The sequence below is a fragment of the Butyrivibrio sp. NC2007 genome (genome assembly GCF_000421405.1).
In the GTDB taxonomy this organism is placed as follows: domain Bacteria; phylum Bacillota; class Clostridia; order Lachnospirales; family Lachnospiraceae; genus Butyrivibrio.
The window spans coordinates 1-42717 of record NZ_ATWY01000023.1; the positions used below are offsets into that span (position 1 = coordinate 1).

The following is a 42717-nucleotide window of genomic DNA, read 5'->3' on the forward strand; positions in this document are numbered from 1 at the left end:
GATTCATACAGATTCCCCCTTTGCTCATTATATCAGCAAAGACAGCCTAATCTGTGTCCACATATCGGAAATGTAATAGATATTTCCAGGAAAGTATATTTTTTTACTGCCCATTTCGTGTCCACGTCTTGAATCTGCTGCAAAAATACTGCCTAAACTGTTTAATGACGTGTCCACTTTCTAGGGTCCATTTTACATGCTTTGCTACGGTCTTTTAGAAGTTTTTGCTTAGGAACAGTAGCCCTCCAAGGACCACACCGATTTCCATTACGGTATATAATGAGTTTTTGCTTAGGGACAGTAGTGCTCTATGAATCACTCATTTTCGACTACGGTATTTTTGAAATTTCCCTTTCAGGACAGTAATGGGCCGCCCATACTCTAAGAAAATATTTGCACAAGGGGTTCTCCCTGCCTCGGCGCGCATCCCTTCCCGGGAGTCCCCTTCTGCCGGCCCCCTTAGTGACCTAAACGCATGAAATGCCAAAACGTCAAGAATGGGCGCTTTTTGCCCACTTGCTTTGTTCTTGACGTTTTGGCATTTCATGCTACAATCCCCGAAAACGGGGGCGGCAGATCATACATCTGTCTATAAAATATTTGAATTGATTAAGTCAGAAGAACCGTCCCTTTGACTTCTACATCTGGCAATAGAATATTTGAATTAATTAAGTCAGTAGAACCGTCCCTTTGACTTCACAGGTTCATGCCGCTTCGTGGCATAACAGAAACCCTTTCCGACGTGGAGTCGGTGTGGGTATCAGTTCATTCATGCAAATGTACTGTTGGAAGATTCCATTCGAAATGCATAGCGAGGAAGCGGAGCAGTACTATGGTTGAGAAACCGAAAAGTGAGCTGATAAGTTCACTTCCTGTAAACTTCCACAAAACTACGGTTACAGCCGCACCTGCGATGCAAGCGATGGCGTATACGTGCTTGACCAGAACGTATGGCACTTTGTCAGCGAGGACATCTCTGATAAGCCCGCCTCCGATTCCTGTTATTACTCCCAGGAATGCAACGAGAAAGAGATTGTCTGAATAATCGGAGTAGATTCCGGCAAATGCGCCATCTACTGTAAAGGCTGCAAGGCCGAGAGTATCAAGCCAGAACAGGAGCTTGTCATATACCGGAGTTATGCCTTTGGGCATGGGCTTTTTGAGATACATGACCACAAATGCAATATTGGCAGTGATGAGAGTGATGATTGTCAGTGAAGGATTTACAAACATCACCGGTGGGATCCTGTCAATTATGATGTCACGGATAAGTCCGCCTCCTGTGGCAGTAACAAGAGCCATCAGGTTTATACCGAACAGATCCATATCTTTCTTGGCTGCAACAACAGCTCCCGAAATAGCAAAGGCTATTAGTCCGACATTTTCGATTATAACCATTATTAGTGAATTCATTTAAGTTTCCTGCTTATTGTTTTTTTTAATCAGCCTTAAAATCATATATGATTTTTGGTCAAATGTAAACTCGATTTGGCTTATCTGTGCATAAATGCGATAATCGGCGATACGTGTTTAATTTATCAAAATTTAAGAAAAGATTCTGACAATTATAATGCGATATTTTGTATAATTATTATGTTATATCAGCATTATTATGTCTTTTCCTAAGGAGGCACATTATGGAAGCCAGAGAAAGAAAAGGTAAGCTTGTTCAAAAACTCATCATTGCAGCAGTTGCTGCTATTGTTGGAGTATCGATTGTGCTTGTAATAATAAGCGCTTTATCAATCAACAATACCTATGATGAGATGGTTCAGGAAGAACTTCTTCTTGCCGTAGAACAGCTTAACAGTGAGATGAGCAACGTATGGGACGGTGAATGGGAATATACTGACGGTGTTCTGACAAAAGGTGGCGAAAACGTCATGGCAGAATACGAAGAGATCATGGATGAGCTCAAGGCCAGTACAGGAGTTGAGTATTCTCTTTTCTATGGAAAAGAGAGAGTCATCACTACTCTTAAGGATTCCAGTGGTGCCAAGGCTGTAGGCTATAATATTTCTGATAAAGTAGCAAGTACTGTTCTGACAAATGGTCAGACCTATTACGCCAAGATGGTGCCTGCAGGTGCTACAGGGAGCTATTTTAGCTACTATATGCCACTTAAGAATGATGACGGAACCATCGTAGGAATGGTTTACTCCGGCAGAGAGAGCGATTCAGTTGACGCCAAGATCAGGGGAATTACAATACAGATGGTTATATTATCCCTGTTAATTGCTATAGGCGTTTCGATAGTAGGTATCCTTGTTGCTAATAAGTCTTCAGGCAAGATGAGAGCAATTGCCGAGGAACTCGGCAATCTTTCCAAGGGTGAACTTAAACTTTCAATTGACAAGTCATCTCTTGATCGAAATGATGAGATCGGACTTCTTGCAGACGGAGCACAGACTCTTTCTCAGAAACTTGGTGAAGTAATCAAGTCCACAATGGAGATGTCTGAGGAACTTAAGAGATCCGGCAGTGAGCTGTCAGAATCAGCGAGTCAGGCATCTGTAGCATCCGGCCAGGTATCCCAGGCTGTGGATGATATTTCAAAGGGCGCTGTAAACCAGGCTGAGAGCGTAGAAACAGCAGCCGGTAATACACAGGATATCGGAAAAGACATTGAAGATGTATCAGAGAACGTACAACAGCTTAACAGCTATGCAAACGAGATGAAGACCTCCTGCGAAGCAGCAATGGAAGCTCTTAATAAGCTAATTGTTCAGAGCAGCGAAGTACAGTCATCGGTTCGTGATATAGGTGCAACCATTGATTCAACCAATGAATCTGCAAAAGAGATCTCCAAGTTCTCAGAGGCTATCACAGAGATCGCATCACAGACCAACCTCCTTTCACTCAATGCAAGTATTGAGGCAGCAAGAGCGGGAGATGCAGGAAAAGGCTTTGCGGTTGTTGCTACAGAGATCGGCCAGCTTGCTGTGCAGAGTAGTAATTCCGCAGAAGAGATCAAAAAGATCGTTGAAAAGCTTGTTGCTGATTCCGAGCAGTCTGTAGAGGTAATGCAGAGACTTAATGCAAGCTTCGAGCAGCAGGAAACACAGCTTGATGATACCAAGGTCAACATGCAGAGCATGGCTGAGAACGTAGATAACGTTTCTGAGAGTACCGACAATATTGCAGAACACGTCGATAAGCTCAATTCAGCCAAGGACAAGCTTGTTGAGATCATTTCCGATCTGTCGGCTATATCAGAAGAAAACGCAGCTTCGACAGAAGAGACCAATGCTTCAATGCAGGAACTCAACGCTACATTTGCTATCATTACAGAGTCTGCAGGAAAGCTGCAGGAACTGGCTACTAACATGTCCGATACGATCAGCTATTTCAAACCATAAAATATAAATAAAATTTACGATTCCCTGACCGCAAAAGCGCATGGTCAGGGGATTTTTTAACGATTTTACGGAATTGACATATATTTAACGTATAGATATAATCAATTTGTAGGATAATTAACAAACAAAGCAATATTTTTGGAGAATGACATGGCAGAAAAAGAGATTTCTCAGGCGGTCATAAGCAGACTGCCCAGATATTTTAGATATCTTGGAGACCTTAAGGAGAGAGGCGTTGAGAGGATTTCTTCTCAGGAGCTTTCCGATATCATGAAGGTCACAGCTTCACAGATCAGACAGGATTTCAACAACTTTGGCGGCTTTGGCCAGCAGGGATATGGCTACAACGTACAATATCTCTACGACGAGATCGGCAAGATCCTCGGCCTTGATAAGCAGCACAGCCTGGTTATCATCGGTGCAGGACACCTTGGCAAGGCCCTTGCAGGTTATACCAATTTCACAAGAAGAGGCTTTGTATTCAAGGGAGCTTTTGATTGCAATCCTGAGCTCTACGGAACCAAGATCCGTGACGTTGAGGTAAGACCTGTTGACGAAGTAGAAGATTTTGTCAGAGACAACAAAATAGAAATAGCTGTTCTTACAATTCCCAAGGAGCAGGCTGTACCTATGGCACACAGACTGGCAAACTGCGGAATCAAGGCTATATGGAACTTTGCACATGTTGACCTTGAAGTTCCTAACAATATTCAGGTAGAAAATGTACATTTATCTGACAGTTTGATGAAATTATCGTATAATATAGATAGGTATGAAAAATCATTAAAACATTAGTGAGAGAATCTGATGGCAAGAGATGATAATGTCTATATGTCTGCGCTGGAGGGCAAGAGTATCCCTATTCTGACACTTGATGACAAGTGGCACCAGCTTTTCACCCAGACTGAGATGACTCCGGAGATAGAGAGTCTTTCCGATGAACTTAATGCATTGGTCGACAGGGACGGCAAGATACGCACAGAGACCAAGAAGATAAAGAAGCTAAAAAAGACGCTTCTTTCAGAGATTGTGCCCCTTCGCGACAAGGCCAACAAATCAGGTGGCAACAATGCAGCGATAGAAAAAGAAATCTCCGAGAGAACCAGACTTATCAATGAATGTAATGAGAAGCTTGATAGTCACAACGACGAGCTTCTGGACCTTTCAAGGCAGATTTATGATGTGGATTACAAGCTCATGATAGAGACCATGAAGGCTTGTTACGATACGCTACACACCAACACCGAGTATATCAAGGGCCTTGATGAGTGGATATCCAAGGTGCGAGTAGAACTCAAGAAAAATGTCATCCATCTGCAGGAAGCAGAAATGGAGAACTACAATCTCTATTCCTACATGCATCAGATCTTCGGGCCGGAAGTTATCGACCTCTTTGATATGAAATATGATCCAAACCGCAGACATCCTATAAGACGACCTCTTGAAGGGAACGAGGATGAATATGTAGAGTGATTGGAAATAATACGTCCCGGTCTGGCTTTTCAGACCGGGGCTTTCGTTTAACAGGGGGGATTGGTATGGTGAATGGTTTTAAATATGCTGTAAATAGCCAGGAAATGAGGATTTACGACAGGAATACGTCGGAACATTTTGGAGTGGCGACGGAAGTACTGATGGAGAGGGCATCTCTTTCGGTTGCAGATGTCATTGATGAGTGGAGAAGCACAAGAGAAGCTAAAAGAACATATAGGGCGCTGGTCATGGCCGGAGTCGGCAACAATGGCGGAGACGGAGTGTGTGTTGCAAGGCTCCTCAAGCAAAGAGGCTATCAGGTGAACCTGTGTGTTGTGGGAGATCCGACTAAGTGCTCGGAGCTTCTTTTAAAGCAACTGGAAATTGCAGAAAACTATGGAATCCATAAGGACACTTTTTCCAACATAAGCTGCAACAAATCCGAAGCGGACTTTGATATCATTGTAGATGGTTTATTTGGTATTGGTCTATCAAGGCCTGTTACCGGAGAATATCTGGATGCTGTCAATTATATAAACAGTTGTAAGAGACAAAGAGATACAGATCTGTTCCTCGTTTCAATAGATATTGCCTCGGGAATAAGTGCTGATGACGGACATATCTGCGGAGCAGCAGTCAGGGCCGATGCCACAGTGACCTTTAATCAGGCAAAGATCGGGCATATCATGTATCCCGGATGTGAATACGCAGGTAAGCTTTTTGTTAAAGATGTCGGCATTACCGAAGATAGCTTTCTTTCTAAGGAGCCGGGAGCCATCTATTACGACGGCAGTGCGAAAGCTCTTTTACCTGAAAGGAACCCTTCAGGAAACAAGGGCACTTACGGGAAAGTGCTGATCATCGCAGGTTCAAAGGATATCAGCGGAGCGTGCATCTTGTGTGCTGGAGCATGTCTTAAGGCCGGAGCAGGGATGGTCAGAGTGTTCACTGCGTCGGAGAATGCAGAGGCGGTAAAAGCTCTTTTACCTGAAGCGATACTTGATACCTACGATAACTTTGAACCTGTGGGAGATAAGCTGATGGCGGCCATGAAGTGGTCAACACAGGCGGTCATAGGCCCGGGAATCGGAACGGAAGGAAAGGGACGCGAGCTTCTTACAGATGTTCTTACCTTTTATGACAAGAGTCTTATTATGGATGCCGATGCCCTGAACCTTATTGCAGAGGATGAGCAGCTCTTCAAGCTTGCAGGTAATTTTGGAAGAGACGGGAAAAGACTTATCATAACACCGCATATGGGCGAGTTTGCAAGGCTGTTTGGAAGCGATATTAGGGACTGCAAGGTGCATATTACCCAGTATCCGTTTGAACTTGCAAAAAAGCTGCACTGCACTGTTATCTGCAAGGACGCCAGAAGTGTTGTGGCTGACATGGGCTCAAAAAAGATATATATTAATGTGAGTGGGAATGACGGAATGGCAACAGCCGGAAGCGGAGATGTGCTGGCCGGAATTCTCGGAGCGCTCCTATCATACGATATGGATGGATTTGAGACTGCAATAGCAGGTGCATACATTCATGGACGGGCAGGAGATGTGGCAGCAAAAGAGATAGGGAAGCACTCGGTGGTTGCTTCGGATATAGCAGCTTCGCTCCCGGAAGTGCTGCGATAAATATTTAAACATTCAAAAGGATGTACTTAAAATGATCACAAGTAACGATGAATATTCACGTGTGGCTGCAAGGATCAGCCTTGGCGCAATTGAACATAACCTTGAGGCTATGAAGAGAAATATCCCCGAAGGGACTAAGATGATGGCAGTCATCAAGACTGATGCTTACGGGCATGGCTCGGTGGAGATAGGCAAGTTCCTCGAGAACAAGGATTATATCTGGGGCTATGCTACAGCAACAGCTGAGGAAGCCTTTGAGCTTCGCGATGCCGGACTTAAAAAGCCTATTCTGATCCTTGGTTATACTTTCCCTTACGCCTATGAGAGGATGCTTACAGAAGGTATCAGACCTGCAGTTTTCAGGATGGATATGGCAAAAGAGCTTGATGAGTGTGCCAAGAAACTCATGGCTGAGGGTGTTTTGAAGGAGCCGGCTCCTATACATCTTGCAGTAGATACAGGAATGAGCAGGATTGGAATAACGCCTGATGAAGACGGAGTGTCTTTTGCAAGAGATGTAAGACTTTTGGAAAACCTGCATATTGAAGGCGTGTTTACTCACTTTGCAAGGGCTGATGAAGAGGACCTTACAAACGCAAGAGAGAGGGAAGAGGTATTTAAGAGCTTCCTTGCGGCCTTCGAAGAGGAGTGCGGATATCGTATCCCTATCAAGCACTGCGCAAACTCAGCCAGCATAATTGCTATTCCGGAGTCTTCAATGGATATGGTAAGAGCCGGAGTTACAATGTACGGAATGTGGCCTTCTGACGAGGTACCCAAGGATATCATAGATCTTAAGCCCGCAATGGAGCTTATCAGCCATGTTGTTATGGTTAAAGACGTTCCCAAGGGAACTCCTGTAAGCTACGGTGGAACCTTTGTAACGGATAAAGATAACACCAGGATTGCAACGATTCCTGTGGGATACGGTGACGGATATCCAAGAAGTCTTTCAAACAAGGGATACGTGCTGATTGACGGACATAGCGCTCCGATTCTCGGAAGAGTATGCATGGATCAGTTCATGGTTGATGTCACGGATATTCCGGATGTACGAGAGGGAGACGAAGTAGTTCTTCTCGGAACGGACAAGAAGTCCGGGGAGACCATTTCAGCAGAGCTGCTTGGTGATATGAGCGGACGCTTCAACTACGAGCTTACCTGCGATATCAACAAGAGGGTGCCAAGAATATACATATAGTCCCCTATAGACTATTGAGACATGTGCTGATATAATCTAAGTATCATCACATGCCTTTTTTATTGGAGGTAATTTACCATGAGTTATGGTGAGAAATCCAAGAAATCAACAATGAAGTATATAAAGGATAAGCAGCAGGAAATAAAGGTACGTTATAAAAAGGATGAATATCTGCTTGAGATTCTTCCTACGATTAAGAGGTCCGGACTTCCTGTCGCAACATATATCAAACTTGCAATCGCAGAAAAAATCGCTTCGGATAAGTCTCATCACGAAGAATTGGAGAAAATATTAGAAGCTGTAAAAAAAGCGACAGTAAAAGAAATACCTGCTATCTTTGATGATGATTGCAGACAAATTATTCTGTTTGGTTCATGTGCAAGAGGCGATTATACTGTTAATTCTGATGTTGATATTGCGATTTTAACAAATAGTGACCGTGAAAAAGCTAAACAGTATAGTAGTCAGGTTGATGATGTTGCAGCAAAAATCGGAATTGATACTACTGCTGTTGTAAATTTCGTCTGCCTTCCCTATAAGGAATATCAGGAAAAGAAAGGATGGTATCCTTTCTTTAAAAACATAGACAAGGATGGAATAGTATTATATGAACGTTGAAAATTTGCGTACATTACAGAGTATGGAACGAATACGAAGTGCATCTGATTATGATGACTTTTATGTAACAAATAAGGCAGAGTGTGAAGAGCAAGTAAAAAAGGCAAAAGATCTGCTGGATAAGATATGTAAGTATCTTGTTGCGGAAGATGTATTATAGTCAGTTGTAGATGTATGGCTTAGAATAAAAAAGATTTCAGTAAATACATTACTGAAATCTTTTTTTTGCATCAGCATATTGCGCGTTGATTTCCTGGAGAGCTGCAGTGTCGCCGTCCATGTTGTCGGGGTGATATAGCTTTACGAGTGATTTGTACTTCTTATCTACGCTTTCACGGCTGGTGCAGCCGGCAAAGAAGTCGAAGGTTGAAGAGGCTACAGGCTCGCGATAGCGCTCCTGTCTGGGATCGTCGTAGTCGTCCTCAAAGTCCTCGTCTTCATAATCTTCGTCTTCGTAGAAGTCTTCGTCCTCATCCTCATCTTCATAGAAGTCTTTCCCGTCTTCATAATCTTCATCACCGTAGAAGTCTTCATCATCATCGTATCTGCCGCGGCGATCATCATAATAATCGTCTTCGTAATCCTCATCTTCATAGAACTCAGCGCGTTTATCGCGTCTTCGACTGCGTTCTTCCTCTTCAAGCTCTTTATTTCTGCGCTTCATCATCTTGTCGTACTTGCGCTCCTCGTGCTTTCTTCCGGCTTCCGGGAAGAGGCGGTAATACCTGCCCATGAACTGGGCAAGGAAGTTCTTTCCAAATAATGCCATAAGAACATAGAGTACAGCATCAATTACCATTCCGATAAACAGGACATTTCCGTAAGAGGCAAAAACCGAGATGAGTAGTAGCACGCATACTACAGGAAGGAACATGAGAATGGTCAAAAGCAGCAGTGCAATATAAGCAGCCTTTCCCTTATAGGAGTGGACATTGAACATCCACCAGCGGAAGAGCTCTGCGAAGATTGCGGTAGTGACGTGCCTACCTCTGTCCAGCATTGGTGTTGCCTGCTGAGCAATCTCGCCGCCCTCGGGAATGTTACCCACAATACTGTTGAAGCCACCAAAGAGCATGAATATATTCACAATAAATAGCAGGAAAAAGACAATGCAGGTGACGGGAAGGGCTGCAAAAAAGAGCTTAACAACCTTAAGTAAGCTCTTAAGAAACCATGAGATAAGCGAAAAGAACGCCTTTAAAGCATATAAAATCGCAGTAGTAACTGCGTTGATGATCATTGTAAGAAATGAAACCATTTTGCCTCCAATCAATACTTTCTCAATTATAAGAAAAATGTGTCATGTTCACAAGTGAGTCAGTGGGGACGTTTCAGTTTGACTCATTTTGTGAAGCAAAATGAGTCAAACTGAAACGTCCCCACTGACTCACTTTACGTAGATACAGCTTTTCTCATATAATTAAGACTACAGAAACGAATAGAAACATCGGAGGATAACAATGACACAAAAGCTTGGAATAATAGCCCTTGAATCAGCAGCAGACATAGGAAAGAAGGTCAATGAAACATTAAAGAAATGGCGCGGAGAGGACTTTCTGATCGGTTGTGAGTGCCCGAGATTTAACAGCGGAGAGGCAAAGGGAATAATAAGAGAATCTGTCAGGGATAAGGATATCTACATAATTGTTGATGTCTGCAATAATTCCCTTACTTATAATATGGACGGAGAGCCAAACAGGATGTCTCCTGACGATCACTATCAGGATCTTAAGAGGATAATAGCAGCATGTAACGGTAAGGCTTACAGGATAAGCGTTATAATGCCTTTCCTATATGAGAGCCGTCAGCACAGAAAGACCATGCGCGAGTCGCTGGACTGCGCTGTGATGCTCAAGGAACTTGAGGCAATGAGAGTTCATGATGTTGTGACGTTTGATGCACATGATCCCAGGATGCAGAATGTAGTTCCTCTTAAGGGAATTGAAAACATCTCGCCTGCTCTTCAGTTTTCACAGGCTCTTCTTACGGAATACGATGATATTATCATCGACAAGGAACATCTGATGTTTGTTGCACCGGACGAGGGAGCAACCGAGAGAGTAGTATTTTTGGCTTCCATCTTTGGCGTGAATATCGGAATGTTCTACAAAAGAAGAGACTATTCTACGATAGTTAACGGTCAGAACCCAATCGTTGCGCATGATTTCTGTGGCGGAGATGTATCAGGTATGGACGTGGTAATTGTAGATGACATGATAGATTCCGGCGGAAGCATGATTGATGTTTCCAGGCAGCTCAAGGACAAAGGCGCAAAAAGAGTATTTATTTTCTCAACCTTTGGCCTGTTCTCAAGGGGCTTTGATAAGTTTGACAAAGCATATGAGGAAGGCGTTTTTGACCGCATGTTTATCACGGACCTTATCCATCAGAAGCCTGAGTTATTGCAGAAACCATATTACTGCAACGTCAAGATGGGAAGATATATAGCAGCAATAATAGATACCATGAATAATGGCGACAGCCTGCGTGCCATCGTTAAACCGGCGGAAAGAATCAAAGAAACTATAGAAAACTATAAAAAGAATAAGGCATAATATGCAAAAATGTGGTATAGTGTAATTTGACTTATTTTGCAAACCTATTTAGCAGGAGGAATTATTATGGAGGGTGGTCCCTCTTCAGACAGTATTATCGCCTTTTTTGTCATTCTCATAATTGATTTTCTGATACAGGGCTTTGGTATGGCTCTTGACCATGTCAGCAAGGACGAGATTGAGAAAAAGAGCCTTGAGAACAAGGACGGTGTTAGCAGCAAGCTCCTTAAGCTCCTTGAGAACGAGACTCGTCATATAGAAGCGATGCAGCTTCTTACCATTATTTTAAATATGGTTCTTGGAGTTTTATGCGTTCTTAATCTCAGCAGCTTTTTTGCCAGGACCTTTGCATTTTCTCAGAGCATGGTAACATGCGCACTTGTCACCATCCTTACAGGTATTCTGGTGGCGGTTCTGATCATGAGCTTTGGAGTAATAATCCCAAGAAGGCTCGCTGCGAGAAACCCTGAGAAATGGGCTTACGGCTGCTATTATCCAACAAGCGTTTTCAGAGTGATCCTCTATCCGCTGGTTGTGTTATCAGATATCATATCAAGCGGAGTACTCTACCTGTTTGGTATAAGAGGAGATGACAAGCTCGTAGATGTTACCGAGGAAGAGATCAAGTCCATGGTAACAGAAGGTCAGGAGCAGGGCGTTATTCAGGAATCTGAGGCAGACATGATCTCCAATATCTTCGAGTTCTCCGACAAGGAAGCTCAGGATATCATGACCAACAGAAATGCCATGGTAGCCATTGATGCCAACAGCTCCCTTAAGGAAGCTGTAGACTTCATGATGGACACCAACAACTCAAGATTCCCTGTCTATCTTGATGATATTGACCACATAATAGGAATCATGCACATAAGAGATGCCATGAAAAAGCTTGCTGACAGCACGGACTCAGATCTTCCCATCAGGAAGATAAAAGGACTCCTAAGACAGCCTAAGTTTGTTCCCGAGACCAGGAACATTGATTCTTTGTTCCACAGCATGCAGTCTTCTAAGACTCAGATGGTAATTGTCATCGATGAGTACGGACAGACAGCAGGTCTTGTTTCCATGGAGGATATCCTTGAGGAAATTGTAGGAAATATCATGGATGAGTACGATGAAGAGGAGAACTACGTAAGACCTACCAAGAACGCAGGAGAGTTTACGGTAGATGGCAAGACCCCTCTTGAGGTACTTGAGAAGAAATTCAAGATCTCTTTTGGAGAGAGTGAGTTTGAAACCCTCAACGGATACATCATATCCAAGCTCGACAGGATACCTGAGAGCGATGAGGACTTTGATGTAACAGTAGATGGCTATAATTTCAAGATTCTTTCAGTTCAGAATCACATGGTTACAAGCGTTCTTCTGACCAAATTGCCGGAAGAAGCGCCTGCTGAAGAAGAAAAAGAATCAGAAATAGCAAAATAGATTAACAAGTAATACGAAAGGAAGTTTTTATGTCAGGACATTCAAAATTTGCAAACATCAAGCACAAAAAAGAAAAGAATGATGCAGCAAAGGGTAAGATCTTTACCATTATCGGAAGAGAAATTGCTGTAGCAGTTAAGGAAGGCGGCCCTGATCCTGCCAACAACTTTAAGCTTGCTCAGGTTATCGCCAAGGCTAAGGCCAACAACATGCCTAACGACACAATCGATCGTGGAATCAAGAAGGCATCCGGCGCTGAAGGCAACGTTGATTATAAGAACATCACTTACGAAGGATACGGCCCCGGCGGAACAGCTATCATCGTAGAGGCACTTACAGACAACCAGAACAGAACTGCATCCAACGTTAAGGCAGCATTTTCAAAGGGGAACGGCAATGTTGGAACACCCGGATGTGTATCTTACATGTTTGATAACAAGGGACAAATCCTCATCGACAAGGAAGAGTGCAAGGTATCATCAGATGATCTTATGATGCTCGTTCTTGATGCAGGCGCTGATGATTTCAACGAGGAAGAGGACAGCTACGAGATCCTTACAACTCCTGATAATTTCCAGGCTGTAGTTGAGGCACTTAACAAGGAGAACATCGAGACAGCATCTGCTGAGGTTACAATGATCCCTCAGAACTATGTTGCTGTAACAGATCCTGAGAACGTTAAGTATCTTCAGAGAATCCTTGATCTTCTTGACGAGGATGACGATGTTCAGGCAGTATATCACAACTGGGATGAGCCTGAAGAATAAAACAAAACTTTAATATTGGGGGACTTAAAATGAAACTGAGACGTGCATGGCCGGCGGTAGGCATCTGGGTTATATTTCTTATATTTGAATTTGCAATGGTGGCAAGTAGCGGTTTCTTTTTAGGTCTTTTTCCCAATGAGAATAAACTGATCTATTCCATAGTCTTTGCAGTACTTAGTATTCTGCTCATGTCAGTGATCGTGATATTTGCAGGCAGATGCAGTGACAGCATGAAGGCCAATCTATGGCCATCCAAGCTGCCCTTTAAGATTGGGTATCAGATAACCATTGCGCTTATACTCATAGGAGCTGTCTGGTACAGGATTGAACTGCTGGCAAATACGTCAAAAGAGATCACGGGCAAGATGAGCCTGTATGAGAACGCCATGGTTGGCGGAACACCTGTAGCAGAGTACGATCTGTTATCCATCGTATATTCAACGATACTAAAAGGAATACTGTTCTTTACCGGTAACATTATAACGGTTCCGTTCTTTTTCCAGATTGTATGTTTCACAATATTTATGATCTGCGGCTTTTTCACAGTGCAGAAGCTTCTTGGCTATGCAGCAGCTCTTGTCTTTACTGCTTATGTCGGCTTTATGCCGGTGTTCACGCCTGCATTTACAGGCCCAGAGCTTTCTACAGGCCCATTGTTCATGGCTATGTTTGGCATAGAGCTTTTGTTTGTGGCTCTGTTTTTGGAAGGCTCTTTTAAGAAAAAATATACTTCCAAGGCATGGATACTCTGGTACATTCTGGTTGGTATCGTTGTGGGCTTTATGTCCTATATGGATGCCGGAACCATAATCATGATCATACCGTTTTTATTTGCAGTACTGTTTATCTATGGCACTAAGGTAAAAGAGGAAGTCGTAAGGCTTATCATTGTGGTTGCAGCAGCCGTGCTGACCTTCATCGGCATGTTTATCCAGGAGCAGGGATTTATGATGGCCGATGTACGCTTTGCAAACTGGGCATCATATTACTTCCACAACCTCAACACTTTTGATATGTTCTGGGCTTACACTGATTACAAGATCATCTATCTCGTAACTCTTATCGTTATGAGCGGAGTAATTGTGGGCTTTTGGAAGAACAGGACTGTTGAGAAGATTTCACCCTGGCTGTGGTCAATTCTCTTTATCTTTGTTTCTGTTCCTTTTATGGGAGCAACAAGGATGAATACACAGGTCTTCGTTACCGTTTACTACGCATTCATCTTAGGATGTGTTGCGTCACTTATCGCACTTCCTGCAGACGAGGAAGAGGCGGAATACGTTGAGAAACCGGTAAAAGAGACTGTAGAAGAAAAAGAGGCTGAGGAAATCAGGGAACTTGCAGAAGATGCAACTGAAGAAGGTGCAGATGAGACTGCATCAGAGTCACCTGAAGCTGCTCAGGGTGCGCAGAAAGTTACAGAACCTGACTACGAGTTCGAAGATGAACCCGAAGAGGAAGAGCCTCACGGACACTTTGTTCCCGAGGGAATGGTGCTTCCAGAGGATGATGAAGACGTCGACCTCACACCTCGCATGAAGATGCCTGAATTTACAGGAACCATCAGCCTTGCAGAGACAGCAAGACAGGTTAACGAGAAACTCAAGGAAAAAGAAAGAAAAGCAGCAGAGAAGAGAGAAACTGAGCGGAAATCAGCGCCTGTTACAGACAAAAAGCCAAGAAAAGATGACTTTGACATCGAGCTTAAGCCCGGTGATGACTTCGATATTTAAAGAGGTAGTGTAAAGCAAGTTATGAAAGCATTAGACCGTCCTAAGGAATCCACCGCAAGCGGTACCCCCTTAGGACCTTAGATAGAAAGGTACATAAATGAGAATTGAAGATTTATCTTCGTATGAAATTATTGAAAAGAGAAGGATTGATGACCTGAATTCTGAAAGCTATTTGTTAAGACACAAGAAATCAGGTGCGAGAGTAGCTCTTTTGTCCAATGACGATGAGAACAAGGTGTTTTCAATCGGCTTTAGGACACCACCCAAGAACTCAACAGGTGTGGCTCACATTATTGAGCATACCGTGCTCTGCGGTTCTAAGGAGTTCCCGGTTAAGGATCCTTTTGTAGAGCTGGTTAAGGGCTCGCTTAATACATTTTTGAATGCAATGACTTATCCCGATAAGACCGTGTATCCGATAGCCAGCTGCAATGATGCTGACTTCCAGAATCTGATGCACGTTTATCTGGATGCAGTTTTTTATCCGAATATATACAGTACTGACAAGATATTTAAGCAGGAAGGCTGGCACTACGAGATGGAGGATGAGACATCAGACCTTACCATCAACGGTGTTGTTTACAACGAGATGAAGGGAGCGTTCTCATCTGCTGATGACATGCTCTCAAGAGAGATCCAGAACTCTCTTTACCCTGATACTACCTACGGTATAGAGTCAGGCGGAGATCCGGATGTTATTCCTGAGCTTACCTACGAGGAGTATCTGGACTTTCACAGGAAATACTATCATCCTTCAAACAGCTATATTTATATGTTTGGAAACATGGATATGGCTGAGAAGCTTGATTATATCGACAAGAACTACCTCTCCAAGTTTGACCGCATAGAGGTCGACTCTGAGGTTGGCGTTCAGAAGGCGTTTGATAAGCCGGTTAAGGTAGTTAAGCCTTATCCAATCCTTCCTGATGATGAAATAGCAAAGAACACTTATCTTTCCTATAACTTCAGCGTTGGATCACCACTGGATAAAAAGCTCTACGTTGCTTTTGATATTCTTGACTATGCGCTTTGTTCAGCTCCCGGAGCTCCAATCAAGAAAGCTCTTATTGAAAAGGGCATCGGACAGGATGTCTACAGCGAGTACGACAACGGTATAAGGCAGCCAATTTTCTCTATCGTTGCCAAGAATGCTGATGAATCACAGCTGGATGACTTTGTGGATACCATTCAGTCACTGCTTAAGGAGCAGGTAGAGAAGGGAATTGACAAGAAGTCTCTTCTTGCAGGTCTTTCCTACGATGAGTTTAAGTACCGCGAGGCAGATTTCGGAAGATTTCCAAAGGGCCTTTTGTACGGCCTTCAGGTTATGGACAGCTGGCTCTACGACGATGAGAAACCCTGGATAAATGTAGAGGCCGGAGAAACCTTCGCTGAGCTTAAGAAGGAAGTGGATGGCAGATACTTTGAGGAGCTTGTTGAGAAGTATTTCCTTAATAACAATCACAAGAGCGTAGTAGTTCTGCGCCCCGAAAAAGGCCTTACCGAGAAAAAAGACGAGGAGCTTAAGAACAAGCTTCAGAAGTACAAGGATTCTCTCTCCGAGGATGAGATAAAGAAGATCGTTCAGGAGACCAAAGAGCTTAAGGAATATCAGGATACACCCGATGATCCGGAAGACCTTGCCAAGATCCCGCTTCTTACTCTGGCTGACATGAAGAAAGAAGCCGATAAGTTCATATATGAGCTCAGAAGTGCAGGGGATACAAAGGTTCTTTTCCATAACGTGTTTACAAGTGGCATTGCATATATAAACTTTGTGTTCGACATGAGCACTGTAGACAAAGAGCTCCTTCCTTACGCTTCATCTCTTAAGAAGGCACTTGGAATGTTGAATACCGAGCATTATGCATACGGAGATCTTTACAATGAGATCAACATAAGAACCGGTGGAATCAGCGGATCTATCAGCACTTACACAGATTCTGATGATGTTAAGAAGTTCAGGACAGAGTTTGAGATCAGCGTCAAGGTTCTTCACGATAATCTTAGTTATGCATTTGATCTGGTAAAAGAGATCATGACTGCCACCAAATTTGATGACGTAAAGAGACTTCGCGAGATCTTTGGAGAGCAGTATGCAAGGCTCCAGACCGACCTTGCATCTGCAGGCCACCAGAGTGCAGCGCTCAGAGCTATGAGCTATGTATCGCCTGCTGCAATGGTTTCTGACAATGTCAGCGGAATCGGTTATTTCAGACATCTTGAGAGGATGAACAAGGCTCTTGAGACCGAGGATGGGGCAAAAGAGATCATTGAGAAATTCCAGCATCTCTGCCGCCTGATATTCAGACCTGAGAATCTTCTTGTGGATGTCACAGGTACAGAGAAGGAATACGAGGGTATAGAGGATGAGGCAAAAGAGTTTGCGAAAGCTCTTTATACAGATGACGTTACAAAGGGTGAACTCAAGCTTGTACCCGAGAAGAAGAACGAGGGCTTTAAGACAGCCGGACAGGTTCAGTACGTTTGCAGAGCCGGTAACTTTGCAAAGAGCGGCCTTAAGTACAACGGCTCCCTTCGTGTTCTCAAGGTAATGATGGGCTATGATTACCTCTGGAAGAATATAAGAATTCTGGGCGGAGCTTACGGATGCATGAGCAGTTTTGCCAAGAACGGTGATTGTGCTTTTGTTACCTACAGAGACCCTAACCTTCAAAACAGTATAGACGTATTTGAAGGGGCTTCTGAGTACTTAAGAAGCTTTGAGTCTGATGATAGAACAATCCTTCAGTATATAATCGGTGCAATATCAGACCTTGATACACCCAAGACACCTTCAGCAAAGGGAGCATATGGTCTTACAGCGTACCTTTGCAATGCCAAGATGGAGAACATCCAGAAGAACAGGGATGAGCTTCTTGGAACTACCAAGGAGAGCATCAGAGGCCTTGCGGAGTATGTTGATGCATTCATGTCCGACGAGTGCCTGTGCGTCATCGGATCAGCTGAGAAGATCGAGGAGAGTAAAGAGCTATTTAACTCAGTTCAGCAGCTGGTTGGAAAGTAAATCTATCGTATTAGGACGCCCATGGCGCCAAAAGGAGGAGATTATGAAAAAGAGAAGTGTCAGAGTATTTGGAACAGCCATGGCTCTTGTCATGGGAGTTATGCTCACAGCCTGCGGATCTTCTTCAAGCGATTCATCAGGATATGCCAAGTATGCAGCGACTGAGACAGCTGCTGACTATGGCGTATATGAAGAGCCTGCTGCGGCTATGGAGATGGCAGATACTTCTGCAGGAACAGATGGCCAGACGCAGGTCAATGACACCAGCAGAAAGCTGATTAAGACCGTTAATCTCGATACCGAGACTGAGGACCTTGATCAGACAGTATCCCTTATAGAACAGAAAGTTACCGGACTTGGCGGATATATCGAGTCCAGCAATATCTACAACGGAACCACCTATTCCGGACGTTCATCCAGAAGTGCCAGCATTACTGCAAGAGTTCCTGCTGTAAATCTTGACTCCTTTGTGGATTCTGTAGAAGGAAACACAAACATCACAAGAAAATCTGTCAATGTAGATGACATTACTCTTACTTATGTTGATATCGAGAGTAAGAGAAACTCCTTAAGAACAGAGGAAAAGAGACTTTTAGAGATTCTGGAATCTGCTGAGACAGTTGAAGACCTCATAACAGTAGAGGATAAGCTTGCTGATGTAAGATATGAACTTGAGAGCATAGAATCTCAGATCAGAAGCTACGACAATCTTGTTGATTACAGCACGGTATACCTTAACATTGAAGAGGTTGTTAAGTTCACTCCTGTGGAGAAAGAGAGTGCCTTCAGCAGAATGGGCAAGGGCTTTATGGAGAATCTCTCTGATGTGGGCGAAGCCATTGTTGACTTCCTTGTATGGTTTGTATCACACATCCCCGGACTTATAGTATTTGTCATAGTTGTAGTAATTATTGTGCTCATTATCAGAGCAATTGTTGTGGGAAGCAAGAAGAAAAAGGCTAAGAAGATGCAGATGATGTATCAGGCAGCTGCGCAGAACGCAGCTCCGGTACCAAGTAACCAGGCACCTCAGCAGGCTAAAGAGCCTGAAAAAGGAAACGATGGAAATAAGTAATTTTAAAACAGGTTTTGTAACTTTAATAGGGCGTCCCAATGTAGGTAAGTCGACACTGATGAACCACCTCATCGGGCAGAAGATCGCCATAACTTCCAACAAGCCTCAGACCACCAGAAACAGGATCATGACTGTTTTTACAGATGACGAGGCACAGATGATATTCCTTGATACCCCGGGAATCCACGACACCAAGAATAAGCTTGGTGAGTACATGACCAAGGTGGCAAAGAGTACGCTGGAAGAGGTGGACCTTATTCTCTGGCTCGTTGAGCCCAGCACCTATATAGGTGAAGTGGAGAAGTCCATTATCGAGGAGCTTAAGAAGTCCAAAAAGCCCATAATACTGGTCATCAACAAGATTGATACCGTATCGGCGGAGAACCTTCAGAAGTTCGAAGATGCTTATACCAAGGAAATGGACTTTGCCAGAGTGGTGAAGGTTGCAGCCCTTAAGGGCCAGAATGTAGATGGCGTGCTTGCTACAATCAAGGAATTCCTTCCCTACGGACCTGCTCTTTATGATGAGGACACCATTACAGATCAGCCTGAGAGACAGATCGTAGCGGAGATCATAAGAGAAAAGGCTCTTCGTCTTCTTCAGGACGAGGTACCTCACGGAATTGCTGTAACAATAGAGACCATGAGGATGAGGGAGAAAAAGGCAGAGAAACCTAAGAAAAAGAGACATCAGCATCCACCGAAAAAGAGCGCTCTGGAGAAACAGATGCAGGCAGCTATGGATGAAGACCTTCCGGATGGCCCGGTTGTCTTTTGCCTGGATGATATGAATGCCGAGGAAGAGGTTTATGATCCCGAGGGTATCATGGACATTGAGGCAACGGTCATCTGCGAGAGAGACTCCCACAAGGGAATCGTCATCGGAAAGGGCGGCGCTATGCTAAAAAGAATCGGCAGCGCAGCCAGAAAAGATATCGAGGAACTGGTTGGATGTCAGGTTAATCTCCAGCTCTTTGTTAAGGTAAGAAGAGACTGGCGCGATGATACGCAGCAGATGAAGAATTTTGGTTACAATCCAAAGGATTTTAAATAGGAGCTTTTGATGGAAGATATCATTACCGTCAGAGGAATAGTACTAAAGCATAGTCCCAGTGGGGATTATGACTGGGTAGCAACTATATTCACCGCCGAGAGGGGCAAGATCACAGCCTTTGCAAGAAGCGCAAGAAAGCCAAACGGGCGGCTCTCAGGCACAGTTGAGCCATTTTGTTTCGGAACTTTCAAGCTCTTTGTGGGAAAAAGTTCCTACAATATTGTAGAGGCTGATATAGAGAACTACTTTGAAGGATTTAGGGGGGATCTTGAAGGTGCCTGTTACGGCACCTTTTTCCTTGAACTGGCTTCGTACTATTCAAAAGAGAATATTGAGGACAGGGAACTGCTAAATCTTTTGTACATTTCCCTGAAAGCTCTGCAAAAGGACTCAATTCCCAATAAGCTGGTAAGGTGCATTTATGAGCTAAAGAGCCTTCAGATAGAAGGTGAGTATCCCGGAGTTCCGGCAAATATGGAGATACAGGAATCCACGAGATATGCTCTTTCACATATTGAGTCTTCGCAGCTTGAGAAACTCTATACCTTTAATGTAAGCGATGAAGTACTCTATGAACTTTGCAGGGTAACGTCCCTTTACAGAAGTAAGTTTATCGACAGGACACTAAAAAGCATGGAAATGCTCGCCACCTTTGACGATGCCCTGTAATGAAGGCGCTATTGAAAAAGAAAAATGATTTGGATATAATTACTTTGTTTGTGAGGTGAAAAGGTGGTTATTATAAAGAAAAAACTTACGGCAGCTGCCGTAATATCTTTTACCATATTGGGACTGTGCGCCTGCGGAAAAGAGACTGCGGGGGTTTCCACTGTATCGGTGGACAAGGAAGGTAAGGTAGAGAGCGTTTTATACGATACCTTCGACAAGGATTACTACAGCCTTGAAGAACTTAAAAATATGGCAGAAGAAGAAATTTCAGATTACAATTCAGAGTATGAAAACCCAAGGATCACGCTTTCAGATGCCCAGGTGCTTGAGGAGGAAGGCGTTGTTAAGCTTACGATGCAGTTTGAGAGCGCCCAGGACTATTCCTATTATAATCAGGTGGATATGTTCTACGGCACTGTGGCAGATGCCAGAAGCGCAGGGTATGAGCTTAATTTAAACCTTGTGGATGATAAGGGTGACAAGATAGATCCTTCTATAATCGATCAGAATCCTGACAGACACATAATAATAACCAGTGACAAGACAAACATTAAGACCCCTTATAACATCGAATACATGTCAAAGGGAGTCAACAGCCTTGGTAAAAAGGAAGCAGAGCTTCATGCGGTAACTGCAGAGTACGCACAGCTCCTTCTTTCAAAATAAGAAACATTTACAGAGAGGAATATTTAAACATGGAAAAATCAGCAAAGACAATGGACAAGATTGTTGCTCTGGCAAAGGGAAGAGGCTTTATTTATCCCGGATCTGAGATCTATGGCGGACTGGCGAACACTTGGGACTACGGTAATCTCGGCGTAGAGTTCAAGAACAACGTTAAGAAGGCATGGTGGCAGAAGTTCGTACAGGAGAGCCCATACAACGTAGGCGTAGACTGTGCGATCCTTATGAACCCTCAGACATGGGTTGCTTCAGGACATCTTGGCGGTTTCTCAGATCCTCTTATGGATTGTAAGGAGTGCCACGAGAGATTCAGAGCAGATAAGATCATTGAGGACTTTGCTGCAGAGAATAATATTACTCTTGAGACATCAGTAGACGGATGGTCTCACGAGGAGATGGAGAAGTTCATAAACGATCACAACGTTCCCTGCCCATCATGTGGCAAGCATGACTTCACCAGCATCAGAGAGTTCAACCTTATGTTCAAAACATTCCAGGGTGTAACAGAGGATGCCAAGGATACAGTGTATCTTCGTCCCGAGACTGCCCAGGGAATTTTTGTAAACTTCAAGAACGTACAGCGTTCATCACGTAAGAAGGTACCTTTCGGAATCTGCCAGGTAGGTAAGAGTTTTCGTAACGAGATCACTCCCGGTAACTTCACTTTCCGTACAAGAGAGTTCGAGCAGATGGAGCTTGAGTTCTTCTGCAAGCCCGGAACACAGACAGAGTGGTTTGAGTACTGGAGAAAGTTCTGCTATGAGTGGCTTCTTTCTCTCGGAATCAAGAAAGAGAACCTTCGTCTTCGTGACCATGATCCTGAGGAGCTTTCATTCTACTCAGATCACACAACAGATATCGAGTATGCATTCCCATTCACAGAGTGGGGCGAGCTCTGGGGCATTGCTTCAAGAACAGATTACGACCTTACACGTCACCAGGAGACATCAGGCCAGTCTATGGATTACTTCGATGATGAGACAAATGAGAAGTACATCCCTTATGTTGTTGAGCCTTCACTTGGTGCAGACCGTGTAGCTCTTGCATTCCTTTGCGAAGCATACGATGAGGAGAACCTTGGAACAGAAGATAAGCCTGATATGAGAACAGTTCTTCGTTTCCATCCTGCAATTGCACCTGTTAAGATCGGTATCCTTCCACTTTCCAAGAAGCTCAACGAGGGCGCAGAGAAGATATATGCTCAGCTTTCAAAGAAGTACAACTGCGAGTTTGACGACAGAGGAAACATCGGTAAGAGATATCGCAGACAGGATGAAATCGGAACACCTTTCTGCATCACATATGATTTTGATTCAGAGACAGACGGCAAGGTAACAGTAAGATTCAGGGATTCAATGGAGCAGGAGCGTATTGCCATTGATGAGCTTGAGAGCTTCTTTGCTGATAAGTTTGACTTCTAATGGAGGAATATAATGAAACAGTTTACTGCTAATGAGCTTAGAAAGGCTTGGAAGGACTTCTACATCAAGAGAGGTCACGTTGATTGCGGAGCCGTATCACTGGTATCAGACGGTTCCACAGGTGTTATGTTCAACGTTGCAGGAATGCAGCCACTTATGCCTTATCTTTTAGGTAAGAAGCATCCCATGGGAACAAGACTTTGCAACGTTCAGGGATGTGTTCGTACCAATGATATTGATTCCGTTGGTGATAAGAGCCACGGAACCTTCTTCGAGATGATGGGAAGCTGGTCACTTGGTGACTACTTCAAGAAAGAACGTTGCCAGTGGAGCTATGAGCTTCTTACAGAGCTCTTTGGATTCGACAGAGATCACCTTGCTGCAACAGTATTTGCAGGCGATGAGAATGCTCCAAGAGATGAAGAGGGTGCTAAATACCGTATCGAATCAGGATTTAAGCCTGAGAATATATTCTATCTTCCCGCTGAGGATAACTGGTGGGGACTTGAATACGGTCCATGTGGCCCCGACTCTGAGATGTTCTATGTAAAAGACATCCCGGATTGCGGACCTGATTGCGGACCCGGATGCCACTGCGGTAAGTACACAGAGATCGGTAACGACGTATTTATGCAGTATGAGAAGCATCACGACGGTTCCCTTACACCTCTTTCACAGAAGAACGTAGATACAGGATGGGGACTTGAGAGAATCCTTGCATTCCTCAACGGTGTTGATGATGTTTATAAGATCGATCTTCACGCTCCTGTTATCGCATACATTGCAAAAGAGAGCGGAATCGCTTATGAAGCTGACGAGAAGTCAACAAGATCCATGAGAATCCTTGCTGATCACACAAGAACAGCAGTAATGCTCATCGGTGATGAGGCTAAGCTTCTTCCTTCAAACACAGGAGCAGGCTACATCTTAAGAAGACTTATCCGTCGTGCTGTAAGACACGCAAGAGCCCTGGGACTTAAGAAGGAGCAGATCCTCGGAGTAGCAACAATTTACCTTGATGAGTACTCAGAGAGCTATCCTAACCTTGTTAAATACAGAGAGTTCGTATTAAGAGAGCTCGGAAGAGAAATTGATCGTTTCGAGTCAACTCTTGAGAACGGAATGAAAGAGTTTAAGAAGATCCTTGATAAGACTTCATCAGAAGGAAAGAAGACAGTAGACGGAAAAGATGCATTCTTCCTCTATGATACCTTCGGATTCCCTGTAGAGCTCACTGTAGAGCTTGCTGAAGAAGAGGGCTTTACTGTAGATGAGGACGGCTTTGCTAAGGCTATGGAAGAGCAGAAGCAGAAGGCAAGAGATAATCAGAACTTCTCAGCTAACCTCACTACCGGCGCCGGAGTATTCGATTCTCTTAATGAGTCAGTTAAGAGCGAGTTTGTTGGATATACATCTATTACAGCTGACGGCAAGATCGTTGCCATGGCTGATGAGGAGCTTTCAGATGAGCTCACAGCCGGATCAAAGGGCAGCATCATTACAGACGTTACACCTTTCTACGGAACAATGGGTGGACAGGTTGGAGATATCGGTGTGATCGAGGGCGCAAACGGCGCTAAGTTCACAGTAACAGACACCATTCATGTAGCAGGCGGAAGGACAGCTCACGTAGGAGAGGTTACAGAAGGCTCCTTTAAGGTTGGCGATGCTGTTAAGCTCTGCGTAGATGCAGAGAACAGAGCTAAGACCTGCAGAAACCACAGTGCTACTCACCTTCTTCAGAAGGCACTTCAGGAAGTACTCGGTGATCACGTTGAGCAGGCCGGTTCTTACCAGGATCCTGACAAGACAAGATTCGACTTCTCACACCATCAGGCTATGACGGCTGAGGAGATCAAAAAGGTTGAGGATCTTGTAAACGAGAAGATCGCAGCAGCTCTTCCTGTTGTCACAGAAGAAATGACAATGGAAGAAGCCAAGAAGACAGGAGCTATGGCTTTGTTTGGTGAGAAGTACGGCGAGAGAGTCCGCGTAGTCAAGATGGGAGATTTCTCCATAGAGCTCTGCGGTGGTACTCACGTATCAAATACAAGTCATGTAGGTATCTTCAAGATTGTTTCAGAGAGCGGCGTTGCAGCAGGAGTTCGTCGTATCGAAGCTCTCACAGGAAGCAATGCAAGAAATTACTACAGAGATGTTGAGAATAAGCTTGAAGAGGCAGCTAAGGCACTTAAGACAACACCTGCCGATATAAATGACCATATAAAGAAGCTCCAGGAGGAGCTCAAGGCTCTTAAGAGCGAGAACGAGTCCTTAAAGAGTAAGGAAGCTCAGGCAGCTCTCGGAGATGTGGGCGACCAGGTCAAGGAAGTAAAGGGAGTTAAGCTCCTTGCTACATCTGTTAAGGGTGTTGACATGAACGGCCTTAGAGACTTGGGAGACCAGATGAAGACTAAGCTCGGTGAGGGCGTAGTAGTTCTTATCTCTGAGCTTGATGGCAAGGTAAACCTTGTAACCATGGCTACTGACGGAGCAATGGCAAAGGGTGCTCATGCAGGTAACCTCGTTAAGGCAATTGCGCCTAAGGTAGGCGGAGGCGGCGGTGGTCGTCCGAACATGGCTCAGGCCGGCGGCAAGAACCCTGCAGGTATCGCAGATGCCATAGCTGAGGCAGAAAAGATCCTTGGTGAGCAGATAGGATAAAAAGGAAAATGATGGGGCTATTCGATTTACTACAAATTAAGACTCAAAATGAAGACGCCTTTGAAGAAGAATTAAAAGAGCTCGAGACTCAGAAAAAGCACATCATCGAAAAAATCGGTGAGAAGTTTGCTTCTGAGAATCGCTACAATGACATGTCGGGGACACAGTACGAGGAGCTGTTTCATAAGCTTTCGAAAGTTGAGGGTGAAATGGACAGACTCCTTGATGAAGGCCCCATAGACAATGTCCTGAAAGGCGAAGAAAACGAAGGGCAGTATGAAGGAGCATCAAGCAGGAAACTCCAGTTGCGGCTTGTTATCTCCGGAACAGTGCTGTTCGTTGTCGTGTGCCTTGGCATAGGACTGGCTCTTTTGTACAGACAGCCCAAAGTTGACCTTGGAAATGATGAACCGTCTCAGGCAGTTATAGTAGAAGGGCCTGATGCAGCAACAGAAGAGAGCACTGTGGTTTCACCACAGCAACTCATGGAAGAATTTGGCCTGTACAAATCTAACCGTGCCAATTATGAAAACTCTCAGGTGCTTGACTATACCAAGTACAAGAGATATGACTCGGAGATCACCGGATTTTCTTTTAACTATCCATCAGATATCTACAATGATGTGAAGATGGTGAATAATCAGGAAGATGGTGACTTTGGCAAGATCATAAGAAGCATCACGTTCTCCGGATCGGATGGTTCAACAGCTGTTTTTAGCGTCTATGAAAACGGACTTAATTACAAAAAAGACATGGACGCCATGATGGAGAAGGTCATAAGTTCCGAGAAAGACAAGCTCTTTTCACCTGTTGTGGAAAAGAGTCAGATCTCAAAGGAAAAGGATAATGCCATTGTGATCATTACGGCTTACGCCGATGGCGGAGCTGAGGCTGAACGCGTTTATGATCTTTGCAGGATAGAAAACGAAAAAATATATCAGATGAAGCTGACCTATCCAAGACCTGTTGACGAGGAAGAGGATAAGCAGAAGGCATATTATTCCTATGTTCTGTATAACCTTTGCGGATTTAGCGGGGCAGAAGCTGATAAGCTTGAGAGCTTTGATGAGTTTGTTGACGGAAACTATACAAACTTCCAGCCTACTCAGCAGCAGAAGGATATCTTCTGGGGAATCATGGATAACATGGTTACCTCCAGAGACCTCTATGACCAGCAGGGTATGGAGTATGTTGTACCGGTTGGAACCACTAAGGAGCTTGAAGATATACTCTCAAAGGATCCACTGCTTCTTCAGATGTACTTAAAGGCAGGAATCAACAAGGACAATGAAAATATCCAGTCTGAGCGATTCGCCTGCATCGTCGATCAGGGCGATGGTACTAACAAGATGTACCTAAAGAGTGAGATTGGAAAAGAGGAATTTGAGGAGTTTTACAGCAAGGCTGTCGGAGAGAAGAATTTGCTCGGCGGATCCCTTGCATATGCCAAGACCTTTTTCCGTGATATGTTTTCGCTTGAACTAGATGTAAATAGTGTAATGCAGGATAATCCGAGTGTTTATCCGGAAGGTGCTTCACTTTTGTTATACAGTCCAAGTTATAATGAACTGGTATATGCCAGCGGATACGGAAACAGAAACAGAGTAGACGGTCCTGAAGACTATGATTATAACGAAGAGCTACAGTGCTTTGATTATCACTTCGGTCCTGTCTATGAACTTACTCCGGGTGATCTGAACTGGCAACAGAAAAGAGATGAAGAAGATCCCGGAAACGGTATTTATATCGCACATATTCGTCCATATCTGAACAATTCTCTTGGCTTTAAGCTTTTGGGGATTGAGAGAGTGGAATAAAATAACTAAAAGAAATTTAAATTTTCCCTTGACGGAATTTGGGTTTTATGCAATAATATGTGATGTTATGTGAGCAAATGGCTCAAAACATAGCAAATAACCCAATCAGTCATGTACTTAATGGGACTGAAGGGAGGGTAAGAGTAGAGATGTCAACTGTAGTAGTAAAAGAAAACGAGACTTTGGATAGCGCACTGCGTCGTTTTAAGAGAAGTTGCGCAAAGGCTGGTATCCAGCAGGAGATCCGTAAGAGAGAGCACTACGAGAAGCCAAGCGTAAGACGCAAGAAGAAGTCTGAAGCAGCAAGAAAGCGCAAATATAACTAAATCAATTGGAAGGGTCCCTGGATTTTCCGGGGACCTTTTTATGTATCTGCAAAACTCAAAGTACAAATCTGTGCTTAGCTGTGATAAAATACTTTTTGTTACGTTTGAATTGGGATAAGTGCCTATGTTGATTTCTACTATTGTCATAATTGCATTACTGATAGTTTTATCCGGTATTGTCATATATCACGACACTCATAATTTTAAGATTTATGAGTATGAAGTTACTACTGACAAGCTGGATAGGGACTTCGTGTATGTATTTCTGACTGACCTTCACGGATATTTTTACGGGAAGGACAATGAAAAGCTTATAGAAGCTGTTGATAAGATATCGCCGGATGCCATATTCTGCGCGGGTGATATGATCACTGCAACTAAGAACCATCACAATGTTGAGGTGGATTCGGGGCTGCGACTTTTGGAGAATCTTTCATCCAGATATCCCGTATATATCTCAAACGGCAATCACGAGGAGAAGATAAAGACATATAAAGATTCCTTTGGGAATCTCTTTGACAGATATAAGAACAGATTAAAAAGAGCCGGAGCCGTGTATCTTGAAAATGACTCTGTGATGATAGAAGAAACAAACATCAGAGTTACCGGTCTTTGCCTTGACCTTGGCTTTTTTAAGAAGGTTGTTAAAGCCAATATGGAAGATGACTATCTCGATAATCTTTTAGGCCGCGTAAATACTGCTGAGAAGGAGCATTATCAGATACTCATTGCTCATAATCCGATCTATTTTAAAAACTATGCCGACTGGGGAGCTGACCTTGTTCTTTCCGGCCATGTTCACGGCGGGATCATAAGGCTTCCGCTTCTTGGAGGTGTAATATCGCCTGCAATAGCTCTTTTCCCTAAATACGATGCCGGAAAGTATGAGAAGGATGGAAGCACCATGATACTCAGCAGAGGCCTCGGAACTCACACAATTCATGTGAGGATGTTTAATCCGGGTGAGATTTCTGTTATAAAACTACGAGGAAAAAAGAATGTCACTTGAGGTCAAACTTCAGGTGTTTGAAGGCCCCCTTGACCTTCTTATGCACCTGATCGATAAGAATCAGATAGATATTTACGATATTCCCATCGTTACCATTACAGAGCAGTATATGGCATACATTAATGCCATGCAGAGGGAAGACATGGACGTTACCTCTGAATTTCTGGTTATGGCAGCAACGCTTATCGATATTAAATGCAAGATGCTTCTTCCCAAGGAAGTAAATGAGGACGGCGAGGAAGAGGATCCCAGAGCAGAGCTTGTTGAGAAGCTCCTTGAGTACAAGATGTACAAATATATGGCATACGAACTCAGGGACATGCAGATGGATGCCGACATGCAGTGGTTCAGGGCAAAAGACCTGCCTAAGGAAGTCAAGGACTACGAGATGCCCATTGACTTTTCAGACCTTATTGGCGATACAACTCTGACCAAGCTTAATTCAATCTTCCAGGAACTCCTTAAAAGGCAGGAGGATAAGGTGGATCCGATCAGAAGTAAGTTCGGAAACATCGAGAAGGAAGAAATCGACATGGATGCCAAGACTCTTTATATCAAGGCATACATCAGAGAACACGAGAGATTCAGTTTCAGGCAGCTCCTTGAAAAACAGCACAGCAAGACCGAGATCATTGTGACCTTTCTTGTTATGCTTGAGGAGATGAAGCTTGGCGAGATAGAGATCGAGCAGGAGACCACATTCGGCGACATAATAATTACATCCAGAAAGGCAAACTAAGATGACCAGAGAAGAAGGCGCAGCCATCGTTGAGGCTATTCTTTTTACCATGGGAGATTCCGTTGAGATAAATTCCCTTGCCAAGGCAATGGAGGAGGAGCCCAAAAAGGTTAAAGACTATATTGCATATCTGAAAGAGAAATATGAGAAGCAGGACAGCGGAATAGGAATCATTGAGCTTGATAAAGCCGTTCAGCTCTGCACAAAAAAGGAGATGTACGAGTACCTGGTCAAGATTGCCAAGGCACCCAAAAAGGCAGTACTGACCGATTCGCTCATGGAGACCCTTTCCATAATTGCTTACAAGCAGCCTATAACAAGGCTTGAAGTTGAGAAGATCCGCGGCGTTAACAGCGATCATGCAGTCAACAGACTTGTGGAGTTTGGACTGGTTCAGGAGCTTGGAAGGCTCGATGCTCCGGGAAGACCACTTCTGTTCGGAACCACAGAGGAGTTTTTAAGGAGTTTTGGAGTTCGCTCCATCGAAGAACTGCCGGCAATAGGCACTGTACAGGTAGAAGAGTTCAAGGCACAGGCCGAAGCAGAGGTAAATTTAAAACTTGATATTTAAAAACCTAGGGAGAATGTGAATTAATTGGCATTCTCCTCTTTTTTTTGCCGACTTTTGTGATATACTATACTGTGACTAAAGTTGCGGAATTTATGCATAAAAATATATTCATGGAGGTAAACAAATGAGTAGTTCTTCACAAGCGAGTCAAAGAATAAATGCTTTGCTCGATGAAAACAGTTTCGTTGAAATTGGCGCACTTGTGACCGCAAGAAGCACAGATTTCAATCTGAAACAGGAAGAGACACCATCAGACGGTGTAGTAACCGGCTACGGTGTCATTGACGGAAATCTGGTGTATGTATACAGCCAGGATTCGTCTGTACTTGGCGGATCTATTGGTGAGATGCATGCCAAGAAGATCGTTCGTCTTTATGACCTGGCTATTAAGACCGGATCACCTGTTATCGGACTTATCGATTCAGCAGGCCTTCGTCTTCAGGAAGGCAGCGATGCACTCAATGCATTCGGTGAGATTTATCTTAAGCAGGTGGAGGCTTCAGGTGTAGTTCCTCAGATAACAGCTGTCTTTGGAACATGTGGTGGAGGACTTGCTTTAATCCCTTCAATTACAGATTTCACATTCATGGAGTCTGACAAGGCTAAAATGTTTGTCAACTCACCTAACGTACTTGATGGCAACTACAAAGAGAAGCTTGATACATCAAGTGCCAAGTGGCAGAGCGAGAACGCAGGCAACGTTGATGTTGTAGCTGATGAGGCTACAATCTATGCTCAGATCAGAGAGCTCGTTTCACTTCTTCCTTCAAACAACGAAGACGGTGATTCCTATGACGAGTGCACAGATGATCTCAACAGAGCATGCGAGAATCTCGACGGCTACACAGCAGATCCTGCTCTTATCGCAGGTCAGATCGCTGATAACGGCGTATTCTTTGAGACAAAGAGAGACTATGCAAAAGAGATGGTTACTGGTTTTGTTAAGCTTAACGGCTCAACCGTTGGTCTTGTAGGAAACCGTACAGCACTCTTTGACGAGAACGGCAAGGAAGCAGAGAAGTTTGGTGACAAGCTCACAGCTCATGCATGCAACAAGGCAGCTGAGTTCATTAACTTCTGCGATGCTTTCGATATTCCTGTTCTTACACTTACAAATGCAACAGGCTTTGGCTCAACACAGTGTGATGAGAAGCACGTTGCAAAGGCTGCAGGCAAGCTTGTATTTGCTCTTGCAAACGCAACAGTTCCAAAGGTTAACCTTGTAACCGGCAAGGCTTTTGGAAGTGCTTATGTTGTTATGAACTCCAAGGCTCTTGGTGCAGACATCACCATCAGCTGGCCTGATGCTCAGATCGGAACAATGGATGCAAATATCGCAGCCAAGATCATTTGTGACGGCAAGGATGCTGAGACAGTATCCAAGACAGCTACAGAGTATGCTCAGCTTCAGAACAATGTTAAGAGCGCTGCAGCAAGAGGATATGTAGATGAGATCATCGAGCCCGCTGACACAAGAAAGTATGTCATCGGCGCTTTCGAGATGCTTTTTACAAAGAGGGATGAGCGTCCTGCCAAGAAACACGGCACAGTTTAATGAAGGGAGCACTCAGAATGAAGCATAAAATACTTGTTTTGGGACTTGTTATGAGCTGCCTCCTTGGTTTAACAGCCTGTGGAAAAGAGATTACCTACAACACTGTTGAGGGTAGCAGATACAATCCCGAAGAATTCAACCAGGATTTCATGGCTAATTATGCCAACATATTCGAGGACAGGTTATTCGAACAGTGGTATCTTCGCGACATAACCCCAGAGAACTTCGAGAAGGAGCTGTACTTTGATATAGCTACAAGTCAGCAGGGCGGAACAATCACCTATGACGATGACTTCTTTGAGGTTTGCAGATCCGGATATGATAGCTGGTATAAGGCTATTAAGGATATCGGATTTACTTCAAAAGACACACTTGCTGATGAAGTAAAGGTAACCGATACAACCTACTACATCAATGATGACGGCGTTCTTGTACTTGACGCCACAGTTACAGGAACCAAGCACTCCGCTCTTATGGAGATGTATTTAAACAACAGTGGTCTTCCTACAGACGTAGGTATTACAGTCAATAAGACCACAGGAGAGAAGCTTGAGAATGCCGGACTTAATACTCTTCTCGGAATGGGAATGGCATTCGCAGTACTTATCATTATTTCTCTTATAATTTCATTGTTCCCGCTTATCTCCGGAACAGGCAGAAAGAAGAAAGAGAGCGATAAGGAAATTGCCCAGAAGGCAATGGATAATACAATCACTCAGATTGCTGACAAAGAGGATCTTTCCTCTGACGCTGAGCTGGTTGCAGTTATTGCAGCAGCTATCGCAGCATATGAGGGAAGCGCATCTACAGATGGCTTCACAGTAAGATCTATCAGAAAAGTAAATTCAAAATGGAAGAATAACAGATAAGCTTTGGGCTTTGAAAGGAGAAACAATGAAGAACTATACAATAACCGTTAACGGAAACGTATATGATGTAACAGTAGAGGAAGGCGCAGGCGGAGCAGCTCCCGTAGCAAGAGCAGCAGCTCCCGCTCCTAAGGCTCCTGCAGCTCCTGCTAAGAAGGCCAGCGCAGGCGCAGGTTCTATCAAGATCGAGGCAGGTGCAGCAGGTAAGGTTCTCAGAATCGATGCTAACGTTGGCGCTTCAGTTAAGAAGGGCGACACAGTTGTTACTCTTGAGTCTATGAAGATGGAGATCCCTATGGTAGCTCCTCAGGACGGAACAGTAGCAAGCATTGATGTTGCTGCAGGTGATGCAGTAGAGGCAGGAAGAGTACTTGCAACTCTTAACTAATAAGGTCAGAGAAACTTAAAGTTTGAAAAAACAGAAAGAGGATACGAATGGATTACATAGTTAATACATTATCTAATCTCTGGCAACAGACAGCCTTTACAACAATGGAGCCGGGCAACTACATCATGATCGTGGTAGCGCTCGTGTTCTTGTACCTGGCCATTGCCAAGGGATTTGAACCTTTGCTTTTGGTACCGATTTCTTTCGGTATGCTTCTTGTAAATATTTATCCTGAAATCATGGCAGAGCCGGCAAATGGTGCAGCCGGTGGACTTCTCCATTATTTCTATATCTTGGATGAGTGGGCTATCCTTCCTTCACTTATTTTCATGGGTGTAGGTGCTATGACAGACTTTGGTCCGCTTATTGCAAATCCTATCAGCTTCCTTATGGGAGCCGGAGCTCAGTTTGGTATCTTCTCAGCTTACTTCATGGCCATCGCATTTGGCTTTAATGATCAGCAGGCTGCAGCAGTATCAATCATCGGAGGAGCAGATGGTCCTACATCTATCTTCCTTGCATCCAAGCTCCACCAGACATCAATCCTTGGACCTATCGCCGTTGCAGCTTACTCTTACATGGCTCTGGTTCCAATGATTCAGCCACCTATCATGAAGGCTCTTACAACACAGAAGGAAAGAACCATCAGAATGCAGCAGCTTAGAGAGGTTTCCAAGCTTGAGAAGATTCTTTTCCCTGTAATCGTTACTATCGTTGTATGTATGATCCTTCCTACAACAGCACCTCTTATCGGTATGCTGATGCTCGGTAACCTCTTCAGAGAGTCAGGCGTTGTTCGTCAGCTCCAGGAGACAGCATCAAACGCACTTATGTACATCGTAGTTATCCTTCTTGGAACATCAGTTGGTGCTACAACAAGTGCTGAGGCATTCCTCAACAAGACAACTCTTATCATCGTTGTTCTTGGACTTATCGCTTTTGCATTTGGTACTGCAGCAGGATGTCTCTTAGGTAAGCTCCTGTGCTTTATTACCAAGGGCAAGATCAATCCGCTCATCGGTTCCGCAGGTGTTTCAGCCGTACCTATGGCTGCCCGTGTATCACAGAAGGTTGGTGCAGAGTATGATCCATCCAACTTCCTGCTCATGCATGCGATGGGACCTAACGTTGCCGGAGTTATCGGTACTGCCGTAGTAGCAGGTACCTTCATGGCCGTCTTCGGCGTTTAAGATTTAGATAATAATTATCTTAGAAAGGATATTAGATATGGCAGAATTAGAGAGAAAACCAGTTCGCATCAATGAGACCGTTCTGCGTGACGCTCATCAGTCTCTGATCGCAACCAGAATGCCTACAGAGAAGATGCTTCCAATCATCGATACAATGGATAAGGTTGGATACAATGCTGTTGAGTGCTGGGGCGGTGCTACATTCGATGCTTCAATGAGATTCCTTAAGGAAGATCCATGGGAGAGACTTCGTAAGCTCAGGGCAGGATTTAAGAACACCAAGCTTCAGATGCTTCTTCGTGGACAGAACATCCTTGGATACAAGCATTATCCCGATGACGTAGTTGAGTACTTCGTACAGAAGTCAATCGCTAACGGTATCGATATCATCCGTATTTTCGACTGTCTGAATGACCTTCGTAACCTTGAGGCTTCAGTTAAGGCCTGCAAGAAGGAAGGCGGACATGCTCAGATCGCTCTTGCATACACCCTTGGTGATGCTTACACAGAAGAGTACTGGATGAACATTGCAAAAGATATCGAGAACATGGGTGCAGATTCAATCTGTATCAAGGATATGGCAGGACTTCTTCTTCCTTACGAGGCAGAAAAGCTTGTTAAGGCTCTTAAGAGAGCAACCAAGCTTCCTATCGACCTTCACACACATTACACCTCAGGTGTTGCCAGCATGACATACATGAAGGCTGCTGAGGCAGGTGTTGATATCATCGACTGTGCTATTTCACCTTTCGCTCTTGGTACATCACAGCCTGCTACAGAGGTTATGGTTGAGGCCTTCAAGGGACAGCCTTTCGAGACAGGACTTGATCAGAAGGTTCTTGCTGAGATTGCTGATTACTTCAGACCTTACAGAGAAGAGTGCCTTGCAAGCGGACTTCTTGATCCTAAGGTTCTTGGTGTTAACATCAAGACTCTTATGTATCAGGTTCCCGGCGGAATGCTTTCCAACATGGTTAGCCAGCTCAAGGAGCAGAATGCAAGCGACAAGTACACAGCAGTGCTTGAGGAGATCCCAAGAGTTCGTAAGGACTTCGGTGAGCCACCTCTTGTTACACCTTCATCACAGATCGTTGGTACTCAGGCTGTTATGAACGTACTTATGGGCGAGAGATACAAGGTTGCTACTGACCAGACCAAGGACCTCCTTGCAGGTGCTTATGGTAAGACAATCAAGCCTTTCAACCCTGAAGTTCAGAAGAAGATCATCGGCGACAGAGAGGTTATCACATGCAGACCTGCTGATAAGCTCGAGCCCGGACTTCCTGAGTTCGAGAAGGAAGTTGCACAGTGGAAGGAGCAGGATGAGGACGTTCTCTCATATGCACTGTTCCCTCAGGTTGCTACAGACTTCTTCAAGTATCGTGCAGCTCAGAAGGATAAGGTTGATATTACAGCAGCTGATACTAAGAATGGGGCATATCCCGTATAATTTGGCTTTTGCCTTATAGAGAATAAAAAAGATGAAATTTTGTTACGCTTGCGTACAAAATTTCATCTTTTTTTATTCTTTGCACCCCTCAGTAGTGGTAAAATATAACTATGGACGAGATTAGAAGACACGCAAAGCCTAAAAAACCAGTAGAAATCGGCGAAAGCGCACCCAGAGAGCTCAGAAAAGCAGATGTGGGAAGGCAGCTCCTTGCCCTTAATGAAGTAAACGGCTACAGGATCAGACCCGGCTTCTACAACATAAATGGCGCCACCATGCTTACTGATGGCGTTAATTTTACTGCCTATTCCAACGGGGCTACGTCTATAACCCTTCTTTTGTACAAAAGAGGCGAAATAAAGCCCTTTGTGCAGATTCCTTTCCCGGAGAGCTACAGGATAGGTAAAGTGTATTCAATGATCGTTTTTGGCCTTGATATTGAAAATCTCGAGTACTCCTACAGTGTTGACGGACCCTGGGAGCCGGAGAAAGGTCTTTTGTTCGATAAGAATCATCTGCTGCTGGATCCGTTTGCAAAGGCTGTTTCAGGCCAGAGGATATGGGGACAGAATCCAAATCGCGACGGAGCCTACAGGGCAAGGGTGGTTAGAGATAACTTTGAGTGGAATGATACCAATTCACTGGGAATCCCCATGTGCGACTCCGTTATCTACGAGATGCATGTAAGGGGCTTTACCATGGACCCATCATCGGGAGTTAAGTTCAGAGGAACCTTTGACGGCATCAAACAGAAGGTAGAATACTTAAAGAGACTTGGTATAACAGCTGTTGAGCTGATGCCGATCTTTGAGTTTGATGAGACCAGAGACAAGAGAGAGGTAAACGGAAAGACTCTCCTTGATTACTGGGGATATAACACCATCAGCTTTTTTGCACCAAATACCAGCTACGCTTCTCAGAGTGAGTACAACAAAGAGGGCGTTGAACTTAAGCATATGATAAAGACCCTTAAGGATAACGGAATTGAGGTTATCCTTGATGTTGTGTTCAATCACACGGCTGAGGGCAATGAAAACGGCCCGTTTATCTCATTTAAGGGCTTTGATAACAACATATACTATCTGCTGACTCCTTACGGGCAGTACTACAATTTTAGTGGATGCGGAAACACCATGAACTGTAACCACCCGATGGTACAGGAATTCATCGTTGAGTGCCTCAGATACTGGGTTGAGGAATATCGTGTGGACGGATTCAGGTTCGATCTTGCAAGTATCCTCGGAAGAGACCAGGACGGAGCTCCCATGGAGAAGCCTCCGCTTATTCAGAGGCTTGCATACGACCCGATACTTGGAAACGTTAAGCTTATTGCAGAAGCCTGGGATGCAGGCGGAATGTATCAGGTTGGTAACTTCCCTGCCTGGAAGAGATGGGCTGAGTGGAACGGCAAGTACAGGGATGATATCAGATCCTACCTGAAGGGCGATATCTGGTCAGCACCTGAAGCAGTCAAGAGAATTACAGGTTCCATGGACCTTTACGGCGGATCGTACCTTGGATACGATTCTTCGGTTAATTTCATAACCTGTCACGACGGCTTTACTCTCTATGACCTGTATTCTTATAACAACAAGCACAATGAGGATAACGGCTGGAATAACACGGACGGAGCCAACGACAACAGAAGCTGGAACTGCGGATGCGAGGGTGAAACCGATGATCCGTCGGTTAATGACCTCAGATTCAGGATGATGAGAAATGCCATAACTGTGCTTATGTGCAGCAGAGGAACCCCGATGATCTATGCCGGGGATGAATTTGGCAACACACAGTTTGGCAATAACAATGCATATTGTCAGGACAATGAGATAAGCTGGCTCAACTGGGATCTTCTTGATAAGAACAAGAACTTCTTTGATTTCTACAGGAATATGATCCAGTTCAGGAGAAAGCACCCCTGTATAAGAAAAGAGCTAAGGCCGGCTCAGTGCGGATATCCATCAATTTCCGTGCATACAGAGAATCCTGACCACGGCAATATCACCAAGGACTCCAGAGTTATCTGCGTGAGATTTGCCGGTTACATAAAGAAAAAAGGACATGATGATATCGTATATCTTGCCATAAATGCTTACTGGGAAGATATACAGATGATGCTTCCAAATCCTCCGGAAGGAGCTTTCTGGGCTCTTTGCGTTGATACCGGAGATGAGGGTGGCAAGTATTTTTACAACAGACCAAAGCCTATGACATGGCGCAACAAGACCCTTAAGGCCAGAAGTGTTAATGTATTCATAGCATCTTACGGAGCTGAATATGGCGGCTGATGAAGGAAAAGGCAAAGAAAAGTTTATAGTTGGCGGGTATGAGTTTTTATCAGAAAACGACGCACAGAAGGCGTCCATGGACCTATCAAAGATAAATCTTCTTGAGGCAAGGGTCAAGGCATCAAGACCTGTCGATATAAAAGCCGTTTATGAGAAATCAATTGAAAATAAGATATTCAAGACTCCCATAGGCTGGGAATATCTGGTAGGGCTAAGGCACAAACTCCTTGAGAGCGGTTATAAGGAGGAAGATCTGATCCCTATCCCTTTGAATGTTTCCATGACAAGGCACTCCGCCATGGACAGCCTTAATGTGAAGCAGAGAATCCTGCCTCAGGAACCCAAAAAGGAAGCAAATTTTAAGACCATCTTCTCGATAATCCTGAACATTGTGCTGCTTATTCTGATTGGGGTGATGTTCTATATTACCGTCACTGCGGAGACCGATAACATCATAAATTACAGGAAAAACATCACAAATCGCTACGCCGGATGGGAACAGGAGCTTTCTGACAGGGAAAAAGCCGTCAGGGAAGCGGAAAAAAGACTTGGCATTGAAGGTACGAAAGGCTATGATGAGGATACAGGAACAAATTAGACAGGAGGAAACCTTCAGTGGACGATTTAAAGATACTTGTAGTAGATGACGAGAGCAGAATGAGAAAGCTTGTAAAGGACTTTCTTACAAAGGACGGATACATTGTCCTTGAGGCTGAGGATGGCCAGCAGGCCCTTGATACATTCTATGCTGACAAAGATATAGCACTTATTATCCTTGATGTAATGATGCCAAAGAGAGACGGCTGGGAGGTATGCAGAGAGATAAGGACAACTTCAAAGGTACCGATCATCATGCTGACAGCCAAAGCCGAAGAGAGGGATGAACTTCTTGGTTTTGAACTTGGTGTTGATGAGTATATTTCAAAGCCCTTTAGCCCAAAGATCCTGGCAGCAAGAGTTTCGGCAATCCTTAGAAGAACCACAGGCAAGTCTGTAAATGAAAAAGTTTTAGAGGAAAACGGAATTGTCCTGAATAAGGTTGCACACAGCGTTTTGGTAGATGGAAAAGAAGTTGAGCTCAGCTACAAGGAATTTGAGCTTTTAACTTACTTCTTTGAGAACAAGGGAGTTGCTCTTTCCCGTGAAAAGATACTTAACAACGTTTGGAACTACGACTATTTTGGTGATGCGCGTACCATTGATACCCATGTTAAAAAGCTCAGAGGAAAGCTCGGCGATAAGGGCGAGATGATCAAGACCATCTGGGGTATGGGCTATAAGTTCGAGGCATGAGTACCAAATGAAAAAGAAAAAGATCCATTCGCTGAGATTTGAGATTAGTGCTTTATTCATCGGCACTATGGTAGGCACATTTTTGATGTGCCTTGTTGTTAACCTCTTCTTTATGGAGAAGTTTTATATCCAGAACAAGAGAGAAGCCATTATAGCTGCCTACAGGAGTATATCTCAGGCCATAGGAAGCGGAGACATTACCTCTGAAGAATTCGATGTTGAAATCTATCATATCTGCGAGAGATACAACATCGAGATGATAGTACTGGATGCTGATTCAAAGACACTTAAGACATCCAGTAACAATGCTGAGCTCCTTGCAAAGGTTTTGTGGGATAACATGATAAGCTCTGCAACAGGAATGGCCAGCAATATGTCCGACAGGACAATAATAGATTACGGAGATGACTATACTCTTCAGATCACTGTGGATAAGGGGACAGGCAGACAATACCTGGAGATGTGGGGCATTGTCGGAAACGGAAATCTGGTTCTTGTAAGGACCACTATGGAGAGTATCAGAGACAACGTTAGCATATCCAACACTTTTATGGTATATGTAGCGCTGATTGCCATCGTTGTTGGTTCTGTCCTTATTCTCTATATTTGTAAAAAAGTAACTGACCCAATCAAGAGGCTCTATTACATCTCAGATGACATGAAAAAGCTTAATTTCGAAGCTAAATATGTACCTGAGAATGAATACCGAAACGAGATAGATGTTCTGGGGCAGAACATGAATGAGCTTTCTGAGACCCTTGAGTCAAACATCAAGGAACTCAAGAATGCCAATATTGCTCTAAAGAGGGATATCGCCCGCAAGGAAGAGATTGATACCATGCGAAAAGAGTTCCTCTCAAACGTATCACATGAGCTCAAGACTCCCATTGCTCTTATACAGGGCTATGCAGAGGGACTTAAGGAAGGTATTAACGACGACGAGGAAAGCAGGAACTTTTACTGTGAAGTAATCATGGATGAAGCATCCAAGATGAACATCATGGTCAAGAAGCTCCTTACACTTAATCAGCTTGAGTTTGGCAATGAGAGCGCCAATATGGAGCGTTTTGATATTGTCGATATGGTATCCAATTACCTTAAATCCGCATCCATGCTGGCTAAGCAGAAGGATGTAACCGTTAAATTCGGAGATTATCCGCCGATATTTGTATGGGGGGATGAATTCAAGATTGAGGAAGTGCTGCAGAACTACTACAGCAACGCCATCAACCACATAGACGGAGAGAAGGTGATCGAGGTCAAGATCACCACAACTGAGGATAATCATGTAAGAGTATCCGTCTTTAATACGGGAGAACCTATTCCTGAGGACAGCATAGATCATATCTGGGAGAAGTTCTACAAGGTAGATAAGGCAAGGACAAGAGAATACGGAGGAAGCGGAGTAGGACTTTCGATTGTTAAGGCTATTATGGAAGGTATGCACCAGAAATACGGTGTCATAAATTACGATAATGGTGTGGAATTCTATTTTGAACTGGAGACAAAATAGTATGATGAAAAAAAGGTATTTGCAGGCGGTACTAATAGTTATGACAACGCTCATGATGACAGGATGCGGAACGAAATTTCCGGATCTGACTGAGGAGCAGTATAAACAGACTGTGGAATATGCTGCAGGTCTTTTGATGAAGTATTCAAATAACGGCCAGGAGCGACTGGTTGTTGTGGATGCAAAAGAGGTCCTTAAAGAAAGGCAGAAAGAAGCTGCAAGGGCTGCTGAGATAGAACTTGCAAAAGAACAGGCAGCCAAGAACAGTCAAAAAGACCAGGCTCCTGCGCAGGTACAAGAGCCAGAACCTGCATTAGAGAAGACAGAGCCTGAAGGACAGGAGCTTACAACAGATCCTGATGCTATGACTGAGGGCACAGAAGCTACTGAAGGCGATAGCAGTGAAGAAGCAACAGAAGTATCAGATCCCAATGCAATAACCTTATCATCTGATGAGTCACAGGAGATCATGCCTGATATCTTCTTGTCATATCAGGGCTATTCAGTATCCAGTACATATCCCGAGAGTTCAAAGAGCTATGTAGTAAATGCAGATAAGAGCAAAAGGCTTTTAGTGCTTCGCTTTGATCTCTATAACGGATCAGATACAGAAAAGAGTGTTAATCTTATTCCGCTTGGACTTAGCTTTAAGATAATCTTAAACGGCAAGGATATTGGCTATTCATCGGTTACTTTCCTTCCTAATGACCTCTCATCATACTCCGGGAATATAGATTCCAGGGCGCACGAGAGCGTTGTGGTCCTCACGCAGATAAGTGAAAAGGAAGCAACTAAGATAGAGAGTCTTGGAATGATCGCAACTATCAGGGGAGAAACTCAGACGATAGTTCTTAAATAAAACGGAGAATACAATGATCAAGATACTTTCAGACAGCACATGTGACCTCTCGCCCGAGCTGATCAAGAAATACGACATAGGTATTATTCCTTTGTATGTAAGACTCGGAGAAGACGAGTATTTGGACGGAGTTAATATCACTCCCGACGACATCTATAAGTGGTCCGACGAGACGGAGAAAACGCCGGGAACGGCTGCTCCAAGCGTCAATGACATCATGAATATCCTAAAGACATATGATGCGGACGACTATATTATCTTTACAATCTCAGCCTCCATGTCCTCATGCTACAGCAATTGTATGCTGGCAGCTGAGGAACTTGCCATGGAGGATCATATTCATGTAATAAATTCCAAAAATCTTTCAACAGGAATAGGACTTCTGATAATTGAAGCTGCGCAGATGGCGGAAAGCGGCAAAAGTGCAGCGGAGATTACAGACTATATAGAAAAGCTGATTCCCCGCGTAAGGGCCAGCTTTGTTGTTGAGACCCTTACATATCTTTACAGAGGCGGAAGATGCTCAGGCGTTGCAGCTTATTTTGGCAACGCTCTAAAGCTCCACCCCAGGATCGCTGTAGTTGACGGAGGAATGAGGCCTGAGAATAAATACAGAGGTTTTCCTCAGAAGTATATAAGCGACTATGTAAAAGACATGGAAGATGCCCTAAAGAGTGCTAAACCTGAGCGAGTATTCATAACTCATTCCGGATGCAGCCCCGAACTTGTAATCATGGTAAAAGACTACCTCACAAAAATGGAACGATTCGGAGAAATCTTAGAGACAAGAGCAGGCAGCGTTGTTTCATCGCACTGCGGACCGGGAACACTTGGTGTCCTGTTTATAGATAAGGAGCAGGAATAATATTTACGCTTTGTTTATACTTTGAGGAACTTATGGCGATGAAAGGCGATTTTGCAGACCTTGTTTCAAGACAGCTCCTTGAAAATGAGGTCAGTGCATAAGAAATTCAAAAAAAGTTGTGGCTCGAAAACGGCGTGGTTGCGCCGTTTTTTTGTTTTGAATATAAAAAATTTAAAAAAATTTGAAAATTGTTGTTGACATCTTTTTTGGCAGGTGATATAGTTAGATTCGTTGCGGCGCTGATGAATAAAAAACAGCGCAAACGCAGCACTGGAGCAGATTCTAGGCTCCTGCACCTTGACAAATAAACAGTAATGCAACCCTGAAAAATTCCAAGAGAATTATTCAGAAGTAACAAACCAAAAGTAATAACGGACAGAACGAAAGCTAACGTTTTAGTTCTGGCTGGAATTGAACTTATTTTAACGTGAGAGTTCGATCCTGGCTCAGGATGAACGCTGGCGGCGTGCCTAACACATGCAAGTCGAACGGAGATTAGACGCTGACGAGACTTCGGTCAAATCTTGTTTAATCTTAGTGGCGGACGGGTGAGTAACGCGTGGGCAACCTGCCTCATACTGGGGGATAGCAGTTGGAAACGACTGATAATACCGCATAAGCG

Annotated in this window: 35 protein-coding genes and 1 rRNA gene; 34 read left to right on the forward strand and 2 right to left on the reverse strand. The window is 44.0% G+C overall.

Annotated elements, in window-relative coordinates:
• Positions 1 to 765: 765 nt before the first annotated feature.
• Positions 766 to 1413 carry a trimeric intracellular cation channel family protein gene (locus tag G632_RS0115820; RefSeq protein ID WP_022770434.1) on the reverse strand — a complete coding sequence of 216 codons (648 nt, stop codon included), beginning with the start codon at positions 1411 to 1413 and terminating at the stop codon, positions 766 to 768.
• A 224-nt stretch (positions 1414 to 1637) separates the two neighbouring features.
• On the opposite strand from G632_RS0115820, the gene G632_RS0115825 reads away from it, so the two are divergent.
• The 6 genes from G632_RS0115825 to G632_RS0115850 all read left to right on the forward strand — a co-directional run bounded on the left by G632_RS0115825 (position 1638) and on the right by G632_RS0115850 (position 8285).
• Positions 1638 to 3359, forward strand: a complete 1722-nt coding sequence (locus G632_RS0115825; protein WP_022770436.1) for a methyl-accepting chemotaxis protein — start codon at positions 1638 to 1640, stop codon at positions 3357 to 3359.
• A 150-nt stretch (positions 3360 to 3509) separates the two neighbouring features.
• Complete coding sequence (locus tag G632_RS0115830; RefSeq protein ID WP_022770437.1) at positions 3510 to 4154, forward strand: redox-sensing transcriptional repressor Rex; 645 nt, start codon at positions 3510 to 3512, stop codon at positions 4152 to 4154.
• Between the two features lie 12 nt (positions 4155 to 4166).
• Entirely contained in the window at positions 4167 to 4832 is a 666-nt protein-coding gene (locus G632_RS0115835; protein WP_022770438.1) for a hypothetical protein, read from the forward strand.
• Between the two features lie 65 nt (positions 4833 to 4897).
• Positions 4898 to 6466 carry a bifunctional ADP-dependent NAD(P)H-hydrate dehydratase/NAD(P)H-hydrate epimerase gene (locus G632_RS0115840; protein ID WP_022770440.1) on the forward strand — a complete coding sequence of 523 codons (1569 nt, stop codon included), beginning with the start codon at positions 4898 to 4900 and terminating at the stop codon, positions 6464 to 6466.
• A gap of 31 nt (positions 6467 to 6497) precedes the next feature.
• Positions 6498 to 7667, forward strand: a complete 1170-nt coding sequence (gene alr / locus G632_RS0115845) for an alanine racemase (RefSeq protein ID WP_022770441.1) — start codon at positions 6498 to 6500, stop codon at positions 7665 to 7667.
• 78 nt (positions 7668 to 7745) lie between these two features.
• The gene (locus G632_RS0115850) at positions 7746 to 8285 is read left to right on the forward strand and encodes a nucleotidyltransferase domain-containing protein (RefSeq protein WP_022770442.1); all 540 of its coding nucleotides are present in this window, start codon (positions 7746 to 7748) and stop codon (positions 8283 to 8285) included.
• A 208-nt stretch (positions 8286 to 8493) separates the two neighbouring features.
• Here the strand turns inward: G632_RS0115850 and G632_RS21490 are convergent, their stop codons facing one another.
• Positions 8494 to 9543, reverse strand: a complete 1050-nt coding sequence (locus G632_RS21490; protein ID WP_022770445.1) for a hypothetical protein — start codon at positions 9541 to 9543, stop codon at positions 8494 to 8496.
• Between the two features lie 202 nt (positions 9544 to 9745).
• On the opposite strand from G632_RS21490, the gene G632_RS0115865 reads away from it, so the two are divergent.
• The 28 genes from G632_RS0115865 to G632_RS0116000 form a co-directional block, all read left to right on the forward strand.
• Positions 9746 to 10840: a ribose-phosphate pyrophosphokinase gene (locus tag G632_RS0115865; RefSeq protein ID WP_022770447.1), complete on the forward strand. Its 1095-nt coding sequence runs from the start codon at positions 9746 to 9748 to the stop codon at positions 10838 to 10840.
• A 66-nt stretch (positions 10841 to 10906) separates the two neighbouring features.
• Complete coding sequence (locus G632_RS0115870) at positions 10907 to 12268, forward strand: hemolysin family protein (protein ID WP_022770448.1); 1362 nt, start codon at positions 10907 to 10909, stop codon at positions 12266 to 12268.
• Between the two features lie 29 nt (positions 12269 to 12297).
• Complete coding sequence (locus tag G632_RS0115875; protein ID WP_022770449.1) at positions 12298 to 13035, forward strand: YebC/PmpR family DNA-binding transcriptional regulator; 738 nt, start codon at positions 12298 to 12300, stop codon at positions 13033 to 13035.
• Between the two features lie 29 nt (positions 13036 to 13064).
• Entirely contained in the window at positions 13065 to 14768 is a 1704-nt protein-coding gene (locus G632_RS0115880) for a hypothetical protein (protein WP_022770451.1), read from the forward strand.
• 97 nt (positions 14769 to 14865) lie between these two features.
• On the forward strand, positions 14866 to 17796 hold the full coding sequence (locus G632_RS0115885; protein ID WP_022770452.1) for an insulinase family protein: 2931 nt from the start codon (positions 14866 to 14868) through the stop codon (positions 17794 to 17796).
• 43 nt (positions 17797 to 17839) lie between these two features.
• On the forward strand, positions 17840 to 18871 hold the full coding sequence (locus G632_RS20455; RefSeq protein ID WP_022770453.1) for a DUF4349 domain-containing protein: 1032 nt from the start codon (positions 17840 to 17842) through the stop codon (positions 18869 to 18871).
• Positions 18858 to 19925, forward strand: a complete 1068-nt coding sequence (gene era / locus G632_RS22390) for a GTPase Era (protein WP_022770455.1) — start codon at positions 18858 to 18860, stop codon at positions 19923 to 19925. Before G632_RS20455 ends, era begins: the two co-directional genes overlap by 14 nt.
• Positions 19926 to 19934: 9 nt before the next feature.
• Complete coding sequence (gene recO, locus G632_RS0115900) at positions 19935 to 20594, forward strand: DNA repair protein RecO (protein ID WP_022770456.1); 660 nt, start codon at positions 19935 to 19937, stop codon at positions 20592 to 20594.
• 63 nt (positions 20595 to 20657) lie between these two features.
• Positions 20658 to 21260 carry a hypothetical protein gene (locus tag G632_RS0115905; protein ID WP_022770457.1) on the forward strand — a complete coding sequence of 201 codons (603 nt, stop codon included), beginning with the start codon at positions 20658 to 20660 and terminating at the stop codon, positions 21258 to 21260.
• Positions 21261 to 21289: 29 nt separating this feature from the next.
• Complete coding sequence (locus G632_RS0115910) at positions 21290 to 22699, forward strand: glycine--tRNA ligase (RefSeq protein WP_022766909.1); 1410 nt, start codon at positions 21290 to 21292, stop codon at positions 22697 to 22699.
• 12 nt (positions 22700 to 22711) lie between these two features.
• A complete protein-coding gene (gene alaS, locus G632_RS0115915; protein ID WP_022770459.1) occupies positions 22712 to 25363 on the forward strand; it encodes an alanine--tRNA ligase in 2652 nt (883 codons plus the stop codon).
• Between the two features lie 8 nt (positions 25364 to 25371).
• Positions 25372 to 27180 (forward strand): hypothetical protein, encoded by a 1809-nt coding sequence (locus tag G632_RS0115920; protein WP_155828911.1) that lies wholly within the window; start codon positions 25372 to 25374, stop codon positions 27178 to 27180.
• Between the two features lie 149 nt (positions 27181 to 27329).
• Positions 27330 to 27506 (forward strand): 30S ribosomal protein S21, encoded by a 177-nt coding sequence (rpsU, locus tag G632_RS0115925; RefSeq protein WP_013280615.1) that lies wholly within the window; start codon positions 27330 to 27332, stop codon positions 27504 to 27506.
• Between the two features lie 124 nt (positions 27507 to 27630).
• On the forward strand, positions 27631 to 28515 hold the full coding sequence (locus G632_RS0115930) for a metallophosphoesterase (RefSeq protein ID WP_022770462.1): 885 nt from the start codon (positions 27631 to 27633) through the stop codon (positions 28513 to 28515).
• Entirely contained in the window at positions 28505 to 29254 is a 750-nt protein-coding gene (locus G632_RS0115935; protein ID WP_022770463.1) for a segregation and condensation protein A, read from the forward strand. The genes G632_RS0115930 and G632_RS0115935 overlap by 11 nt, the downstream gene beginning before the upstream one ends.
• A gap of 1 nt (position 29255) precedes the next feature.
• Positions 29256 to 29825, forward strand: coding sequence for an SMC-Scp complex subunit ScpB (scpB, locus tag G632_RS0115940; RefSeq protein ID WP_022770464.1), 570 nt, complete (start codon positions 29256 to 29258; stop codon positions 29823 to 29825).
• A 124-nt stretch (positions 29826 to 29949) separates the two neighbouring features.
• Positions 29950 to 31380 carry an acyl-CoA carboxylase subunit beta gene (locus G632_RS0115945; protein WP_022770466.1) on the forward strand — a complete coding sequence of 477 codons (1431 nt, stop codon included), beginning with the start codon at positions 29950 to 29952 and terminating at the stop codon, positions 31378 to 31380.
• Positions 31381 to 31397: 17 nt separating this feature from the next.
• Positions 31398 to 32249 (forward strand): OadG family transporter subunit, encoded by an 852-nt coding sequence (locus G632_RS21495; protein WP_196802302.1) that lies wholly within the window; start codon positions 31398 to 31400, stop codon positions 32247 to 32249.
• 25 nt (positions 32250 to 32274) lie between these two features.
• Positions 32275 to 32637, forward strand: a complete 363-nt coding sequence (locus tag G632_RS0115955; protein ID WP_022770468.1) for an acetyl-CoA carboxylase biotin carboxyl carrier protein subunit — start codon at positions 32275 to 32277, stop codon at positions 32635 to 32637.
• A 47-nt stretch (positions 32638 to 32684) separates the two neighbouring features.
• The gene (locus tag G632_RS0115960; protein WP_022770470.1) at positions 32685 to 33827 is read left to right on the forward strand and encodes a sodium ion-translocating decarboxylase subunit beta; all 1143 of its coding nucleotides are present in this window, start codon (positions 32685 to 32687) and stop codon (positions 33825 to 33827) included.
• A 37-nt stretch (positions 33828 to 33864) separates the two neighbouring features.
• Entirely contained in the window at positions 33865 to 35277 is a 1413-nt protein-coding gene (locus tag G632_RS0115965; protein WP_022770471.1) for an oxaloacetate decarboxylase subunit alpha, read from the forward strand.
• A gap of 110 nt (positions 35278 to 35387) precedes the next feature.
• Positions 35388 to 37565 (forward strand): glycogen debranching protein GlgX, encoded by a 2178-nt coding sequence (glgX, locus tag G632_RS0115970; RefSeq protein ID WP_022770473.1) that lies wholly within the window; start codon positions 35388 to 35390, stop codon positions 37563 to 37565.
• On the forward strand, positions 37555 to 38163 hold the full coding sequence (locus G632_RS21500; RefSeq protein WP_022770474.1) for a hypothetical protein: 609 nt from the start codon (positions 37555 to 37557) through the stop codon (positions 38161 to 38163). The genes glgX and G632_RS21500 overlap by 11 nt, the downstream gene beginning before the upstream one ends.
• Before the next feature lie 17 nt (positions 38164 to 38180).
• Positions 38181 to 38858, forward strand: coding sequence for a response regulator transcription factor (locus tag G632_RS0115980; RefSeq protein ID WP_022770475.1), 678 nt, complete (start codon positions 38181 to 38183; stop codon positions 38856 to 38858).
• Between the two features lie 7 nt (positions 38859 to 38865).
• A complete protein-coding gene (locus tag G632_RS0115985) occupies positions 38866 to 40371 on the forward strand; it encodes a sensor histidine kinase (protein ID WP_022770477.1) in 1506 nt (501 codons plus the stop codon).
• A 1-nt stretch (position 40372) separates the two neighbouring features.
• Positions 40373 to 41230, forward strand: a complete 858-nt coding sequence (locus G632_RS0115990; protein ID WP_022770478.1) for a hypothetical protein — start codon at positions 40373 to 40375, stop codon at positions 41228 to 41230.
• Between the two features lie 13 nt (positions 41231 to 41243).
• A complete protein-coding gene (locus G632_RS0115995) occupies positions 41244 to 42095 on the forward strand; it encodes a DegV family protein (RefSeq protein WP_022770479.1) in 852 nt (283 codons plus the stop codon).
• Between the two features lie 423 nt (positions 42096 to 42518).
• Positions 42519 to 42717 (forward strand): 16S ribosomal RNA (locus G632_RS0116000); the annotation flags it as partial.

What these genes read in the sequence shown, in the direction of transcription:
- G632_RS0115885 (WP_022770452.1), top strand. Translation starts at nt 14,866, where the DNA reads ATGAGAATTGAAGATTTATCTTCGTATGAAATTATTGAAAAGAGAAGG.
- G632_RS0115840 (WP_022770440.1), top strand. Translation starts at nt 4,898, where the DNA reads ATGGTGAATGGTTTTAAATATGCTGTAAATAGCCAGGAAATGAGGATT.
- G632_RS0115875 (WP_022770449.1), top strand. Translation starts at nt 12,298, where the DNA reads ATGTCAGGACATTCAAAATTTGCAAACATCAAGCACAAAAAAGAAAAG.
- G632_RS0115830 (WP_022770437.1), top strand. Translation starts at nt 3,510, where the DNA reads ATGGCAGAAAAAGAGATTTCTCAGGCGGTCATAAGCAGACTGCCCAGA.
- scpB (WP_022770464.1), top strand. Translation starts at nt 29,256, where the DNA reads ATGACCAGAGAAGAAGGCGCAGCCATCGTTGAGGCTATTCTTTTTACC.
- rpsU (WP_013280615.1), top strand. Translation starts at nt 27,330, where the DNA reads ATGTCAACTGTAGTAGTAAAAGAAAACGAGACTTTGGATAGCGCACTG.
- G632_RS0115935 (WP_022770463.1), top strand. Translation starts at nt 28,505, where the DNA reads ATGTCACTTGAGGTCAAACTTCAGGTGTTTGAAGGCCCCCTTGACCTT.
- G632_RS21490 (WP_022770445.1), bottom strand. Translation starts at nt 9,543, where the DNA reads ATGGTTTCATTTCTTACAATGATCATCAACGCAGTTACTACTGCGATT.
- G632_RS0115990 (WP_022770478.1), top strand. Translation starts at nt 40,373, where the DNA reads ATGATGAAAAAAAGGTATTTGCAGGCGGTACTAATAGTTATGACAACG.
- G632_RS0115955 (WP_022770468.1), top strand. Translation starts at nt 32,275, where the DNA reads ATGAAGAACTATACAATAACCGTTAACGGAAACGTATATGATGTAACA.
- G632_RS0115945 (WP_022770466.1), top strand. Translation starts at nt 29,950, where the DNA reads ATGAGTAGTTCTTCACAAGCGAGTCAAAGAATAAATGCTTTGCTCGAT.
- G632_RS20455 (WP_022770453.1), top strand. Translation starts at nt 17,840, where the DNA reads ATGAAAAAGAGAAGTGTCAGAGTATTTGGAACAGCCATGGCTCTTGTC.
- G632_RS0115920 (WP_155828911.1), top strand. Translation starts at nt 25,372, where the DNA reads ATGATGGGGCTATTCGATTTACTACAAATTAAGACTCAAAATGAAGAC.
- alr (WP_022770441.1), top strand. Translation starts at nt 6,498, where the DNA reads ATGATCACAAGTAACGATGAATATTCACGTGTGGCTGCAAGGATCAGC.
- G632_RS0115930 (WP_022770462.1), top strand. Translation starts at nt 27,631, where the DNA reads ATGTTGATTTCTACTATTGTCATAATTGCATTACTGATAGTTTTATCC.
- G632_RS0115870 (WP_022770448.1), top strand. Translation starts at nt 10,907, where the DNA reads ATGGAGGGTGGTCCCTCTTCAGACAGTATTATCGCCTTTTTTGTCATT.
- recO (WP_022770456.1), top strand. Translation starts at nt 19,935, where the DNA reads ATGGAAGATATCATTACCGTCAGAGGAATAGTACTAAAGCATAGTCCC.
- G632_RS0115960 (WP_022770470.1), top strand. Translation starts at nt 32,685, where the DNA reads ATGGATTACATAGTTAATACATTATCTAATCTCTGGCAACAGACAGCC.
- G632_RS0115880 (WP_022770451.1), top strand. Translation starts at nt 13,065, where the DNA reads ATGAAACTGAGACGTGCATGGCCGGCGGTAGGCATCTGGGTTATATTT.
- G632_RS0115995 (WP_022770479.1), top strand. Translation starts at nt 41,244, where the DNA reads ATGATCAAGATACTTTCAGACAGCACATGTGACCTCTCGCCCGAGCTG.
- G632_RS0115965 (WP_022770471.1), top strand. Translation starts at nt 33,865, where the DNA reads ATGGCAGAATTAGAGAGAAAACCAGTTCGCATCAATGAGACCGTTCTG.
- G632_RS0115835 (WP_022770438.1), top strand. Translation starts at nt 4,167, where the DNA reads ATGGCAAGAGATGATAATGTCTATATGTCTGCGCTGGAGGGCAAGAGT.
- G632_RS0115850 (WP_022770442.1), top strand. Translation starts at nt 7,746, where the DNA reads ATGAGTTATGGTGAGAAATCCAAGAAATCAACAATGAAGTATATAAAG.
- G632_RS0115865 (WP_022770447.1), top strand. Translation starts at nt 9,746, where the DNA reads ATGACACAAAAGCTTGGAATAATAGCCCTTGAATCAGCAGCAGACATA.
- G632_RS0115820 (WP_022770434.1), bottom strand. Translation starts at nt 1,413, where the DNA reads ATGAATTCACTAATAATGGTTATAATCGAAAATGTCGGACTAATAGCC.
- G632_RS21500 (WP_022770474.1), top strand. Translation starts at nt 37,555, where the DNA reads ATGGCGGCTGATGAAGGAAAAGGCAAAGAAAAGTTTATAGTTGGCGGG.
- glgX (WP_022770473.1), top strand. Translation starts at nt 35,388, where the DNA reads ATGGACGAGATTAGAAGACACGCAAAGCCTAAAAAACCAGTAGAAATC.
- G632_RS0115910 (WP_022766909.1), top strand. Translation starts at nt 21,290, where the DNA reads ATGGAAAAATCAGCAAAGACAATGGACAAGATTGTTGCTCTGGCAAAG.
- era (WP_022770455.1), top strand. Translation starts at nt 18,858, where the DNA reads ATGGAAATAAGTAATTTTAAAACAGGTTTTGTAACTTTAATAGGGCGT.
- G632_RS0115985 (WP_022770477.1), top strand. Translation starts at nt 38,866, where the DNA reads ATGAAAAAGAAAAAGATCCATTCGCTGAGATTTGAGATTAGTGCTTTA.
- G632_RS21495 (WP_196802302.1), top strand. Translation starts at nt 31,398, where the DNA reads ATGAAGCATAAAATACTTGTTTTGGGACTTGTTATGAGCTGCCTCCTT.
- G632_RS0115825 (WP_022770436.1), top strand. Translation starts at nt 1,638, where the DNA reads ATGGAAGCCAGAGAAAGAAAAGGTAAGCTTGTTCAAAAACTCATCATT.
- alaS (WP_022770459.1), top strand. Translation starts at nt 22,712, where the DNA reads ATGAAACAGTTTACTGCTAATGAGCTTAGAAAGGCTTGGAAGGACTTC.